At 67.2% G+C, this 57,671-nt stretch carries 48 protein-coding genes (1 of these 48 running past the window's edge); 19 read left to right on the top strand and 29 right to left on the bottom strand.

Features of this window, described 5'->3' with window-relative positions; genetic code table 11:
• Positions 1 to 1,011, bottom strand: partial view of a GTP-binding protein gene (locus tag ACX40Y_RS17690; protein ID WP_459120898.1) — the 5' portion only. The gene continues 237 nt to the left of window position 1, outside the view; 1,011 of the gene's 1,248 nt are visible here — the first part of the coding sequence; it begins with the start codon at positions 1,009 to 1,011; the stop codon falls past the left edge of the window.
• A 173-nt stretch (positions 1,012 to 1,184) separates the two neighbouring features.
• Between ACX40Y_RS17690 and acpA the strand changes: the two genes are divergently transcribed.
• Complete coding sequence (gene acpA / locus ACX40Y_RS17685; protein ID WP_459120897.1) at positions 1,185 to 2,831, top strand: acid phosphatase; 1,647 nt, start codon at positions 1,185 to 1,187, stop codon at positions 2,829 to 2,831.
• A 72-nt stretch (positions 2,832 to 2,903) separates the two neighbouring features.
• On the opposite strand, the gene ACX40Y_RS17680 is transcribed toward acpA, so the two are convergent.
• The 7 genes from ACX40Y_RS17680 to recR all read right to left on the bottom strand — a co-directional run bounded on the left by ACX40Y_RS17680 (position 2,904) and on the right by recR (position 10,979).
• The gene (locus ACX40Y_RS17680; protein ID WP_459120896.1) at positions 2,904 to 4,553 is read right to left on the bottom strand and encodes a glycoside hydrolase family 43 protein; all 1,650 of its coding nucleotides are present in this window, start codon (positions 4,551 to 4,553) and stop codon (positions 2,904 to 2,906) included.
• Positions 4,550 to 5,830, bottom strand: a complete 1,281-nt coding sequence (locus ACX40Y_RS17675; protein WP_459120895.1) for an MFS transporter — start codon at positions 5,828 to 5,830, stop codon at positions 4,550 to 4,552. The genes ACX40Y_RS17680 and ACX40Y_RS17675 overlap by 4 nt, the downstream gene beginning before the upstream one ends.
• A gap of 533 nt (positions 5,831 to 6,363) precedes the next feature.
• Positions 6,364 to 7,794 (bottom strand): IS1182 family transposase, encoded by a 1,431-nt coding sequence (locus tag ACX40Y_RS17670; protein WP_459120894.1) that lies wholly within the window; start codon positions 7,792 to 7,794, stop codon positions 6,364 to 6,366.
• A gap of 75 nt (positions 7,795 to 7,869) precedes the next feature.
• Positions 7,870 to 8,211 (bottom strand): hypothetical protein, encoded by a 342-nt coding sequence (locus ACX40Y_RS17665; RefSeq protein WP_459120893.1) that lies wholly within the window; start codon positions 8,209 to 8,211, stop codon positions 7,870 to 7,872.
• Between the two features lie 124 nt (positions 8,212 to 8,335).
• Positions 8,336 to 9,733, bottom strand: coding sequence for a DNA recombination protein RmuC (locus ACX40Y_RS17660; RefSeq protein ID WP_459120892.1), 1,398 nt, complete (start codon positions 9,731 to 9,733; stop codon positions 8,336 to 8,338).
• Between the two features lie 76 nt (positions 9,734 to 9,809).
• Positions 9,810 to 10,337, bottom strand: a complete 528-nt coding sequence (def, locus tag ACX40Y_RS17655) for a peptide deformylase (RefSeq protein ID WP_459120891.1) — start codon at positions 10,335 to 10,337, stop codon at positions 9,810 to 9,812.
• Between the two features lie 45 nt (positions 10,338 to 10,382).
• Entirely contained in the window at positions 10,383 to 10,979 is a 597-nt protein-coding gene (recR, locus tag ACX40Y_RS17650) for a recombination mediator RecR (RefSeq protein ID WP_459120890.1), read from the bottom strand.
• A 53-nt stretch (positions 10,980 to 11,032) separates the two neighbouring features.
• Here recR and fmt point away from each other — a divergent pair, with 53 nt between their 5' ends.
• Together fmt and truA are read left to right on the top strand one after the other, a co-directional pair.
• The gene (gene fmt / locus ACX40Y_RS17645; protein ID WP_459120889.1) at positions 11,033 to 11,935 is read left to right on the top strand and encodes a methionyl-tRNA formyltransferase; all 903 of its coding nucleotides are present in this window, start codon (positions 11,033 to 11,035) and stop codon (positions 11,933 to 11,935) included.
• Positions 11,932 to 12,678 carry a tRNA pseudouridine(38-40) synthase TruA gene (truA, locus tag ACX40Y_RS17640; RefSeq protein WP_459120888.1) on the top strand — a complete coding sequence of 249 codons (747 nt, stop codon included), beginning with the start codon at positions 11,932 to 11,934 and terminating at the stop codon, positions 12,676 to 12,678. Before fmt ends, truA begins: the two co-directional genes overlap by 4 nt.
• Here the strand turns inward: truA and ACX40Y_RS17635 are convergent.
• The 8 genes from ACX40Y_RS17635 to ACX40Y_RS17600 all read right to left on the bottom strand — a co-directional run bounded on the left by ACX40Y_RS17635 (position 12,668) and on the right by ACX40Y_RS17600 (position 22,705).
• Positions 12,668 to 13,864 (bottom strand): class I SAM-dependent RNA methyltransferase, encoded by a 1,197-nt coding sequence (locus ACX40Y_RS17635; protein ID WP_459120887.1) that lies wholly within the window; start codon positions 13,862 to 13,864, stop codon positions 12,668 to 12,670. The two genes, truA and ACX40Y_RS17635, sit on opposite strands and share 11 nt — an antisense overlap.
• Positions 13,855 to 15,258 carry an NAD(P)H-hydrate dehydratase gene (locus tag ACX40Y_RS17630; RefSeq protein ID WP_459120886.1) on the bottom strand — a complete coding sequence of 468 codons (1,404 nt, stop codon included), beginning with the start codon at positions 15,256 to 15,258 and terminating at the stop codon, positions 13,855 to 13,857. The genes ACX40Y_RS17635 and ACX40Y_RS17630 overlap by 10 nt, the downstream gene beginning before the upstream one ends.
• Positions 15,259 to 15,303: 45 nt before the next feature.
• Positions 15,304 to 17,025, bottom strand: coding sequence for a dihydroxy-acid dehydratase (gene ilvD, locus ACX40Y_RS17625; protein ID WP_459120885.1), 1,722 nt, complete (start codon positions 17,023 to 17,025; stop codon positions 15,304 to 15,306).
• Between the two features lie 32 nt (positions 17,026 to 17,057).
• The gene (locus ACX40Y_RS17620; RefSeq protein WP_459120884.1) at positions 17,058 to 17,795 is read right to left on the bottom strand and encodes an N-formylglutamate amidohydrolase; all 738 of its coding nucleotides are present in this window, start codon (positions 17,793 to 17,795) and stop codon (positions 17,058 to 17,060) included.
• Positions 17,770 to 18,516 (bottom strand): enoyl-CoA hydratase/isomerase family protein, encoded by a 747-nt coding sequence (locus tag ACX40Y_RS17615; protein WP_459120883.1) that lies wholly within the window; start codon positions 18,514 to 18,516, stop codon positions 17,770 to 17,772. Before ACX40Y_RS17615 ends, ACX40Y_RS17620 begins: the two co-directional genes overlap by 26 nt.
• 127 nt (positions 18,517 to 18,643) lie before the next feature.
• Complete coding sequence (locus tag ACX40Y_RS17610; protein WP_459120882.1) at positions 18,644 to 19,483, bottom strand: 4-(cytidine 5'-diphospho)-2-C-methyl-D-erythritol kinase; 840 nt, start codon at positions 19,481 to 19,483, stop codon at positions 18,644 to 18,646.
• Complete coding sequence (locus ACX40Y_RS17605; RefSeq protein WP_459120881.1) at positions 19,480 to 21,051, bottom strand: tetratricopeptide repeat protein; 1,572 nt, start codon at positions 21,049 to 21,051, stop codon at positions 19,480 to 19,482. Before ACX40Y_RS17605 ends, ACX40Y_RS17610 begins: the two co-directional genes overlap by 4 nt.
• Before the next feature lies 1 nt (position 21,052).
• Positions 21,053 to 22,705: an electron transfer flavoprotein-ubiquinone oxidoreductase gene (locus tag ACX40Y_RS17600; RefSeq protein ID WP_459120880.1), complete on the bottom strand. Its 1,653-nt coding sequence runs from the start codon at positions 22,703 to 22,705 to the stop codon at positions 21,053 to 21,055.
• Positions 22,706 to 22,832: 127 nt separating this feature from the next.
• Between ACX40Y_RS17600 and ACX40Y_RS17595 the strand changes: the two genes are divergently transcribed.
• The 3 genes from ACX40Y_RS17595 to moaB are packed head-to-tail and all read left to right on the top strand — an operon-like array spanning position 22,833 to position 25,886.
• The gene (locus tag ACX40Y_RS17595) at positions 22,833 to 23,555 is read left to right on the top strand and encodes a uracil-DNA glycosylase family protein (protein WP_459120879.1); all 723 of its coding nucleotides are present in this window, start codon (positions 22,833 to 22,835) and stop codon (positions 23,553 to 23,555) included.
• Entirely contained in the window at positions 23,552 to 25,369 is a 1,818-nt protein-coding gene (locus ACX40Y_RS17590) for a lytic transglycosylase domain-containing protein (protein WP_459120878.1), read from the top strand. The genes ACX40Y_RS17595 and ACX40Y_RS17590 overlap by 4 nt, the downstream gene beginning before the upstream one ends.
• The gene (gene moaB / locus ACX40Y_RS17585; RefSeq protein ID WP_459120877.1) at positions 25,359 to 25,886 is read left to right on the top strand and encodes a molybdenum cofactor biosynthesis protein B; all 528 of its coding nucleotides are present in this window, start codon (positions 25,359 to 25,361) and stop codon (positions 25,884 to 25,886) included. Before ACX40Y_RS17590 ends, moaB begins: the two co-directional genes overlap by 11 nt.
• 7 nt (positions 25,887 to 25,893) lie before the next feature.
• Here moaB and ACX40Y_RS17580 read toward each other — a convergent pair whose 3' ends face one another.
• Positions 25,894 to 26,232 carry a VOC family protein gene (locus ACX40Y_RS17580; RefSeq protein WP_459120876.1) on the bottom strand — a complete coding sequence of 113 codons (339 nt, stop codon included), beginning with the start codon at positions 26,230 to 26,232 and terminating at the stop codon, positions 25,894 to 25,896.
• Between the two features lie 56 nt (positions 26,233 to 26,288).
• On the opposite strand from ACX40Y_RS17580, the gene ACX40Y_RS17575 reads away from it, so the two are divergent.
• Positions 26,289 to 27,359 carry a PA0069 family radical SAM protein gene (locus ACX40Y_RS17575; RefSeq protein WP_459120875.1) on the top strand — a complete coding sequence of 357 codons (1,071 nt, stop codon included), beginning with the start codon at positions 26,289 to 26,291 and terminating at the stop codon, positions 27,357 to 27,359.
• Positions 27,360 to 27,363: 4 nt separating this feature from the next.
• Here ACX40Y_RS17575 and ACX40Y_RS17570 read toward each other — a convergent pair whose 3' ends face one another.
• Together ACX40Y_RS17570 and ACX40Y_RS17565 are read right to left on the bottom strand one after the other, a co-directional pair.
• Positions 27,364 to 28,785 (bottom strand): hypothetical protein, encoded by a 1,422-nt coding sequence (locus ACX40Y_RS17570; protein WP_459120874.1) that lies wholly within the window; start codon positions 28,783 to 28,785, stop codon positions 27,364 to 27,366.
• A 54-nt stretch (positions 28,786 to 28,839) separates the two neighbouring features.
• Positions 28,840 to 30,078: an SGNH/GDSL hydrolase family protein gene (locus ACX40Y_RS17565; protein ID WP_459120873.1), complete on the bottom strand. Its 1,239-nt coding sequence runs from the start codon at positions 30,076 to 30,078 to the stop codon at positions 28,840 to 28,842.
• A gap of 162 nt (positions 30,079 to 30,240) precedes the next feature.
• Between ACX40Y_RS17565 and ACX40Y_RS17560 the strand changes: the two genes are divergently transcribed.
• Positions 30,241 to 32,856: a M1 family metallopeptidase gene (locus ACX40Y_RS17560; RefSeq protein ID WP_459120872.1), complete on the top strand. Its 2,616-nt coding sequence runs from the start codon at positions 30,241 to 30,243 to the stop codon at positions 32,854 to 32,856.
• A 43-nt stretch (positions 32,857 to 32,899) separates the two neighbouring features.
• Here ACX40Y_RS17560 and ACX40Y_RS17555 read toward each other — a convergent pair whose 3' ends face one another.
• The 6 genes from ACX40Y_RS17555 to ACX40Y_RS17530 form a co-directional block, all read right to left on the bottom strand.
• Positions 32,900 to 34,492 carry a long-chain fatty acid--CoA ligase gene (locus tag ACX40Y_RS17555; RefSeq protein WP_459120871.1) on the bottom strand — a complete coding sequence of 531 codons (1,593 nt, stop codon included), beginning with the start codon at positions 34,490 to 34,492 and terminating at the stop codon, positions 32,900 to 32,902.
• Positions 34,493 to 34,792: 300 nt separating this feature from the next.
• Entirely contained in the window at positions 34,793 to 38,272 is a 3,480-nt protein-coding gene (dnaE, locus tag ACX40Y_RS17550; protein WP_459120870.1) for a DNA polymerase III subunit alpha, read from the bottom strand.
• 229 nt (positions 38,273 to 38,501) lie between these two features.
• Entirely contained in the window at positions 38,502 to 38,984 is a 483-nt protein-coding gene (locus ACX40Y_RS17545; RefSeq protein WP_459120869.1) for a glutathione peroxidase, read from the bottom strand.
• Positions 38,981 to 39,664 carry an ABC transporter ATP-binding protein gene (locus ACX40Y_RS17540; protein WP_459120868.1) on the bottom strand — a complete coding sequence of 228 codons (684 nt, stop codon included), beginning with the start codon at positions 39,662 to 39,664 and terminating at the stop codon, positions 38,981 to 38,983. Before ACX40Y_RS17540 ends, ACX40Y_RS17545 begins: the two co-directional genes overlap by 4 nt.
• Positions 39,657 to 40,907 carry a lipoprotein-releasing ABC transporter permease subunit gene (locus ACX40Y_RS17535; RefSeq protein ID WP_459120867.1) on the bottom strand — a complete coding sequence of 417 codons (1,251 nt, stop codon included), beginning with the start codon at positions 40,905 to 40,907 and terminating at the stop codon, positions 39,657 to 39,659. Before ACX40Y_RS17535 ends, ACX40Y_RS17540 begins: the two co-directional genes overlap by 8 nt.
• A 432-nt stretch (positions 40,908 to 41,339) precedes the next feature.
• Positions 41,340 to 43,664, bottom strand: coding sequence for a TonB-dependent receptor (locus tag ACX40Y_RS17530; RefSeq protein ID WP_459120866.1), 2,325 nt, complete (start codon positions 43,662 to 43,664; stop codon positions 41,340 to 41,342).
• Positions 43,665 to 43,911: 247 nt separating this feature from the next.
• On the opposite strand from ACX40Y_RS17530, the gene ACX40Y_RS17525 reads away from it, so the two are divergent.
• Positions 43,912 to 44,382, top strand: coding sequence for an Hsp20 family protein (locus ACX40Y_RS17525; RefSeq protein ID WP_459120865.1), 471 nt, complete (start codon positions 43,912 to 43,914; stop codon positions 44,380 to 44,382).
• Positions 44,383 to 44,464: 82 nt separating this feature from the next.
• Here ACX40Y_RS17525 and ACX40Y_RS17520 read toward each other — a convergent pair whose 3' ends face one another.
• From ACX40Y_RS17520 to secG, 4 genes are all read right to left on the bottom strand, one after another.
• Positions 44,465 to 45,292, bottom strand: coding sequence for a gasdermin (locus ACX40Y_RS17520; RefSeq protein WP_459120864.1), 828 nt, complete (start codon positions 45,290 to 45,292; stop codon positions 44,465 to 44,467).
• A 200-nt stretch (positions 45,293 to 45,492) separates the two neighbouring features.
• Positions 45,493 to 46,149 (bottom strand): peptidylprolyl isomerase, encoded by a 657-nt coding sequence (locus ACX40Y_RS17515; protein ID WP_459120863.1) that lies wholly within the window; start codon positions 46,147 to 46,149, stop codon positions 45,493 to 45,495.
• A gap of 4 nt (positions 46,150 to 46,153) precedes the next feature.
• Entirely contained in the window at positions 46,154 to 47,785 is a 1,632-nt protein-coding gene (locus ACX40Y_RS17510; protein WP_459120862.1) for a CTP synthase, read from the bottom strand.
• 109 nt (positions 47,786 to 47,894) lie between these two features.
• Positions 47,895 to 48,263 carry a preprotein translocase subunit SecG gene (gene secG, locus ACX40Y_RS17505; RefSeq protein WP_459120861.1) on the bottom strand — a complete coding sequence of 123 codons (369 nt, stop codon included), beginning with the start codon at positions 48,261 to 48,263 and terminating at the stop codon, positions 47,895 to 47,897.
• Between the two features lie 251 nt (positions 48,264 to 48,514).
• On the opposite strand from secG, the gene ACX40Y_RS17500 reads away from it, so the two are divergent.
• The 10 genes from ACX40Y_RS17500 (at position 48,515) to map (ending at position 57,537) form a co-directional block, all read left to right on the top strand.
• Entirely contained in the window at positions 48,515 to 48,868 is a 354-nt protein-coding gene (locus ACX40Y_RS17500; RefSeq protein ID WP_459120860.1) for a MarR family transcriptional regulator, read from the top strand.
• Between the two features lie 43 nt (positions 48,869 to 48,911).
• The gene (locus ACX40Y_RS17495) at positions 48,912 to 49,178 is read left to right on the top strand and encodes an SH3 domain-containing protein (protein ID WP_459120859.1); all 267 of its coding nucleotides are present in this window, start codon (positions 48,912 to 48,914) and stop codon (positions 49,176 to 49,178) included.
• On the top strand, positions 49,175 to 50,113 hold the full coding sequence (gene argC, locus ACX40Y_RS17490) for an N-acetyl-gamma-glutamyl-phosphate reductase (protein ID WP_459120858.1): 939 nt from the start codon (positions 49,175 to 49,177) through the stop codon (positions 50,111 to 50,113). The genes ACX40Y_RS17495 and argC overlap by 4 nt, the downstream gene beginning before the upstream one ends.
• 203 nt (positions 50,114 to 50,316) lie before the next feature.
• A complete protein-coding gene (gene zwf, locus ACX40Y_RS17485) occupies positions 50,317 to 51,777 on the top strand; it encodes a glucose-6-phosphate dehydrogenase (RefSeq protein WP_459120857.1) in 1,461 nt (486 codons plus the stop codon).
• A gap of 257 nt (positions 51,778 to 52,034) precedes the next feature.
• A complete protein-coding gene (pgl, locus tag ACX40Y_RS17480; RefSeq protein ID WP_459120856.1) occupies positions 52,035 to 52,742 on the top strand; it encodes a 6-phosphogluconolactonase in 708 nt (235 codons plus the stop codon).
• Complete coding sequence (edd, locus tag ACX40Y_RS17475) at positions 52,743 to 54,566, top strand: phosphogluconate dehydratase (protein ID WP_459120855.1); 1,824 nt, start codon at positions 52,743 to 52,745, stop codon at positions 54,564 to 54,566.
• Positions 54,567 to 54,684: 118 nt separating this feature from the next.
• Positions 54,685 to 55,653, top strand: coding sequence for a glucokinase (gene glk / locus ACX40Y_RS17470; protein ID WP_459120854.1), 969 nt, complete (start codon positions 54,685 to 54,687; stop codon positions 55,651 to 55,653).
• A complete protein-coding gene (gene eda, locus ACX40Y_RS17465; RefSeq protein ID WP_459120853.1) occupies positions 55,650 to 56,267 on the top strand; it encodes a bifunctional 4-hydroxy-2-oxoglutarate aldolase/2-dehydro-3-deoxy-phosphogluconate aldolase in 618 nt (205 codons plus the stop codon). The genes glk and eda overlap by 4 nt, the downstream gene beginning before the upstream one ends.
• 294 nt (positions 56,268 to 56,561) lie before the next feature.
• A complete protein-coding gene (locus tag ACX40Y_RS17460) occupies positions 56,562 to 56,768 on the top strand; it encodes a ParD-like family protein (RefSeq protein ID WP_459120852.1) in 207 nt (68 codons plus the stop codon).
• Position 56,769: 1 nt separating this feature from the next.
• Positions 56,770 to 57,537 carry a type I methionyl aminopeptidase gene (gene map, locus ACX40Y_RS17455; RefSeq protein ID WP_459120851.1) on the top strand — a complete coding sequence of 256 codons (768 nt, stop codon included), beginning with the start codon at positions 56,770 to 56,772 and terminating at the stop codon, positions 57,535 to 57,537.
• Positions 57,538 to 57,671: the final 134 nt, after the last annotated feature.

Genomic DNA, 57,671 nt, shown 5'->3' with positions numbered 1-57,671 from the left:
CTTCGGGATGCTCGCCCACCATCGGCCCATCCGTGCAGTCATCGTCTGCGCGCCGGCGATCGCGAGTTCGCCCACCCAGTCGGGCCGCGTCGCCAGCCAGAAATGACCCTTGGCGCGGACGACGCCTTCCAGCCCGCCCTCGGTCAGGAACGCGTAGAATTGCACCGGGTCGAACGGCGTCCGGGCACGATAGACGAAGCTGTCGATGCCATATTGCTCGGTCTCGGGCGTATGGCTGGCATAGCCATAGAGCTCCTTCGCCCATAGCGGATGCTGCGCGGCCTTTTCCTCGTCGAACAGCCCGGTATCGAGGATCGCATCGAGCGACACACGGCCATGGTCGCAGGTGAGGATGCGCGCATCGGCATTGAGGCTGGCCACCAACTTCTTCACCAGCGCAAGCTGATCCGGCGCGACCGCGCTCGCCTTGTTGACCACGACCACATCGGCGAACTCGATCTGCTCGACCAGCAGGCCCACCAGGCTGCGCGTGTCGTCCTCGCCCAGCGATTCCCCGCGATCGGCAAGGAAGTCCTGGCTCGAATAATCCTTGAGCAGGTTGAGCGCGTCGACCACGGTAACCATCGTGTCGAGCCGGGCGACGTCGCCCAGGCACTGGCCCGCCTCGTCGCGGAACGAGAAGGTGCTGGCCACCGGCAGCGGCTCGGAAATGCCGGTGCTCTCGATCACCAGATAGTCGAACCGACCCGCCTCGGCGAGCGCGCGCACCTCCTGCAACAGATCGTCGCGCAACGTGCAGCAAATGCAGCCATTGGTCATCTCGACCAGCGCCTCCTCGCTGCGCGACAACGCCGCCTCGCCGCCGCGCACCAGATCGGCGTCGATGTTCACCTCGGACATGTCGTTGACGATCACCGCCACGCGCCGCCCTTCGCGATTGGCCAGGATATGGTTGAGCAGCGTCGTCTTGCCGGCACCGAGAAAGCCGGACAGCACCGTAACGGGAAGCTTGATCGCAGAACTGGGGCCAGCAGAGTCGATCGTAACCACTCGAAGATCCTCAGAGATTGATATGGTATATCATCTCTACCCTTGAACGGATCGAAGCTCAAGCCGGCGTGGCAATCTTGCATGCCATCGGACCGAAGGCTGACCCATTCATGTCATAGAATATCGTCACATGACATTCGCGACGCCAGAGCGGGCGAACTGGAGACAGAATGATGCACGACGACACCCCTACCCCAGATCCCGCGCCCGAAGACGAAGCGATCGCGAATCCCGAACGCCGCGCACTGCTCGGCGCCGTTGGCATGGCGGGCGTGCTGGCAGCCGCCCCTGCCGCCGCCGACGCCGCGCGCCGGGGATCGGCAGGACTGTCGAACATCGAGACGGTCGTCGTGATCTATGCCGAAAATCGGAGCTTCAACAATCTGTTCGCCGGCTTTCCCGGTCTCGCCGATCCTCTTACGGCGGCGTCCCCCGCCCGCACCGCCCAGCGCGATCGCGACGGATCCATCCTGAGGACGCTGCCGAAAATCTGGGAAGGCATGGTGCCCGACGAGCAGGTGGTCGAGCATCGCCGCTACAAGATCGGCCCGGACGATCTGCCGCCGCTCGCCAACGCGCCCTTCGCGCTGGCGACGCCGGAAGGCGATCCGCTGCCCCACGGCGTGGTGACCCGCGACCTGGTCCATGCCTTTTACCAGAATCAGCTGCAGATCAACGGGGGCCGCAATGACGGCTTTGTTGCCTGGGGCGACAGCGGCGCACTGGTTATGGGCCATTATGGCGAGGCCTCGGCCAAGTTGCGCCTTTGGCAGATCGCGCGCGAGTTCACGCTGTGCGACCGCTTCTTCATGGGCGCGTTCGGCGGCTCCTATCTCAACCACCAATATCTCATCGCCGCCCGCCCGCCCTTCTATCCCGATGCGGACAAGAGCCCCGCGCGTGGCCGCATCGCGCAGGTGGAAGGCGATGACCCCAAGGGCATCCGCCTCAAGTTGAAGCCCGGTTCCCCCAGGAGCGCAATGGACGGCCCGCCCGATTTCGTGCCCAGCTCGCTGAGCCCCGATTTCTGGTCGGTCAACACGATGCTGCCGCCCTATGCGCCGACCTACCAGCTCGATCCCGAACGCCCCGATTATGCCGACTGGAGCGACGCTAAGACGATGGTGCCCCAGCGCCACACGACGATCGGCGACCTGCTCTCGGCCAAGGGCGTGTCCTGGGCATGGTATGCCGGCGGCTGGGGCGCCGCGCTGGTTGGCCACGCCGATGACAGCAGCTTTCCCAGCCGTCCCAATTTCCAGCCGCACCACCAGCCGCTCAACTATTTCGAGCAGTTCGCGCCTGGCACCGCGGCACGCGCCAAGCATCTGCGCGACGCTGGCGAAGGCGAGACGCCGCGCACCAACCACTTCCTGGCCGCCGGAGCGGCCGGCACCCTGCCCGCGGTGAGCTTCTACAAGCCGCAGGGGAATCTCAACATGCATGCAGGCTATTCGGACGTCGAGGCCGGCGACCAGCATATCGCAGTGGTGGTCGATGCGCTGCGCCGCAGCCCGCAATGGCACAAGATGCTCGTCGTCATCACCTTCGACGAGAATGGCGGCTGGTGGGATCATGTGCCCCCGCCCAAGGGCGACCGCTGGGGCCCGGGCACTCGCATCCCCGCGGTGATCGTCTCTCCCTTCGCCAAGCGCGGCCATGTCGACCACACCACCTACGATACCGGCTCGATCGCGCGTTTCCTCACGCGGCGGTTCAGCTTGCCGACGCTGCCCGGCCTGGCGGAGCGCGAGCGCGCCATGACTGCCGCGGGCGGACCGGCGCCGGGCGACCTTACCGCCGCGCTGACAATAGGATGAGGGCGGCAGACAAGATGCAATGCCGTCTTGGCGATTTCGCACATCCACATGGGCACGGTGCGAAGCCGCTAATCAAGCGACGGCGGCGCTGCGCCCACCAGCTTGCTTCGGATCGCCGGTGCTTTCGTACCGGAAGAACAGAAAATCGGCAGGTCGGCTGGTGCCGGCGAGATCCTGACACGCGAGGCCCACAAACGCGCCGGTGAAATTGGGAGCGCCCGGCAACGAGGCTTCGTCCGAAAGCATGCTGGCGTCGACGACCGCTTCGATGCGCCGCCACGCCTCGCTCTCCATCCGCCAGGCGAAGCGCAGCTCTTCCAGATCGGTGTCGGCGCGAAGCTCGATCGCGCCGTCGGGCAGCGACGGTTCGATCACGGTCAGCGAGCCTCCCTGGTCGGGCGACTGCACCATCAGCTGAAGCTGCCGCGCCCCCGCGTCCCGCGTGACCAGCAGATAGGCGAACTTGCCGCTGTTGTAATAACAGACCAGCCCGGCCGCCTGCTGGAAATGCTGCGGATCGAATTCCATCCGCGTCGTCGCGGTATAGCGGAAATGCTGCTGGCGGCGTGCCACGAGCGCCTGGGTGAAGTGGCTGCCGATGCTTTCGCGCCCATACAGCCGCAGATGGCCCGGCCGCTCGGTCAGGCTGAACAGCGTCTCGGGAACGGGCGTGCGCAGCCATTGCAGTTCCTGCGGCAGCACCGGATCGTCGAATCTGCCGTCCCAGGGGGCATCCGTCCAAGGCGCGGCGGGCAGATCGGGCACCGGCGGCTCGGGGTCGGGCATCGCATCGCCGGCGAGCGTCCGCAGCCAGCCATCCTCGCCCCAGCGCATCGGCTGGAGCGCCGTCTCGCGGCCGAGAATGCAGCGCTCGCGCCCCGGCAGCGGCCGCCCACACAGATAGACCATCCACGGCGTGCCGTCGGCAATCTCGACCAGATCGCCATGCCCGGCGCGCGTCAGCGGCAGATCGCGCCGCCCGAACGAGGTGAGCACCGCGCCGTCGGGATGCACCTCATACGGCCCCTCGAGCGACCGCGAGCGCGCCATCACAACCGCATGGTTCCAGCCCGTCCCGCCTTCCGCCACCAGCAGTTGATACCAGCCGTCGCGCTTGTAGAGATGAGGCCCCTCGGTAAAGCCGCGCTCGGTACCCTGAAAGATCAGCCGGCGCTCGCCGAGCAGCGCGCCGCTGCGGCGATCGAGCTGCTGGGCGACGATGCCGCCGAAGCGCGGGCGATCCGGCCGATGGTCCCACAGCATGTTGAGCAGCCAACTCCGCCCGTCATCGTCATGGAACAGCGCGGGATCGAAACCGCCGCTGTTGAGCGGAACCGGATCGGACCATTCGCCGTCGATCCGGTCGCACGTCACCAGATAATTGTGAAAGTCCCGCATCGTCATGCCCGTGGGACCGTGCAGCGTCGACTGCCCGAACCGCTTCACATCGGTATAGACGAGCCAGAAGCGGCCGTCGGCATAACTGAGATCGGGCGCCCAGACGCCGCACGAATCCGGGTTCCCCCGCATGTCGAGCTGGCTGGCACGGCGCAGCGGGCGTGTCGCCAGCCGCCAATGGACGAGATCGCGGCTGTGATGGATCTGAACGCCGGGAAACCATTCGAAGGTGGAAGTCGCGAGATAGAAATCGTCGCCGACGCGGACGATCGAGGGATCGGGGTTGAACCCCGGCAGGATCGGATTGCGGAAACGATCGCTCATTTCGGTCGCCTCACCATCGTCCAGAGCAAGATCGCGCCAAGCAGATCGAGCAGCCCGAGCACGACGAAGAAGGGCATATAGCCCACCGAATCGACCGCGCGGCCGAGGACAAGCGTGAAGGCCAGCACGCCGAAATTGCCCGCGAGCCCGGCGAGCCCCGCTGCCGTCGCCACCTCGTCGGCGGCAAACAGGTCCGACGCCATCGTGATGACCGTCACCGACAGCGTCTGGTGGGCAAAGCCGCCCAGGCATAGCAGCGCGATCGCGACATAGGGATTGGTCGCCAGCCCGACAAAGGCCATGCCCGTCATCAACACCGCGCCGAGCGTGAACGCCCAGCGGCGCGCATCGATCAGATCGACGCCGCGGCGTTGCAGATACGCCACCACCGCCGGCCCGAACAGGCAGCCGAGATCGGCGGCGAGAAAGGGCAGCCAGGCGAAGATCGCGATCTGCGCGAGATCGAAGCCGCGTTCGCGCGCCAGATAGAGCGGCATCCAGAAGGAGAGCATGCCCCATACCGGATCGGCGAGCATCCGGGGCAGCGCGATGCCCCACAGGTCGCGGCGGCGGAGCAGCGCAAGGATCGACGGCCGCCGCCGTGCCTGCGATCGCCACGCCTCCTGCCCGCCCTCGATATAGGCACGCTCTTCGGCGGCGAGCCGCGGATGGTCGGCGGGGCGACGATACCAGAGCAGCCATGCGACGCTCCACACCAGACCGCAAAGGCCGGTAACGACGAACGCCAGCCGCCAGCTCTGCGTCAGCACCGCCCATGCCACCAGCGGCGGCGCGATCACCGCGCCGAATGAGGCACCGATATTGTAGATGCCCCCGGCCAGGCCGCGCTCGCGCGCCGGAAACCATTCGGTGATGACCTTTTGCCCCGCCGGCTGCGCCGATCCTTCGGCCAGGCCAAGCGCAAGGCGGAGCCCGGCGAACGAAAGCCAGCCCTGCGCCAGCACATGCGCGATCGTGATGAGCGACCAGATCGCCGCGCACAGCGCAAAGCCCAGCCGCAGGCCTGCGCCGTCGAGGAAATAGCCGATCACCGGCTGAAACATCACGCCGATCTGGAACGCGCCGGTAACCCAGGAATATTGTTCGCTGGAAATGCCCTGTTCGGTGAGGATCACCGGCGCGGCGACGCCGAACACCGATCGCGCAAGATAATTGAGCACCATCGCGCCGACGAACAGCGCGATGATCGTCCATCGCAAATGCCGGAAGCGATAGCGCCTCGGTGGTGGTGCCTCGGCATGAATCGGCTCGGCCATGTCCTCTCCCTCACCGCGTCAAGCGGCTGATCCCGTGCGCCGTCCTTGCGACGTGCCGCATCATCGTTGCCGGCGTACAGCGCCAGGGCCCCAACTCACTCGCCAGCCCGGCTAAGGCCGGACGCTATCCACCGACCGGGTCCAGGAAGAACCGGTGCCGGGCAGCGAATGAAGCCAAGTTGGCGGGAATGGCGTTCCGAGTGAATGAAGCCCCTGTGCGACTACGCTGGCATAACGTGCCAACCATCGCCGGGTCATGCCGCGAAACTCAAGCACTTTCGTACGCACGCACGGAAAAACTTGTCGGAGCATTGGTGCAGGCATCTGCACGGCCGCGGGGCCTGGACGGCACTGGCAAATGATTGGACCCAACAACCTGAGCCTGATGGCGCAAATCCGGATTATCTCCGCGACGGTGGTGGTGAATGAATAAGGACTGCTGCCACAAGACCTGGTGAATGGCTGAAGATGATGGAGGCTGTGTGAGAACGCCGATCAAGCATCGCTGAGAGGAGCGCACGCGAACGCAGCGGTCAGGCGTGCATCGCTGCAATCAGCCGCGGCACTCCAACCAGAGAGATGGCGCGCTTGATGTTGTAGGCGAGGACGTGGAGGCTCATCTCGGTTGCGACGTTCTTCAGGGTGCGCGTCTTGAAGTGGCCTCGTCCCATCCAGTCCTTGATGGTGCCGAAGACGTGCTCGACCGTTCGTCTGCGCACTCGCATCGCATTCGGCATATGGTCGAGGCGGGCCTGCATGGCTTCCATAGCTGGCTCATGCTCCCAGCGGGTGACGCGTCGCTGCGCGGCGGGGGTGCATTGCGGCTTCATCGCACAACGACCGCAGTTGCTGCTCCAGTAGCGGTTGAGCGTCATGCCGTGCTCGACATTGCGGTAGCGCCAGAGGAGCGTGTCGCCTGCGGGGCAGCGGTAGGTATCGCTGTCGGGCTGATAGACGAAGTCTTGCTTGCCGAAGCGGCCGTCTGCCTTGGCACCCGAGGTGAGCGGCTTTGGAAGGATGGGGGTGACGCCCGCCGCCGCGCAGGCGAGCACCTCCGGGCCGGAGTAATAGCCACGGTCGGCCAGCACGATGAGCGTGGTGTTGCCGGTCGCCTCCAGCGCCTGGCCGCTCATATGGGCCAGCGACGTGCGGTCGTGGCTGAGGTTGATGACCTCATGTGCGACAACGATGTGGCTGCCAGCATCTACCACTGCCTGGAGATTGTAGCCGACGACGCCCGTACCCCTGCCGGCCGATGCCATCGCGCGTGCGTCCGGATCGGTAAGCGAGATCTGCCGATCGGGCGAGGCTGCGACCGCCGCTTCCATGGCGTCCAGCTCGCGCATCTGGCGCCGCAGCGCATCGAGCCTCGTCGTCCGCCGCGTCGTGCGCAGCTCGGCGGCTTCGCCGTCCTGCCGATCCGCCGTGTCGAGCATGCCCAGATAGCGCTGGATGCTGGCGTCCACCTGTTCCATTCGGCGCCGGATGGTGACCGGCGTGAAATTGCGGTCGCGCGCGTTCACCGCCCGGAAGCGGCTGCCATCCACCGCCACCGTGCCGCCCGCGATCAGCCCGAGTTGCCGGCACAACAGAATGAAGCGACGACATGCCGCCTGGATCGCGGCGCCATGATCGCGTCGAAAGTCGGCGATGGTTTTGAAATCCGGCGCAAGCTTGCCCGTCAGCCACATCAGCTCGACGTTGCAGCCCGCTTCGCGCTCCAGCCGCCGGCTCGACTGAACCTGGTTCAGATAGCCGTAGATGTAGAGCTTGAGCAGCGTCGCTGGATGGTAGCCCGACCGACCCGTCGCCGCAGCATCGGCAAAGCCCAGCGCCGCCAAATCCAGTGCATCGACGAATATATCGACGATCCGCACGGCGCTGTCTTCGGCAACGTAATCGTCCACGCAAGGCGGCAGAAAAAGCTGCTCCCGGCGATCACTTCCTTCGATGAAACGACCCATCCGACCCCTCCAGATGAAGCCGAAAAGCATAGCACATCAGAGCGTTTTCACACAGCCTCGGTGGTTAGCTGCCGTTCACTCTCCGACGTTGTCGTGGGTCAGAAGCTTACCCGTTTTCTTCGAGAAGCAAGAAATGCTCGTGCCTCCTCTAACTCCCGACCGTGGGCGCAACTCGACGCAAACGCGGTCAGGAAAGGATACCGTTATAGGAAACATAAGCCTTTGCGTTTCACCAACTGTACCACGGTCGGAGCGAGCTTTGACCTGATAAGCCAATTGCTCCAAGGGCGCGTCCAGCGGATGACGAACTTCTTGCTGCAACCGGCGCAGGCGACTTTCAGCGTTGAACCAAAGACCTGCAAACGTCAGACAAGCCAGCAAAAGAACGACACAAAAGGCGATTATCCAGCGGCTCACATGCTATCCAAGCACGCGCCGCCAACGACCGCAAGTGGGCGGAAACCGCCGGAACGAAGCACAGCTCCCTAAGATTCCTCCACAGAGCCCGCGCCGGCCACAAGAACCAGCCATCCCACCCCGCCTATTCCGCCGCGGCGGCGACGTCCTGTTCTTCCGGGCCGGTCAGCTCGGCGGTCGGTGCGCGGGCGATGACATCGACGCTTTCGATCGCGTCGAGCGCGGCATTGCCGGTATCGACGTTCAACGCCTGGAAGCGGCGCGCGGAGACCATCACGCGCCCTTCAAAGCTGGCGACGAACTTGTTGTAATTCTCGACCGCGCTGTTGAGGCCGCCGCCGACCCGCTTGAGGTGCGATGCCGCGGTCGACAGCCGCTCGTACAGCTCCTTGCCCAGCTTGCCCACCTCGCGCGCGTCCTCGGTCAGCTTTTGCTGGCGCCACATCGACGCGACGGTGCGTGCCAGCGGCAGGAAGGCGGACGGTCCGGCAATGATCACGCGGTTGCGCGCGGCGCGCTCCCACAGTTCCATGTCCACTTCGAGCGCGCTCGACAGGAAGTTGTCGCCGGGGATGTACATGATGACGAAGTCGGGCGCCTTTTCGAACTGCGCCCAATAGGCCTTGCGCGACAGCGCATCGGCATGGGTGCTCATCGCGCGGGCATGCGCCTTCAGCGCGGCGTTGCGTTCGTCCGCGCTGGTCGCCTCGGCCGCCTGCAAATAGCCGTCGAGCACGCATTTGACGTCGACGATCAGCTGCTGGTCGCCCGGCAGGCGGATGATGAAATCGGGGCGCAGCATGCCATCCTCGGTCGTCACCGACACTTCGGACGCGAAATCAACATGGCCGGAAAGCCCGGCGATCTCGATCAGGTTGCGGAACTGCTGCTCCCCCCAGCGCCCGCGCGTCTTGGGCGCGGCACGCAGCGCGTTGACCAGCTTCGACGTTTCGGCGCGCGTTTCGCCGAGCCCGGCCTGCACCGCCGAAATCGCCTCGCGCAGCTGGCCATAGCTATCGTTCCGGTCCTTCTCGACGCGCTGGAGCCCTTCCTCATAGCGCTTGAGCGTGGTGTCGATCGGCTGGAGCAGGCTGCGCAGCCGCTCCTCGTTCTTCTCGCCCGCCTGATGGAAGCGCGCCTCGGCCCGCTCGAGAAAGGCGCGCTGCGTCTCGCCTAGCATCTTGGCCGAAAGCTCGCGGAACTGGCCCGCCATCACCTCGCGCGCATTGACGAATTCGGCCAGCCGCTCCTCGAACGAGCCCGCCTTGGCCTTCAGCTCGGCAAGCTCGATCCGCGCGCGATCGCGCTCCTCGCGAAGCAGCTGGATTTCCTCGCGCAGCTCGGGCAGCTGATGGGCGCGCTCCTCCGCCATCGCCAGGTCGGTGATCGCGGCCTTGAAATCGGCTTCGCGACGCGCGCTTTCCGCACGCGCATCGGCGGTGCCGCGCGCACCGAGCAGCCAACCGACGGCGATGCCGACCAGCAGGGCGATGATAACGAAAATCGGCAGGATAGAATTCAAGACACGCCTCCAGAACAGAAGGCGAACTTATCCGGTGGCAGCGTTCAAGGCAACAGCTTGCTGTGCCCGGCCGCGCTCAGGCGGCCGCCTTGCGCGCCTTGTTGAGTTTCTTGAGGATCATCTCGCGCTTGAGCCGCGATAGATGATCGAGGAACACGATCCCCTCAAGATGATCCATCTCGTGCTGGATGCAGGTGGCGAGCAGCCCTTCGAACAGCTCGTCATGCGCCTGGCCCTGCTCGTCGAGCCATTTGACGCGGCACTGCGCCGGACGCTCGACATCGGCGAACTGGTCGGGAACCGACAGGCAGCCTTCGGTGTAGACCGACTGTTCCTCCGCTGGATCGAGAATTTCGGGATTGATGAACACCCGGGGCGCGCGGATCGGCTTGCCCTCCTCGTCTTCTTCCTCCTGAAGGTCCATCACGATCACCCGCTTGGGCACGCCGACCTGAATCGCCGCAAGGCCGATGCCGGGCGCGTCGTACATCGTGTCGAACATGTCGGCGATCAGCGTGCGCAACTCGTCATCGACGTTCCCGACGGGTTCGGAAACGAGACGCAGACGCGGATCGGGGACTTCGACAATCGGGAGAACGGCCATCTTCCAAATTTAGGCGCGGCGTGCCGGTGCGTCAAGCAAACCGCCTCATGCAACCGGGCGGCGCGCGCGCAGCGCCTGGGCCAGCGTACCTTCGTCAAGATAGTCGAGTTCGCCCCCCACCGGCAGGCCATGGGCCAGCTGCGTCACGCGCACCGGATAGGCCTCCAGCCGCTCAGCGAGATAATGCGCCGTGGTCTGTCCCTCCAACGTGGCGTTCATCGCCAGCACCACCTCGTCGACGCCGCCCTGCGCCAGCCGCGCGAGCAGCGCGTCGATCCGCAGATCCTCCGGCCGCACCCCGTCTAGCGCCGACAAGCGCCCGCCCAGCACATGGAAGCGGCCGGGAAATAGCCGGGCGCGATCGAGTGCCCAAAGGTCGGCGACATCCTCCACGACGCAGATCGAGCGATCGTCGCGGCGCGGATCGGCGCAGATCGAACAGGGATCGGTGGTATCGATATTGCCGCAGCGACCGCAGACGGTAAGCCGGGTGCTCACCGCGCTGAGCGCCGCGAGCAGCGGGTCGAGCGCGGTTTCGCGCTTCTTGAGCAGGTGAAGCACCGCGCGCCGGGCCGAGCGCGGGCCGAAGCCGGGCAGCCGCGACAGAGCCTGGGTGAGCGCCTCGATTTCAGGAGAGACCATGGGCGCAGACATAAGGGCTTGCGCCCGGCCCTGCCAAGCGGTTGAGGGGGAACATGCGCATCGTCTTCATGGGAACCCCCGATTTCGCCGTGCCGGTGCTCGACGCGCTGGTCGCGGCCGGGCACGACATCGCCGCCGTCTACAGCCAGCCGCCCAGGCCGGGCGGGCGGCGCGGCAAGGTCCTCACCCCCTCGCCGGTCCATGCCCGGGCCGATGCGCTGGGCATTGCGGTACGCACGCCGCTCAGCCTGCGCGATGCCGAGGCGCAGGCCGCCTTTGCCGCGCTCGACGCCGATGTCGCGGTGGTCGCGGCCTATGGACTGATCCTGCCGCGCCCGGTGCTGGCGGCGCCGCGGCTCGGCTGCCTCAACGTTCACGGATCGTTGCTGCCACGCTGGCGCGGCGCGGCGCCGATCGAGCGCGCAATCCTGGCGGGCGATGCCGAAACCGGCGTCGGCATCATGCAGATGGAGGCCGGTCTTGATACCGGCCCCGTCCGGCTCGAGGGGCGGACGCCGATCGATCGCAAGACTGCCGGTGCGCTTCGCGCCGAGCTGGCGATGATGGGCGCCGCACTGATGGTGCAGGTGCTCGCCGATTTCGATGCGCATCCGGCGGTGCCGCAGCCGGACGAGGGCGTCACCTATGCGGCCAAGATCGACAAGGCCGAGGCACGGCTGGACTTCACCCGCAGCGCGGTGGAGGTCGAGCGGGCGGTGCGCGCGTTCAACCCGGCGCCGGGCGCCTTCTTCGAACTGGGCGGCGAGCGCTTCCGCGTCCACGCCGCCGATCTGGTTGATGCGAGCGGCCCGGCCGGCACGGTTGGCGACGACCTCCTGATCCATTGCGGGGAAGGCGCGATCCGCCCGACGCTGATCCAGCGCGCCGGGCGCGGGGCGATGACGGTGGGCGAACTGCTGCGCGGCCTCCCCATCCCGGCGGGGACGCAGCTTTGACGCGCTTTGCCCTGACGGTGGAATTTGACGGTCGCCCGTTCATGGGCTGGCAGCGGCAGGATCACGGTCCCAGCGTCCAGCAGGCGATCGAGGATGCCGCCTATGCCGTGACCGGCGAGGATGTGGTCGTCCACGCCGCGGGCCGCACCGATGCCGGCGTGCACGGATTGGGCATGCGCGCGCACCTCGACATCGCCAAGCCGTTCACACCCTTCCGGCTGATGGAGGCGCTCAACGCACGGCTGCGGCCCGATCCGGTGGCGATCCTCGCGTGCAAGGTGGTTTCGGAGGATTGGCACGCGCGTTTCTCGTGCCTTGGCCGCCATTATGAATATCGGATCATAACAAGGCGAGCGCCGCTGACCTGGGAAAAGGGGCTGGCGTGGCGCGTGGTGGGGCCGCTCGACCCAGCAGCGATGCAGGCTGCGGCACGGCATCTTGTCGGGCGGCATGACTTCACCACCTTCCGCTCGGCGCATTGCCAGGCGGAAAGCCCGCTTCGCACGCTCGACCGGCTCGATGTCGTCGCCGATGGCGAGCGGATCAGCGTGTTCGCATCGGCGCGATCGTTCCTCCACCATCAGGTCCGCTCGATGGTCGGCTGCCTCGCGCTGGTCGGTCAGGGCCGATGGGCGCCCGAGGATGTGGCCGACGCGTTGGCCGCGCGCGACCGTGCCGCGCTCGGCCTCAACGCGCCACCGGACGGACTGTTCTTCCTGCGCGCGGATTATCCTAGCGACTGAAGAGCGCCGCCAGCTCGACATGGGTGGACCAGCGGAACTGGCCGACCGGCTGAACCCAGTCGAGCCGATAGCCAGCTTCACATAGAACCTGCGCATCGCGCGCGAAGGTGCTGGGATTGCACGAAACATAGGCGATCAGCGGGACCTTGGATGCGGCGATTTCGGCCACCTGCTCGCGGGCGCCGGCGCGGGGCGGATCGAGCACCACTGCATCGAAATTACCAAGCTCCTTGGCGGTCAGCGGGCGCCGAAACAGGTCGCGATGATCGGCGAACACGGTGCGCCCGGCTGCCGATGCCGCTGCCTTGAGCGAGAGGATCGCGTCGCGCGCCGCCTCCCCGGCATAGACGCGCGAGCCGGCAAGCGCGAAGGTGAAGGTGCCGAGCCCGGCAAACAGGTCGGCCACATTGCGCGCGCCGCCCACCACGTCGCGAACACAGGCGACCAGCGCGGCCTCCCCCTCCGGCGTGGCCTGGAGGAAGCTGCCGCTCGGCATCGGCACGGCGACATCGCCGAGCGTCACCGTCACCGGCTCGGGTTCCCAGCGCGCGGTGGCGCCGAAGCCTTCATCGACGGCGAAGCGGGCGAGCGCGTGCTCGGCGGCAAAACCGGTGATCGCCTCCGCCGCCGCCAGCCCGTCAGGGTCGATCCCGTCGACCAGCACGTCGCGCCCCTGGTCGCTCTGCGCCAGATGGACGTTCACCCGCCGTGCGTCGGGCAGCAGCGTGGCGAACAGCCGCCGGAGCGGCGCGAGCAGCGCGAACAGATCGGGCGCGAGGATATGGCATTCGGCGAGGTCGATCAGCTTGTGCGTGCCCGATTCGGTGAAGCCGATCCGCACCTGCCGCCCGCGCCGTTCGGCATGGAGCGTCGCGCGGCGGCGCGTGCGCGGCGGCGAGAGGTGCGGCGCGCGAATCTCGGTCTCGATCCGCTGCGCCGCGAGCGCCGCCGCCACCCGGTCAGACAGGAATCGCCGCCAGGCATCGTCGTCGAGATGCTGGAGCTGACAGCCGCCGCAGCGCGGAAAATGCCGGCACGGCGGCTCCTGATGATGCGGGCCGCGCCGCAGTTCGCCATTCTCGGTCAGATAGTCGCCCGGCGCGGCGAAGGGCACATGCCGGCCATCGGCAGTGACGCCGTCGCCACGCGCGGCGACGCGCACCACTTCGGTTTCGCTCAAAGACATTCGGCAATCGCTTCCGGCAGTTGAGCGATCAGCTGATCGGCGAAAAAGGCCGGCCCGGCAAGCTGCGCGGCGCGCCCGTGAAGCCATGCCGCCGCTTCTGCGGGCGCCACCCCCGTGCCGCCCTGCGCAACCTGCGCGCCCAGCAGCCCGGCCAGCACGTCGCCGGTGCCGGCGGTGGACAGCCAGGGCGAGGCACCCGCCAGCACTCGCACGTCGCCGCCTGCCCCTGCGATCACCGTATCGGCGCCCTTGTGCACAACGGTGGCGCCCGCCGATGCCGCCGCCTCGATCGTCCGGTCGATCTTGCCGCCCTCGCCGCCGAACATCCGGTCGAACTCGCCCGAATGCGGCGTGATCCAGCTCGGCGCCTCGCGTCGCGCGAGCCAGTCGGCGGCACCGCGCCCGAGCATCGTCAGCGCATCGCCATCGAGTACCAGCGGCTTGTCCGCCTCGAACGCCGCCCGCAGATATTGCTCGGCCCGCGCATCGCGGCCAAGGCCGGGGCCGAGCACCACCGCATCGATGCGGTCCCAGGCGAGCAGTTCGGCAAGATCGTCGGGCGTGTCCAGCGTGCGCCGCACCAGCGCGTCGGGGCCGCCGGTGCCCGCCCCCTGCCCCGCGAGCACGACATAGCCGGCGCCCCCCGCCATCGCCGCGCGCGCCGCAAGCCGCGCCGCACCAGGCATTGCCCCTTCGATCACGGCGACAAGGCCCCGGCTGTATTTGTGGCTCATCGGCCCCGGCCGACCGAGCGTGGGCCGCGCCACACTGCGCCACTGCGTCTCGATCGGGATGCCAAGGTCCGCGATCAGCACTCGCCCGCACCGCGCCAGGCCTTCGTCGAGCAGATGCGCCGGCTTCAACGCGCCGAGCGCGAGCGTCGCATCGATCCCGCGCGGCGCCCCGAGGCTAGCGCCGGTATCGGTATCGAGCCCCGACGGGAGATCGATCGCGAGCGCGAAGTCGGCCGCGCGGCACAATTCGGCGAAAATCGCGGCAAGGCTTCGATCGAGGCTGCGCGTCAATCCGGTTCCGAACAGCCCGTCGACCAGCACCGGCCGCGCCTGCGCCGCATAAAGCGATGTGGTGGGGCCGTCCCACCGGGCGTGCATCGCCGCCGCCGCGCCGGGCTTCGGCGCACCGGAGGCTGCAACCACGACGTCGAGCCCAGCCCGTTTCGCATGACGCGCGGCGACATAGGCATCGCCGCCATTGTTGCCCGGCCCGGCCAGCACCAGCACCGGCCGGCCGGCGGCGAAGCGCACGATTTCGCGCGCGACCGCCATCCCGGCGCGCTCCATCAGCTCTTCCTGGGTGACGCCGCTTGCAAAGGCATCGGCCTCGGCCGCGCGCATCGCCGCGGCGCGGACGATCGGCATTCCGGCGGGGATCATCACGCGGGCAGCCCCGATCGGGCCGCCCGCCGCGCGGTTCCGCTGCTAGATATCCGCGTAGACATGGGTTTCGGCGCTGGCTCCAGGGTGCGTCACCGCCCCCTTATAAGCCGGGCCCACATTCTGGGAATAGCGCCACAGCGCCCCCGCCTGATAGTCGTTGGTCCGCGGCTGCCAGCGCGTGCGGCGCTCGGCGAGCACCTCCGCCGGCACGCCGAGATCGATCGTTCCCGCTTCGGCATCGATGCGGATCATGTCGCCATCCTCAACCAGCGCGATCGGCCCGCCTTCGGCCGCCTCCGGCCCGACATGGCCGATGCAGAAGCCGCGCGTCGCGCCGGAGAAGCGGCCGTCGGTGATCAGCGCCACCTTCTCGCCCATGCCCAGCCCGTAGAGCGCGGCGGTGGTGGACAGCATCTCGCGCATGCCGGGGCCGCCCTTCGGCCCTTCATAGCGGATGATGATCACCTCGCCCTCGTTGATCCGGCGGTGCTCGACCGCCTCGAACGCATCCTCCTCACAATCGAACACGCGGGCCGGCCCTTCGAACTGGAGCCGCTTCATCCCCGCAACCTTCACGATCGCCCCCTCGGGCGCCAGCGTCCCGCGCAGGCCGACCACGCCGCCGGTCGGCGACAATGGCGCCTTGACGTCGTAGATCACCTTTTGGTCGGGATTCCATGTGACCTGATCGATATTCTCGCCGAGCGTCTTGCCGGTCACAGTCAGGCAGCTGCCGTCCAGCAGGCCGTTCGCCAGCATCGTCTTCATCAGCATATAGACGCCGCCGGCCTCGTGCATGTCCTTGGCGACATACCTTCCACCCGGTTTCAGGTCCGCAATATAAGGTGTTGTTTTGAAAGCCTCTGCAACATCGTGCAGATCGAACTCGATGCCCGCTTCATTGGCCATCGCCGGCAGGTGCAGCGCAGCGTTGGTCGAGCCACCGGTCGCCGCGACGACACGCGCGGCGTTGATGAAGGCGGCGCGCGTTGCGATGTCGCGCGGGCGGATATTCCGTTCGAGCAGGTCCATCACCTGCGTGCCCGCGGCGATCGCAATCTCTTCGCGGCTCTTGTAAGGTGCTGGCACCATATTGCTGTTTGGCAGGGATAATCCCATCGCCTCGCCCACACAAGCCATCGTGTTGGCGGTGAACTGGCCGCCGCAGGCACCGTGGCCGGGACACGCGACCTTTTCGAGTGCGGTGAGATCCTTGAGCGGACAGTTGCCCGCGGCGAACTTGCCCACGGCCTCGAATACGTCGACGACGGTGACGTCGCGATCCTCATAGCGCCCCGGCAGGATCGAACCGCCATAGACGAAGATCGACGGGATGTTCAGGCGCAGCATCGCCATCATCATCCCCGGCAGCGACTTGTCGCACCCCGCAAAGGCGACCAGCGCGTCATAGCAATGCCCACGCACGCTCAGTTCGACCGAGTCCGCGATCACCTCACGGCTGACGAGCGAGGATTTCATCCCCTGATGGCCCATCGCGATGCCGTCGGTAACGGTGATGGTGTTGAACCGGCGCGGCATGCCGCCACCCGCAATCACCCCCTGGCGCGCGGCATCGGCCTGGAAATCGAGCGTGGTGTTGCACGGCGCGCTGTCATTGCCGGCGCTGGCGAGCGCGACGAACGGCTTGGCGATATCCTCCTCGGGAATCCCCATGGCGTAGTAATAGCTGCGGTGCGGCGCGCGCTCCGGCCCCATCGAGACGTGGCGGCTGGGAAGCTTGGACTTGTCGAATCGGTTGGTCATGGCGCGCAAGCCTATGTCGTGGAACCACCCTTTTACGCAAGACTATTACGCAGAAAATTTGCGAGCGCCGCCAGCCGCTCGACCCAGCTAATGATGCCGGCATCGTCGCGGATCAGATCGTTGCGGATTTCGATCGCGATCGACGGGATTCCCTGCCCCTCGGCATGGCGATTGAGCGTCGCGTTGAGCAGCCGCCCCGAATAGGGTTGATTGTCGCCGGTCACGATCCTCTGCCCGCGCAGAAAGTCGATCGCCGGCGCGGCTGCGCGAACGTCGCGATTGTAGAGAATGCCCGCGTGCCACGGCCGTGCCTCGCCGCCTTGCTCCAGCTGCGGCGTGAAGCTGTGGATCGACAGGATCAGGCGGGGGCGCCGCGCGCGGATCTGCACCGCGATGGCGTGATGATAGGGCCAGTGGAACCGCGCGATGCGCGCCGCCCGGTCCGCCCCGACATTGCCGGGGATCGCATGGCCATCGCTGGCTTCGGGGATCAGCGCGGGATGATCGACTTCGCGGTGGAGATCGATCACCAATCGCGAAACGGTGGCCAGTATCGCAGGCACATCGAGCCGTGCCGCCAATGCCCGCGTCACCGCCGCAGCGCCGATGTCGACGCCGATATGCCGATCGAGCAGGTCGCGATCGATCCTCAGATCGACATCGTCGGGCACCGCGTTCGACGCATGATCGCACAACAGCAGCACGTCATCCGCCGCGCCGTCGATTCGTTCGACCGCCGGCACCTCAGAACACCGCACGGCGACGCTCACGCATCGCGGCGAGCCCCTCCGACAGTTCGGGGCCGCCAAAGCCATTCTCGAACGCCGTATCGAGATCGTCGTCGGCGCCGCGCATCGCTCGCTTCAGCTCGCGGATCGCGTTCGGCGCATTGGCGGCGATGCTGGCGGCAAGGTCGTGCACGGCGCGGCCCGCCTCGGGCGCGCGCAGTTCGACCAGGCCCGCAGCCTCGGCCTCGTCTGCCTCGATCCGGCCGGCGGTGAACAGCATCGTCGCAGCGACGCCGCGGCCGACCTGCGCCACGAGCCGCGCGACATCGACATGCGGATAGCTGATGCCCAGCCGCGCCGGCGTCACGGCGAAATAGGCGTCGTCGCCCGCGACCCGGATGTCGGCGGCGAGCGTCAGCGCCACCGCTGCGCCAAGGCAGCCGCCATCGATCGCCGCGAGCACCGGCATCGGCAGCGCCGCAATCGCATCGATCCCGGCGCGCATCGCGACGCGAAAGCGGGTGCGCATCGCCGGATCGTCGCGCAGCGCTTCGAACTCGCCGATATCGGCCCCGGCCGAAAAAATGCACTCGGCATCGGAGGCGATGATCACGACACGCGCCTCGGCCACCTGCGCCGCCGCGACCGCCAGCGCCTGCCAGCCGGCGATCGGAATCGCGTTTCGCGCGTCCGGTCGGACGAGGGCGATCGTCGCGATCGCGCCGTCCCAGCGCACCTCGATCATCGCGCGGGCTCCAGGCATGGCGCGCAGGCGCGCGCAATCGGCGCGCCCGCGAGCCACCGGTAGACGTCCCGCATCAGCGTCTGATCCGCCGCCGGTCGCCATGCGACGGCAAGCGCTTCCGCCGGGTTAGCGAAGGGGGTTAATTTCATCGCATCCTCGTCGGTGCCCGCCACCAATTCTGCCCCGCCAGCGCATCGGCAGCCGCGTCGCGCGCCGGCGCGTCCTCGAACAGCGCAAAGCAGGTCGCGCCCGATCCCGACATCCGAACCAGCAGCGTCCCCGGCTGTGCCCCAAGTGCGTCGAGCACCCGGTCGATCGCCGGAGCGATTGCGCGGGCGGGCGGCTCGAGATCGTTGCGTCCGGTGCGCGCCACGTCGAGCAGCGCCCCTTCGGCGATCGGGCCTCGATCCTGCCCGTCCCAGGCGGCGAACACCGCCGCCGTCGAGACGGCGACGCCCGGATTAACCAGCAGCACCGGCATGCCCGCCGGCCCCTCGACGGATTCGAGCCGCTCGCCGCGCCCCCGCCCAATCGCGGTCCGACAGATCAGGCAGGCGGGCACATCGGCGCCCAGCGACTCCGCAATCGCAAACAGGCCCTGGTCGTCGAGCGGCACCTGGTGCAGCCTTGCCAGCGCGCGCAGCGTCGCCGCCGCGTCGGCCGATCCGCCGCCGATGCCGGAGGCGACGGGCAGGTGCTTTTCAAGCTCGATCGCGTGCACGCCGCCGCCATAACGGGCGCGGAACGCGCGAGCGGCGCGCAGCACCAGATTGTCGCCTTCGCTCGAAAGCGCCGAGCCGAACGGGCCGGTGAGGCGAAGCCGGTCCGCCCCGCCAGCCTCGTCCGCCGTGAGCCGCACGACATCGCCATGTTCGACAAAGGCGAACAGCGTTTCGAGCTCGTGATAGCCATCGGGGCGGCGATGGCGCACATGCAGTGCCAGGTTGAGCTTCGCCGGGGCGGGCTCGACGATCGTCTCGATCATGGGTTCACCGTCGCCAGGCCCGAATCGAGCTTGCGCGCGATCCGCTCGGCCGCATCATTATCGGCCATCGTCGCCGCCGCACGCCAGGCATAGCGTGCCTCGAAGCGGCGGCCGAGCTGCCAATAGGTATCGCCAAGCCGTTCATTGGCCTCGATCCCGGCCGGCTCACCGCGCGCCGCGCTTTCCAGCAGCGGCACGGCGCGGGCATAATGGCCCTGGCGGTAATAGGTCCAGCCGAGCGCGCTGGCGATTGCCGGGTCCTTGGGCGCCAGCCGGCGCGCGCGTTCGAGCAGCGCTTCGGCAACGGTCGGATCGCCGCCATGCGCGATCTGCGCGTCGCCAAGATAGCGCAGCAGCTCGGGCTGGTCGGGCGCCAGCCGGGCAGCCTCGCGCAGTTCGGGAAGCGCCTCGTCCCAGCGGCCGGCGCGGTCTAGCGCGGTGCCACGGCGGAAATGCAGCGTCCAGTTGCCGTGATCGCCGCCGCGCGCCATCGCATCGGCATAGGCGCGGGCGGCGCCCATGTCGTCACCGGTGCGCGAAAGCAGGTCGGCATAGGTCTGAAGGTCGTCGGCGGTGGCGCGCTTGTCCTCCGCCAAGCTGCGCGCGCCGGCCAGCGCGGTCGCAAGGTCGCCCGCATCGGCAAAGAGCGACACCTCCCCGGCAAGCGCGCGGCGCGCAAAGGGTCCGTCGGGATCGACCGCCGCCAGCGTCGCGAGCGCGAGCCCCTGCGCACCGATATGGCCGAGCGCCCGCGCGAGATCGAGTCGCGCCCGGTCCGCGTTCGGATCGAGCAACAGCGCCGAACGGGTCAGCGTGATCGACAGCGTCGGCACATCCTCCCCTGAAAGGTCGTCGGCCAGCGCCATGAACGCCCGCGACACGCCGAACGCAGCATCGGCGTCGCGGCGCTTGCCGATCTGCTTGAGCAGCGCGCGCGCCTCGCGATCACGCCCGAGCAGCCGGCGCGCATCGCGCCGATCGAGCAGCGATGCCGCGTCGATCCGGTCATCGGGCTCATAGGCGGAGGCGTCGAGCGCGCGCAGCGCGGCAAGGCCGGCATCGGTGCGCCCGTCGGCGATCAGCAGCAAGGCGCGGTGGCGCGCGGTATATCGCCTCGCCAGCGCACGCGGCTCGGCCTGGTCGAGCGCCGCCGCTCCGTCGCCGCCGCGATCCTGCACCAGCCAGGCATCGACCACGGGGGCGAGAAAATCGAGCGGACCGCGACGCAGCCGCTCGACGGCATCGTCGGCGCCCGCCGCGTCCTTTCGCTTCACCGCATCGGCGAGCACCAGCAGCGCGGCATCGGGCGGCGCCACCCCCGCGCGCCGCAGCACGCGCTCAGCCCGCAGCGCGAGCGCGGTGTCGCCGGCTTCCAGCCCCTCACGATAGGCCCGCATCGCGACCACCTGATCGTTGGGCGCAGCCGCCAGCGCGCGGGCATAGCCCTGGGCCGCGAGCAGCGGGGATCCGGCGCTGTCCGCCGCGCGGGCGAGGACATAGTCGGTCAGATCGGCCTGCGCAGCCGCCGGCGCCGCCGCTGCGGCAATGGCGACAAGCGCGGCAGCCATGCTACATGTTCGGATAATTGGGGCCACCGCCGCCTTCGGGTACCACCCAGTTGATGTTTTGCGTCGGGTCCTTGATGTCGCAGGTCTTGCAATGCACGCAATTCTGCGCGTTGATCTGGAACCGCAGATCATCGCCTTCCCCTACAACCTCATACACGCCTGCCGGACAGTAACGCTGTGCAGGCTCGCCGTACACCGGTAGATTATAGGCGATCGGAATGTCCGGGTCCTTGAGCGTCAGGTGAACCGGCTGATCTTCCTCGTGATTGGTGTTCGAGATGAACACCGACGACAGCCGGTCGAACGTCAGCACGCCATCGGGCTTGGGATAGTCGATCCGCGGCGCCTCATCCGCGCGCATCAGGCTTTCGTGGTCGGGGTGATGCTTCATCGTGAACGGCCAGCGCAGCCCGAGATGCTCGCTCCACATCGCCGCACCGGCGAGCAGCGTGCCCCAGCTCAGCCCGAACTTCTTGACCAGCGGCACGACGTTGCGGACGCCGCGCAGCTCGCGATAGACCCAGCTCGCCTCATAGGCGTCGGTATAGCCGGTCAGCTCGTCGCCGGCGCGCCCGGCCTGCACCGCCGCGAACGCCGCTTCGGCCGCCATCATTCCGCTTTTCATCGCGGTGTGCGTGCCCTTGATGCGCGGGACGTTGAGGAAGCCGGCGGAATCGCCGATCAGCGCGCCGCCGGGCGCGGTCAGCTTCGGCACCGATTGCCAGCCGCCGTCCGAAATCGCGCGCGCACCATAGGAAACGCGCTTGCCGCCCTTGAGCAGCTCGGCGATCTCGGGATGCGTCTTCCAGCGCTGCATTTCCTGGAACGGCGACAGCCACGGATTCTTGTAGTCGAGCCAGACGACGAAGCCGAGCGCCACCTGGCCGTCCGCCTGGTGATAGAGGAAACCGCCGCCATTGGCGTCCTCGCCCAGCGGCCAGCCCTGGGTGTGGATCACCCGCCCCGGCACATGCTTGGCGGGATCGATATCCCACAATTCCTTGATGCCGATGCCATAGACCTGCGGTTCGCTGTCGGCGTCGAGCCCGAACTGGCGGATCAGCTGCTTCGACAGGTGCCCGCGCACGCCTTCGCCGAAAAAGGTGTATTTGGCGTGGAGTTCGAGCCCGGGCTGATAGTCCGGCTTGTGCGTGCCGTCGCGCGCGACGCCCATGTCGCCGGTCGCGACGCCCTTCACGCTGCCATCGTCGTTGAACAGGATCTCGGCGGCGGCGAAACCGGGGAAGATCTCGACGCCGAGTTCGCCGGCCTTGTCCGCCAGCCAGCGGCACAGATTGCCCAGGCTGCCGGTATAGGTGCCCTTGTTGTGAAGATAAGGCGGCGTCAGCAACTCGGGCAGCGACGACTTGCCGCTGGCGCTCAGCACCCAGTGATGGTTCTCCGTCACCGGCGTGCGTGCCATCGGGCAGCCATCGTCGCGCCAACCGGGCAGCAGTTCGTCGAGCGAGCGCGGATCGACCACCGCGCCGGACAGGATATGCGCGCCGACTTCGGACCCTTTTTCGAGCACGCAGACCGACAGCTCGCTGCCGGCCTCGGCCGCCAGCTGCTTGAGCCGGATCGCGGCGGAAAGCCCCGCGGGGCCCGCGCCGACGATCACGACGTCATAGGGCATCGACTCCCGTTCGCTCATCCCAATTCCCCTAAGTCCTTCATTGTGCCATGGGCCGCACGCCCGTCGTCGCGCTGCGGCAACGCCTTGTCTAGTCGGCGATGAAGCCAGATTGACCCCGGCGTCAACCGGGATTCAAAGGAAGGCCATGGGGGTGGAACCGGACAATCAGTGGCATCGCACGCTCGCCAGCGCACTCGAATGGTGGGATGATGCCGGCGTCGACACGATCGTCGACGATGCGGTGCGCGACTGGCTCGCCCGCCCTGCCCCGCTTGCGCCCGCGCCGCCGACCGCGCCTGCCGTAGCGGCAGCGCCCGAGCAACTGCCCGGCACCGTCGCCGATTTCATCGCCTGGCGGATCAGCGACGCCGCCCCCGAGGCGGGTTGGACCACGCCGCGCATCGCGCCGGCGATCGTGCCAGATGCGCGGCTGGCCGTAATGATCGACATGCCGGAAGCCGAGGATGAAGATGCGCTGTGGCAGGGCCCAGCCGGCGGCTTGTTCGACAAGATGCTCGCGGCGATCGGGCTGGCACGCGAATCGGTGCAGCTGGTGCCGCTCGCCTTTGCCCGGCCGGTGTCGGGGCAGTTGCCCGGCGATCAGGCCGCGCAGTTGATCGCGCTGGCCGATCATTTCCTGTCGCTGGCCAGGCCGCCCCGGCTGCTCCTGCTCGGTCAGGCGGCGAGCCGTGCGGTTCTCGGGACTGACGCCTGGCCGCCGGACAATTCGATACGCGATCTTAACCATCATGAGACGACGATTCAGGCAGTGGCGACGTTCCATCCGCGCTTGCTGATCGAGCGCCCCGCCCTGAAGCGTGAAAGCTGGAAACATCTGCTGCTGATGAGCCGGGGAACCAAGCTGTGACGATCCGCAACCTGCTGACCATTTGCCTGGTGGCGCTGCCGGTCGTGGCGCATGCCGACGACCGCGTGGGCACGCCCGCCGTCGAGGCGATCGACGAGGGCGCCGGCGCCGCCGCCCCGCGCGAAGGCGATGGCATCCCCGACCAGCTCGACGAGGCGCAGGCCGCCGATTACCGCTTCGTCTTCGCAGCGATCCGCGGCGGCCGCTGGGCCGATGCGCAGATGAAGCTCGATTCGATGAAGCCGGGCCTGCTCCACGCCATCGCGCGCGCCGAACTCTATACCGCCAAGGGCTCGCCTCGCGTCGAGGCCGGGCCGCTGCTCGCGCTGCTCGCCGAAGCGCCCGAACTGCCGCAGGCGGAACAGCTCGCCCGCATGGCCAAGCTGCGCGGCGCGACCGATCTGCCGCAGTTGCCGGTGGCGCAGCGGCTGATCTGGTTCGACGGCGCCCCCGTCCGCCGCCGCGCGCGCTCGATCCGCAGCGACAATGCCGCCACCGAAGTCGCGCTTGCGATCCAGCCGTTCATCAAGGCCGATGACGGCGCCTCCGCCGAAGCCGTGGTCGATCGCTTCGCCGCCGATCTGACGCCCGAGGCGCTGACCGAATGGCAGCAGAAGGTGGCGTGGATCTATTTCACCGCCGGTGACGATGCCAATGCCCGCCGCGTCGCCGCCAAAGCCGAGCAGGGCATGGGCGACTGGGTGGCGCAGGCCGACTGGACCGACGGGCTCGCCGCCTGGCGTCAGCAGGATTGCAACGCCGCCGCCGCATCGTTCGACCGCGTCGCCACCCGCGCCGCCGATACCGAGCTGCGATCGGCCGGCCTTTATTGGGGCTCGCGCGCCGAAATGGCCTGCGGCCGCCCCGATCGCGTCGCCCCGAAGCTTCAGGCCGCGAGCCAATATGGCGAGACCTTTTACGGCCTGCTCGCCCGCGGCGCGCTGGGCATCGAGGAAAAGCCGGGCAAGGGCGAACGCTTCGTCACGCGCGACTGGAAGATGCTCGATCGTCGCCCCAATGTCCGCGTCGCCGCCGCACTGGTCGAGATCGGCGAGAACCGCCTCGCCGACGAGGTGCTTCGTCACCAGGCGAAATTCTGCAATCCGGACGAGCACACCGCGCTCACTCGCCTCGCCGCGCAGCTCAGCCTGCCGCAGACCGAGCTTTGGCTCTCGCACAACGGGCCGGCCGGTGCCCATCCGCTGGTCCAGGCGCGCTACCCGGCGCCGAACTGGACCCCCGCCGGCGGCTGGCGTGTCGACAAGGCGCTGGTCTTTGCCCACACGCTTCAGGAATCGCGCTTCAATTCGGAAATCCGCAGCGCGGCGGGGGCGATGGGGCTGATGCAGGTCAAGACCGGCGCGGCCACCGATGTCGGTCGTCGCCACGGCGTCACCTATGCCGCCGCCGATCTGACCAAGCCCTCGGTCAACATGGAGATCGGCCAGTCCTATCTGGAGCAGCTGCGCGACACCGCCGCGACGCAGGGGCTGCTGCCCAAGGTGATCGCCGCATATAATGCCGGGCCGAGCCCGGTCGAGGCATGGAACCAGGCGTCGCGCGACGGCGGCGATCCGCTGCTCTACATCGAAAGCATCCCCTATTGGGAGACGCGCGGCTATGTGATGACGGTGCTGCGCAACTATTGGATGTACGAACTTCAGGAAGGTCGCCCCTCATCGAGCCGCGTCGCGCTGGCGGAGGGCATGTGGCCGCGCTTCCCCGGGCTTCCCGGCGCGCCGGCGGTGCGCATCCAGCGCCCGGTGGCGATGAGTTCCAGCGGCACGCCGGTGCGGGTCGCGCGTGGCGATTGATCCGACGATCGCGTTCCGCCCGGTGCGGATCGCGGTGCTCACCATTTCGGACACGCGCAGCCTGGCCGAGGATCGCTCGGGCGACCGACTGGTCGATCTGCTCACCGCGGCGGGCCATGTTCTCGCCGCGCGCGACATCGTCCGCGACGATATCGATGCGATCGCCGCACAGCTCGACGCCTGGATCGCCGACCCCGCGGTCGAGGTGGTGCTGACCACCGGCGGCACCGGCGTCACCGGGCGCGACATCACCCCGGAGGCGATGGCACGCGTCGGCGACAAGGAAATTCCCGGTTTCGGCGAGCTGTTCCGCTGGCTCAGCTATGCCAAGATCGGCACGTCGACGATCCAGTCGCGCGCCACCGCCTGGGTGGCGCGCGGTACCTATCTGTTCGCGCTGCCCGGATCGACCGGGGCAGTGACCGATGCCTGGGAGGGCATCCTCGCCACCCAGCTCGACATCCGCCATCGGCCCTGCAACTTCGTCGGACTGATCGCGCGGCTGGAGGAACGCTGAGCCCCTCTCAGTCCGCCATCACCCACGCCGCCAGTTCGTGCCCCTGCGGATCGCGGAAGTGGAACCGCCGGCCGCCGGGAAAGGCGAAGATCGGCACCGTCACCGTGCCGCCTGCCGCCTCGACCGCCGCCAGCGTCGCCTCCAGATCGTCCACCGCGATCACCGGCAGCATCTGCCCGCTGCCGCGCTCGACATCACCGTCGAGTCCCAGATCGGTGTCGCCGCTCATCGTCGCGGCATAGGACGGCCCGAAATCGGTGAACTGCCAGTCGAACGCCCGCTCGTAAAACGCCTTCAGCGCCGGCAGATCGCCCGCCGGAAGCTCGAGATAGTTCAATCGCGCCATGCTGTTCCCCTTACCGTGTTCTTGCTATGTTCTATCGCATGGCATAGCGTCGGGCAATGCCGAAGACTCGTCCGATGCGCGGTGCCACGCTCAATACGGAAAGCAGCCGCTTTCACCTGCCGACCCGCGAAGCCGATGGCGACTGGCTCGACGCGCAGGATAGCATCGACGGCGCGCCGCCGCCGCTGCGCACCACTGTCACCGTGGAGACGCCGCGCACCATCATCAGCCGCAATCAGTCGCCGGACATCGGCTTCGACCAGTCGGTAAACCCCTATCGCGGCTGCGAACATGGCTGCATCTATTGCTTCGCCCGGCCCAGCCACGCGTTCCACGATCTGTCGCCAGGGCTCGATTTCGAAACCCGGCTGTTCGCCAAGCCGGACGCGCCCGCGCTGCTCCGCGCCGAACTGGGCAGGCGCGACTATGTGTGCAAGCCGCTGGCGTTCGGCACCAATACCGATCCCTATCAGCCGATCGAGGCGCGATGGCGGATCACCCGCGGCTGCCTCGAACTGCTCGCCGAATGCCGCCACCCGGTGATGATCACCACCAAATCGAACCGCGTCCTGCGCGACATCGATCTGCTCGCGCCGATGGCGGCGCAGGGGCTGGCGGCGGTGATGGTGTCGGTCACGTCGCTCGATCCGCGCATCGCGATGACGGTCGAGCCGCGCGCGCCGCACCCCGAACGTCGGCTTGCGGCGATCCGCGCGCTCGCGGCGGCCGGGGTGCCGGTGTTCGCCTCGATGTCGCCGGTAATCCCGCACGTCACCGATCACGAGATCGAGCATCTCGTCGAGCGCGCGGCCGAGGCGGGCGCGCGCGGCGCCTTTTTCATGCCGGTGCGGCTTCCCTGGGAAGTGGCGCCGCTGTTCCGCGCCTGGCTCGACACGCATTTTCCCGATCGCGCGGGCAAGGTGATGGCGACGATCCAGTCACTGCGTGGCGGGCGCGACAACGACCCCGCCTTTCACAGCCGGATGCGCGGCCAGGGCCCCTGGGCCGATCTGCTACGCACCCGCTTCCGGCTGGCGGTGCGGCGCCACGGACTGACGGGCGAGCGCGTCGCGCTGCGCACCAATCTGTTTCGGCCCCCCGCCGGGCCGCAGGGCGAATTGTTCTGAGCCGTCAGCGCAGCACGAGCCGCGCGCCGTCGCGCGTGAACGCCACGCCGGTCGCTTCGTAGAGCGCGCCGAGAAACGCCGCCGGATCGCCCACCCCGCGATCGATGAACGCGCGGACCGCCTCACGCTGCGCGGCATCGGCGACCACCGCATCGAACGCCGCCAGCCAGTCAGCCTCGCTCACCTTGCCGTCGGCGCGGTTGGCGTCGATCAGCCCGCGCATCCAGTCGAACAGATCGGCCTTTGTGTCGCGCCGCACCGCGCCTTCGACCGCGATCAGCAGCGCGGCGCCGCAGGCATAGTTGGTCCGCCCCTCGCCGCGTTCGCTGGCCCCGGCAAGCGACTTGCCCGCGCTGCCGGCGATGCAGTCGTCCACCTCGCGCTGCAACTGGCGCTGCGTATCGAAATCGGGGACCAGCCGCTCGCTCGCGCGGATTGCCAGCATGTCGGCGGCACCCTCGGTGATCCACGCCTCAGACCGGCGGGTATAGCTCACCGTCTGCCCCATCCAGAAATGCGCCGATTCGTGGCCGAAGAACCAGCGCAGCCGGTTCATCACCGCCGGGTTGGGCGCCAACGTCTGCTGGCCTGCGATCCGCATCACCACCAGTCCGGGAAGCACGCTGCCGCCCATCGAGGTGCCGGGGTTGCCACCGCCCGCCCAGGCGACCATCGCCATCGGCCGGCCACCGGCGGGCGGCCCAAGGCGTTCACGATAGAGCGCGAAGAGCTGCGGGGTGAAGCGATCGAGCTGCTCGCGGATCCATGCCGGCAGGCCGGGATCGACGATGCCGACAAAGGCCGCGCTCTCGATCGGCGCGGCGGGGCCGTCATAGACATAGCTCGGCTCGCGATCGAGATCGACGCGCACGCTGGATCTGGTGCGAACCCCGCCGCGCAGCAGCACATGGCCGGGATCGCGCATCGTCAGCCGCCCGGGCGCGCTGTCGAACGCGACGCCGTTCAGATCGGCCGGCAGCGCCGCCGCCGCCTCGCGCGAAGCCAGCGGCGCAACCGCATAATGGCCGTCGAACACCGCGACGCCGCCGTCGGAGAACATCAGGAAGGGCGAATAATCGGCCTGGAGCGACTCGTCATACGGCCGGACGCGGATGCGGACATGCCGGATCGGTCCCTTCGTACTGCGCAGCACGTCATAGCCGCCGATCCGCTCCAGCACGACGCCCGGCGTCTCGACCGTCCAGCTCGCGCCGCGCCAGGACTTCCCGTCGAGCCCGGGTTGCGATCGGAGAAAGAACCACAGCGGCGCGGCCCGATCGAACCGGTAATCGAGCACCCAGCCGCCATGCCGATCATGCATCAGCGTGGCGTGATAGCCCTTCGGCGTGGCAGCGGCTGCCGTGACCGGCACCGCGCCTGCCAGCATCGCTGCGGCGAACCCCAGCCATCCCATCCAACGCTTCATCGCCGCCCCGTGTGCTATTTGCCTAACACACGAGGCATAGCGACGATCAGGGGCTCAGCGCAACAGGGCGAGCGGTACCGCCTCCCCCATCGCGCGATAGCCGGCCGTCGACGGGTGCAGGCCGTCGCCGCTGTCGAGATCCTTGCGCAGCCGCGTCGGATCGGCCGGATCGCGCATCGCCGCGTCGAAATCGATCACCGCGTCGAAATGCCCGGGCGCGCGGATCCACGCATTGATCGCCTGACGATCGGCCTCGTTCGCGGCGTCGGGATGATAATAGCCCGATGCGCCATAGGGCGTGATCGTCGCGCCGATCGCCTTGATGCCGTGCGCGTGCGCGCGATCGATCATCTGACGATAGGCGCCGATGATCCGCATGACGAGCGCGGCATGGGCCTCGGCGCTCACCGGCGCGTCGCGGGTCAGCGTGCCGAGATCGTTCACGCCTTCGAAGATGATGACATGGCTGACCCCCGGCGGCGTCAGCACGTCGCGATCGAACCGCGCGAGTCCGTTCGGGCCGAGCCCGTCGTTGAGCAGCCGGTTGCCGCCGATCCCGGCATTGAGCACCGCCACATCGCGCAGCGCGGGCACGGCGCGCAGCCGCTGTTGCAAAGCATCGGTCCAGCGCAGATTGGTGTTGGGCTTCACGCCATAGCCGTCGGTGATCGAATCGCCGAACGCCACCACCGCACGGCCCTTGGCCGATGCCACTTCGATGCCGGAAAGCTGGTACCAGTGATCGAACGTCTTGGCGCCGGGCAGATCGGCGTCGCGAAGATGGTCGCCCCGCGCGACATAGGAGGTCGCGCGCGAGCCCGGATGCCCGGTCTGCCGCGACGGCGTTTCGCCGAAATGCACCGAAACCGCCAGGTCGGCGCCGCCCGCCACCGGCAACTCGACGGGATCGCTCCAATAATCCGCCCCCGCCGGGACGATCGCCGCCGCCGCGCCGCCGAAGCGCAGCGGCCGCAGCGTCGCCGGATCGATCTTCGCGCCATCGGGCGCAATTGCGCGCGCGATCGTCGCGCCGTCGATCTTCAGCGGCTCGGTGCCGAACGCATTGGAAAATCGCACGCGCATCCGCGTCGCCGGCACCTGGAGCCGGACGATCTGGCGCAGCGTCGCATCGTCCAGTTCCTCGTCGGGCAGGCTGCTGTCTTCCCGCGGCACCATCTGCGACGATGCCCATGCGCCGACCCAGCGCGGCTCGCGCTCGTCGCTCGGGCTCGCCTGCGCCGTGGCGGCCGCGAGCAGCGCGATCAGCGTCCATCGCGGAAATCTGGCCACCATTCCTCTCCTTCATCGCTTGTTCTGATATCGCTACCATAGCCGCTCGACCTCGGCCGGCAAGGCACGTGTCCCATCCGCGCCGCCGACGCCATGCCGCCAGTGTGATATTGCAACATGGCACTTCGCCGCATAAGCAGCACGGGTCCTCGAAAAGGAAACCCGATGCGCACGACCCTGTTTGCCTTTGGCGCCCTGTTGCTTCCCGCAGCGGCGCTCGCCCAGTCGCCCGAGCCGCAGGGCAAGCTGCCCGACGACGCGACGCCGCTCGCCTATCGCCTCGACTTCACGATCCTGCCGGAGAGCGACCGGTTCAGCGGCCATACCGAGATCGACGTGCGGCTGAACCACGCCGCCAGCAGCATCTATATGCACGGCCGCGATCTGCACGTGAGCAAGGCGGTGGCGCGCATCGGCAAGAAGGACGTGCCCGTCACCTTCACGCAGAAGAGCCCCACCGGCCTCGCCCAGGTGACGTTCGGCAAGACGGTGCCCGCCGGCAACATCACACTCAAGTTCGATTACGACGCGCCGTTCGGCACCGGCCCGTCCGGACTCTATCACGTCAAGGTCGACGACGCCTGGTACAGCTGGTCGCAGTTCGAATCGATCGACGCCCGCGCCGCCTTCCCCTCGTTCGATCAGCCCGGCTACAAGACGCCGTTCACCGTTTCGATCACCACCCGGCCCGGCTTCGTCGCGGTGAGCAACGCGCCGCAGATCGGCACGCGCAAGGCAGGCAAGCTGGTCACCCATCGCTTCGCACCGACGCTGCCGTTGCCGACCTATCTCGTCGCGCTCGTCACCGGCCCGTTCGCGACCGCGTCGACAATGGTCCCTCCAACGCCCGAGCGCAGCACGCCGCTCCCGCTGGGCATCGTCGGCACCAAGCCCAATGCCGGCGAGTTCGCTTATGTGCGCGACGAATCGGGCAAGATCGTCTCGCTGCTCGAGAAGTATTTCGGTCAGGCATTCCCCTATCCGAAGCTCGATCAGATCGGTTCGCCGGTGATGCCCGGCGCGATGGAGAATGCCGGCGCCGACATCTATGGCGACAGCATCATCTTCCTCGACGAAAAGGATTCGACCGAGCGCAAACAGTCGTTCGGGATGATCGTCGCGCATGAACTGGCGCACCAGTGGTTCGGCGATCTCGTCACCCCCGCCTGGTGGGACGATATCTGGCTGAACGAAAGCTTCGCCAACTGGATGGGCTATCGCATCGGCAACGAATGGCGCCCCGATCTGCACATCGGCGTCAACGCGATCGAGGAGGGGTTCGAGGCGATGGACCTCGATTCGCTCGCTGCTGGCCGGCCGATCCACCAGAAGATCGAAAGCGACGGCGAGATCGACGCCGCGTTCGACCAGATCACCTATGGCAAGGGTGGCCAGGTGGTCGCGATGATCGCCGATTATATGGGCGACGATGCCTTCCGGGAGGGCGTGCGGCTGCACATGAAGCGCCACCGCTATGGCAATGCCACGACCGAGGAGTTTTTCGGGTCGCTGGCCGATGCCGCGCATGATCCGCGCGTGCTCGCCTCGCTCAAGAGCTTCGTCGATCAGCAGGGCGTCCCGCTCGTGACACTGCACCGCGAAGGCGACACGCTGGTCGCCAGCCAGTCGCGCTACGCCTATTTCGGCACCAACCTGCCGGCGCAGCAATGGCTGATCCCGCTGTGCCTGCGCCGCGGCGAAACCAAGAGCTGCACCCTGATCGATCAGCCGCGCGAAACCGTGCAGGCAAAGGGCACCGGCGCGATCGTGCCCAATGCCGGTGGCTGGGGCTATTATCGCTTCGAACTCGATCCCGCCGACTGGGATGCGCTGATCGCCGCCGGCACCACCCTGCCCCAGGGTGAGGCGCTGGCGCTAGACGACAGCGTCTGGGCCAGCTTCTATGCCGGGCGCAGCGACGTGACGCGCCCGATCGCACTTGCGCGCACGATGGCCGCCTATCCGGCGACCAAGATCGTGTTCGACAATGCCGGCCGGATGCGCGACCTCGAAAAGCGCGGCCTGATCCTCCCCTCGGCCCTGCCCGCCTATCGCAAGCTGATCACGAACATCTATTTCCCGATGCTCGGCAAGCTCGGCTTCGATCCCGCCGCCGGCACCTATGCGGATGAAGATGTCGACCAGCGCGACCTGCGCGAGGAAGTGGTGACGCTGCTTGCGGTCACCGGGCATGAGCCCATGCTTCGCGCCAAGCTGGTGACGGCGCTCGACGCCTATCTGGCCGGCGACAAAAAGGCGCTCGACCCAGCCTTCGCCGCCACCGCCGCCACGGTCGCGATCAACGAACGCGGCGTCGAATTCGCGAAACTGCTCACCGAGAAGGCGCTTGCGGGCGACGACCCGATGCTGCGCGCCGCCACCGGGCCGGGCATTGCCGCATCGGGCAATGCCGATGTCGCCCGCTGGTTCCTCAACGACTTCAAGGATCCGCGCCTCGGCTTCCGTCAACGGCTGTTCACCGTCGCGGGCTTCATGCGCTCGCCCTATACGCGCGACGTCGCCAGCGATTTCATGCTGACGCACTTCGAGGAGTTCGTGAAGAATGGCGGCGGCGGCGGTATCTTCTCGGGCCGCGCGGCGCAGATGTTCGGCGTGCTGTGCTCGAACGCACAGGCCGATGCGGTCGACGCCAAGCTGCGCCCGACGATCCAGGGCAGCACGCTCAACCTCGATCGTGCGCTCGACTCGATCCGCACCTGCGCCCGCTTCCGTGACGCCAAGGCGACCGAAGTCAGCGCGGCGATCGCCGCGACGAAGTGATCGCAGACCGTCACCCCGGCCCGGGCCGGGGTGACGGCGCGCCTCACGCCGCCTTCAGCGAATAATCCTTGTAGCGCTGGCGGATTTCCATCTTGAGCAGCTTGCCGGTCGCCGTGTGCGGCAGGCTTTCGACGAAGTGGATCTCGTCCGGCAGCCACCATCTGGCGACGTGCCGGCCGAGATGCGCAAGGATTTCCGCCTCGCTCACGCTGCTGCCCGGCTGGCGCACGACGAGCAGGATCGGCCGCTCCTCCCAGCGCGGATGGTGCACGCCGATCGCCGCCGCCTCGGCGACGCCCGCGCAGCCGACCGCGCAATTCTCCAGCTCGACCGAGCTGATCCATTCGCCGCCGGACTTGATCACGTCCTTCGCCCGGTCGGTGATCTGCATCACGCCGTCCGGATGCATCACCGCGACGTCGCCCGTATCGAACCAGTTGTCGCCGTCGACCGCCGGCGCCTCGTCGCGGAAATAGCGACCGACCACCCACGGCCCGCGCACCTGCAACCGGCCTGAGCTCTTGCCGTCGCGCGGCAGCACCACGCCATTGTCGTCGACGACGCGCAGCTCGACGCCGTACGGCACCTTGCCCTGCTTGCACACCTGATCGACCTGCGCCTCGAAGCTCAGCGTATCCCAGTCGGGCGACGGTGCGCCCATCGTGCCGATCGGGCTCGTCTCGGTCATGCCCCAGGCGTGGTTGACCCGCACGCCCATCTTCATCAGCCGTTCGATCATCGCGCGCGGCGCCGCCGATCCGCCGATCGTGACGATGCGCAGATGCTCGGGCGCGGCGCCGGTCGCGTCCATATACTGGAACATCGCGAACCATACCGTCGGCACCCCGGCCGAATGCGTCACCTTCTCGCGGTTCATCAGCTCGCACAGCGTCTTGGGATCGTTGACCGTGGAAAAGACGAACTTCGCGCCCACCGCCGCCCCGGCCCAGGGCAGGCCCCAGCCGACCGCATGGAACATCGGCACGATCGGCATCGCCACCGACTGGGTCGAAAGGTCGAACTCGGCGGGCTGAAGCTCGGTCAGCGCGTGCAGCACCGTCGAACGGTGGGTATAGACGACGCCCTTGGGATTGCCCGTGGTGCCGCTGGTATAGCACAGCATCATCGGTTCGCGCTCGTCGCCCGTCACCCAGGCATAATCACCGTCCTCGGCCGCGATCCACGCCTCGAATCCGTCCGGACCCAGATCGTCGAAACAGATATAATGCTCGATCGACGTCCATTGCGGGCGCAGCCGCTCCACGATCGGCGCGAACATCCGGTCATAAAGCAGCACCCGGTCCTCGGCATGGTTGGCGATGAACACCAGCTGGTCGTCGAACAGGCGCGGGTTGATCGTGTGGATCAGCGCACCCATCCCCGTCACGCCATACCAGGCGACGAGGTGGCGACTGTGGTTCATCGCCAGCGTCGCGACACGATCGCCCTTGCGGATGCCCAGCCGCTCCAGCGCCTGCGCCATCCGTCGAGCGTCGTGCGCGATGCCAGCCCAGTTGGTCCGCGTCTCGCTGCCGTCCGCCCAGCGCGTGACGATTTCGCGCGGGCCGTGTTCGCGCGCCGCGTGATCGAGCAAGGTGGATACCCGAAGCTCGAAATCCTGCATACCGCCCAGCATATGCCTCTCCATTGCGTGGCTGTTTGAACGGAGGATACGCCTTCACCTGCAGGAGTCGAGAGGGTTGGGCGTTACATCGTGTTGCTGGGCGGGGGCGACATACTCAGTCGTCGACATGCCCCCTCCACCACGCCGCTGGCGCGGCGCGGTCCCCCTCCCCCGGCTTCGCCGAGGGAGGAGACGCTCGCTACTTGCTGACGAGTGCTTCCTCCCTCGGAGCTATGCTCCGGGGGAGGGGGACCATTCGCGCCAGCGAATGTGGAGGGGGCTAGCGGGCGAAAGGCTAGATGGCGCCCAACCTCAAGCCGCCGCAGCCAGCTTCATGCTCGCGGGCATCAGCGACGCCGCCTTCACGCCCGGCATCCCCTCGATCCGCGCCGCCAGTTCGGTGTCCAGCCGGAAGCCCCGCCCCAGCATCACTGTCGCCTCGCCGCCCTCGATCGGCGCATGGACCAGGATCTCGCCCCTGCCCCCACCGCGCAGTTCGCCGACAAGCTCGGCCAGCCGCGCCGGCACCGCCGGATCCTCGATGCGGATTTCCATCACCAGCTGCGTCGTGCCCGCCAGCGAATCGAACGGCTGTACCCGCTTCACCGCGGCGCGCGGTGTGTCCTCGCCCGCTCGCTTGTCCAATTCCAGCGTCAGGATCGCGCAGCCGCTGCCCTTGGCGCATTCCTCCATGTCCTTGGCGATCAGCTCGTCGAAGCACGAGGTCTGGATCTGCGCGCTCCGGTCCGAAATCGTCGCCATCAGATAGCGGTTGCCCCGCGCCGAGGTGCGGTAACGGCAATCCTCGATCAGCGCGGCGATCTGCGCATTGACCCGTGCCCCCTCCGGTATCTGAATCTCGGGCAGCGAGGCGATGTCGCGCACACCCTGCCCCCGGAACAGATGCTCGTAGCGGTCGAGCGGATGGGCGGAGAAATAATAGCCGAAAGCGTCCTTCTCGGCATTGATTCGGTCGGACATGGTCCACACCGCATCCTTGGGCACGGTGATCCCGCCCCCGGCAGGCTCGGCATCGCCGAACAGGCCGCCCTGCCCGCTGGCGCGGCTGGCATGGTCGCGCTGGGCGACCGCGAGAATCGTCTCGGCCGCGGCATGCACGCCGGCCCGGTTCGGCTCGATGCTGTCGAACGCACCCGCCGAGGCCAGCGTCTCCAGCTGGCGCTTGTTGAGCACGCGCGGATCGACGCGCTTGGCGAAATCGTCGAGGCTGGCGAAGCGGCCGTTCTTCTCGCGCTCCTCGACCAGCAGCTCCATCGCCCGCTCGCCCACGCCCTTCAGCGCGCCGAGGGCATAGCGCACCGCCAACCCTTGCCCATGCGCCTGCACGGTGAAGTCAGCTTCGCTGGCGTTGATGTCCGGCGACAGCGCCTCGATCCCCAGCCGCCGCATGTCGTCGGCGAACACCGCCAGCTTGTCGGTCTGGTGGATGTCGTAGGCCATCGAGGCGGCGAAGAATTCGTGCGGATGGTGCGCCTTCAGCCACGCCGTCTGGTAGGCGAGCAGCGCGTAGGCGGCGGCGTGCGACTTGTTGAAGCCGTAGCCGGCGAACTTGTCGATCAAGTCGAACAGCTCGTTGGCCTTGGCCGCCGGGATGTCGTTCACCTCCTTGCAGCCCTTGACGAAGATGCTGCGCTGCGCGTCCATCTCCGCCTTGACCTTCTTGCCCATCGCGCGCCGCAGCATGTCTGCGCCGCCCAGCGTATAGCCGGCGAGGATCTGCGCGGCCTGCATCACCTGTTCCTGATAGACGAAGATCCCGTAGGTCTCCTTCAGGATCGGCTCGAGCAGGTCATGCGGATAGACGATCGGCTCGCGCCCGGCCTTGCGCGCGCCGAACATCGGAATGTTGTCCATCGGGCCCGGGCGGTAGAGCGAGACGAGCGCGACGATGTCGCCGAAATTGGTCGGCCGCACCGCGGTGAGCGTGCGCCGCATGCCTTCGGATTCGAGCTGGAACACGCCCACCGTGTCGCCGCGCTGGAGCAGTGCATAGACGCCCTCGTCGTCCCAATCGAGCCGGTCGAGGTTCACGTCGACGCCGCGCTTGGCGAGCAGCACCACCGCCTTCTTGAGCACCGACAGCGTCTTGAGGCCGAGAAAGTCGAACTTCACCAATCCCGCGCCTTCGACATTCTTCATGTCGAACTGGGTGACGGGCATGTCCGAGCGCGGATCGCGATAGAGCGGCACCAGCTGCGCGAGCGGCCGGTCGCCGATCACCACGCCGGCTGCGTGGGTCGAGCTGTGGCGCGGCAGGCCTTCCATCCGCATCGACAGGTCGACGAGGCGCTTCACATCCTCATTGCCGTTATATTCGGCGAGGAATTCGCTGACACCGTTGAGCGTGCGCTCCAGCGTCCAGGGATCGGTCGGATGGTTGGGGATCTGCTTGGCGAGGCGATCGACCTGGCCATAGCTCATCTGCAGCACGCGGCCGACGTCCTTGATCACCGCGCGCGCCTTCATCGTCCCGAAGGTGATGATCTGCGCGACGTGGTCGCGGCCGTATTTCTCCTGCACATAGCGGATCACTTCGCCGCGCCGGGTTTCGCAGAAGTCGATGTCGAAGTCGGGCATCGAGACGCGTTCCGGATTGAGGAAGCGTTCGAACAGCAGGCCGAGCTTGAGCGGATCGAGATCGGTGATGGTCAGCGCCCATGCGACCGCCGAGCCTGCACCCGAACCACGCCCCGGCCCCACCGGAATATCGTTCGACTTCGCCCATTGGATGAAGTCGGCAACGATCAGGAAGTAGCCCGGGAAACCCATCTGGATGATGATGTCGAGCTCGAACTGGAGGCGCTTGTTATATACCTCCACTTCCGAAGGATCGGTGATGCCGGCGAAGTCGAGCCGGTCCTTCAGGCCGGCCCAGCTCCGCTCGCGCAGCATCGCCGCCTCGCCCTCGCGGTCGCCGGCGAGGCTGGGCAGGATCGGCTTGCGCTTGGGCGCGGCATAGGCGCAGCGCTGCGCCACGACGAGCGTGTTCTCGATCGCCTCGGGCAGGTCGGCGAAATTGGTCTTCATCGTCTCGGCCGGCTTGAGCCAGGCCTCGGGCGAGGAGCGCGGGCGGTCGTCGGTTTCGAGATAGGTGGAGTTGGCGATGCACAGCATCGCGTCGTGCGCGTCGTAGAAATCGGCCTCGGCGAAGCAGGCGGGATTGGTGCCCACCAGCGGGAGGCCCCGCGCATAGGCGAGGTCGATCAGCTTGTGCTCGGCCCGGGTCTCCACGTCATTCTGGCGCCGGGCGATCTCGATATAGAGCCGCTCGGGGAACAGCGCCTCCAGCTGCGTCGCATAGGCCTCGGCCGTCTTGTCCTGCCCATCGACATAGAGCCGGGCGAGCGCGCCCTCGGCACCGGCGGTCAGGCAGATCAGCCCGTCGGTGTGGCCGGCGAGCGCCGCGAAGGGGACATGCGCGTCCTCCTCGATCGGGCGATCGAGATGCGCCTGCGAGACGAGGTGGCAGAGATTCTCATAGCCGGTCTGGTCCTGCGCGTAGAGCGCCAGCCAGTCGATGGGCACGTTCAGACCCTCGGCGAGGTTCGAGCGCTTCACCGCCAGCAGCGTGCCGACGATCGGCTGGACGCCCGCCTTCTTGGCGGCGTCCGAAAAGCTCATCGCGGCATAAAGGCCGTTGCGATCGGCAACGGCGATGGCGGGGAAGCCGCGGCTCTTGGCGTGCTTGGCGATCGCCTTGGGGTCGATCGCCCCTTCGAGCATGGTGTAGCAGGAGAAAACCCGAAGCGGGACGAAACCGGAATGCGCCATGCCCGAACCTAGGGGCGCGGGTGACGATTTGCCAACCCGCTCGCCGGCTTCTCCACAGCTTTGATCGCACTGGCCGGCGGCCTCGCCTCAGGAACGCCCCTTAACGCGCGGCCCCGGACCGTCACAGCACGGAATGGCGACTCGGCCTGTGTTGCGACAAGGTTGGTCATCGGCCGGGGAGAGCCCCCCCTTTCCTCCCCGGCCGTACCCCCATCAGCATCGGTGCCGGTTACAGCAGCGCCTCGATCGCGCCAGCGATGTCGCGCGGGGCAGTGGTCGGCGCAAAGCGATCGACCACCCGGCCGTCGCGATCGACGAGGAACTTGGTGAAGTTCCACTTGATCGCCTCGGTCCCCAGCACGCCCGGCGCCTGCGCCTTCAGCGTCTGGAACAGCGGCGCGGCGTTGGTGCCGTTCACGTCGATCTTGGCATAGACCGGAAAGCTGACGTCATAGGTCAGCGAACAGAAACGCGCGATCTCGTCGGCGTCGCCCGGTTCCTGCGCGCCGAACTGGTTGCACGGAAAGGCCAGCACCGCGAAGCCGCGATCGCGATATTGCCGCCACAGCGCTTCCAGCTCGGCATATTGCGGGGTGAAACCGCATTTCGATGCCGTGTTGACGATCAGCAACACCTGACCGGCATAGTCGGAAAGATCGCTCGTCTTGCCGTCCGGCGTGGTCACCGGGATCGATGTGATCGCTTGCGTCATGCGACGTTCTCCAGCCGGCCCTCGACCAGACGGACTACGCGGTCCATCCGCGATGCGAGCCGTTCGTTATGCGTCGCCACCAGCGCTGCCGATCCTTCGCCCCGGACGAGGTTGAGGAATTCGACGAACACGCGGTCCGACGTCGCCTCGTCTAGGTTGCCGGTCGGCTCGTCAGCCAGCACGAGCGGCGGCCGGTTGGCGAGCGCGCGCGCCACCGCCACGCGCTGCTGCTCGCCGCCGGACAGCTGGTTGGGCCGGTGCGTCAGCCGGTGGCCCAGCCCCAACAGCGTCAGCAGCTCGCTCGCGCGCGTCTCCGCCGCCGGCCGTTCGGCGCCGCGGATCAGCTGCGGCAGCACCACATTCTCGATCGCGTTGAAATCGGGCAGCAGGTGGTGGAACTGATAGACGAAGCCCAGCCTGTCGCGGCGCAGGTCGGTGCGCCCGCCCGCACCCAGCTTCGCCGCCTCGACGCCCACGACCCGGATTGATCCCTCGAACCCGCCTTCGAGCAGGCCCACCGCCTGGAGCAGCGTCGACTTGCCCGATCCCGACGGCCCGAGCAGCGCGACGATCTCGCCCGGCTGGACGTCGAGGTCGACGCCGCGCAAGACGTCGATCCGCACCCCGCCCTGCTCGAAGCTGCGGCGCAGGTCGCGCGTCTGGAGAACCGGCTCACTCATAGCGCAGCACCTGGACGGGATCGGTGCTCGCCGCCTTCCACGCCGGATAGAGCGTCGCGAGGAATGCGAACAGCAGCGCCATCGCGCAGATCGCGAAGGTCTGCAGCGGATCGGTCTTGGCCGGCAGCTCGGTCAGGAAGCGCACCTGCGGGTCCCACACCTTCTCGCCGGTAAACACCCCGATCAGCCACACCACCTGCGCGCGGAAGGTGATGAAGAAGAACGCCAGCACGCCCCCCGCCGCCACGCCGAGCGTGCCGATCGTGGTGCCGACCGTCACGAAGATGCGGATCAGGCTGCCCCGCGTCGCACCCATCGTGCGCAGCACCGCGATGTCGCGCGTCTTGGCGCGCACCAGCATGATCAGCGACGAGATGATGTTGAACGATGCGACGAGCAGGATGATCGACAGGATCGTGAACGACACCACCCGGTCGACCGACAGCGCCTCGAACAGTTCGCGGTTCATCTGCCGCCAGTCGGTGATCTGGCCGACATCGCCCACCTTCTCCGAAAGCGGGCCGACGACATCCTCGATCTTGTCCGGGTTGCTCGTGTCGATCCGCACCATGCCCACCGTGTCGCCCATCAGCAGCAGCGTCTGGGCGTCCTGCATCGGCATGATGATATACGCCTTGTCATAGTCATAGACGCCCACCTCGAAGATCGCGGCGACGCGATACTGCACGATCCGCGGCATCGTACCGAACGGTGTCGCCGATCCCTGCGGGTTGATGATCGAGATGCGGCTGCCGATCGTCGCCCCCAGCGCCTCGGCCAGCCGCGATCCGATCGCCACCTGCTCGCTGCCGGGCTTCAGATCCTTGAACGAACCCAGGATCTCCTTGCCCTTCAGCGTCGGGTTGTTGACGATGTCCTGCACGCGAAGGCCGCGGACCAGCGCGAATTCGACGCGGCCGTTGAAGCTGGCGAACAGCGGCTGTTCGATCAGCGGCGTGGCGGCGGTGACACCGGGGATCGCCTTCGCCTCGTCGGCGATGCGGCGCCAGTCGCGCAACTGGTTGCCATAGCCCTGGACCACGGCATGCCCGTTGAGGCCGGCGATCTTGTCGAACAGTTCGGCGCGGAACCCGTTCATCACGCTCATCACCACGATCAACGCTGCGACGCCCAGCATCACGGCGACGAGGCTGAACCCCGCAACCACCGCGATAAAGGCTTCGCTGCGGCCGGGCAGCAGGTAGCGACGGGCGATCATCCGCTCATAGCGTGATATCAGCATGGCGCGGCTCTAGAGCCAGTTTCGGCGGAACGGAAGCGCCGTGATGCATCGCGCGGCCGCGTGCGCGGCCAGACGTCCCAAATCGCTGTTGCCGAATCGACACAGGGTGACGCCAATCTTCACCACAAGCCACGTCCTACGGTGACAAGACCGGCCGGGCACCGTACCAACAAATCGTCGAAACGCAGGCAACCAAAAAGGCCGTGGTTCGGGGAGGATCCCAGTTCCACCTGCAGGCAAGTGCGGGTGTTTGAGCGGGGTCCAGTCAAGGGGGCTGACGAGCATTCGTCACGCAGGCGCTCGGATCGGAAACGGTCCGGGCGTTTGCGATTCTGGCATGGTCGCATCATCGACGAGCGATCGGGCGGAGCGGTTGCCCGCCCCGCCCGCCAACCTCCCCTGGCCATGGCGAGAGGTCAGCCAGTGTCGCGATCAGAACGAACTGCTGATCGTGAACCCCCATGTGCGCGGATCGCCCGGCTGGCCAACGATCAGCCCGGTGTTGCCCGATTGCACCGACAGCAGCTCGAAATAATGCTGGTCGAACGCGTTGCGGACCCAGGCAAAGGCATTCAGCCGGTTCTTGCGATAGCCCAGCCGGAAGTTCGACAGCGAATAGCCGTCGATCCAGGTATAGGCCGATGGCGACGGGTTGGACGAGAAGCGCGAGCGCCAGTTGCCGTCATAGCCGAGATAGACCTGGCCCTCACCGGCGGGCACGTTGACCTCACCACCATAGCCGAACGCCCATTTGGAGATGCCCGGCAGCACCCGGCCTGAAATGTCGCAATTGGCCGGGCTGCTCGCGCCGCCCGAAAGCTCCGGCGGGCATGGCGCGTCACGGAAGCGGACATAGCGGGCGTCGGTGAAGGCGCCGTTGGCATAGAGTTTGAGCCGGTCGTTCGGCTGGACGTTCGAATCGAACTCAACGCCGCGCGACCGCACCCGGTCCGCATTGGCGAGATAGCCGCGAATCACCCCCAGCTGGCCGTTGGTCACGGTCGCCTGGTAATCCTTCACGTCGGTCCAGAAGCCGGCGATGTTCAGCGTCGCGCGTCGATCGAGGAACTGTGTCTTCAGCCCCACCTCGAAATGGTTGACCTTTTCGGGCTTCACCGAGGCGGCCGCCTGGATCGGATTGTTGCTGGCGTCGAGCGGCAGGCCGGACAGGTTGATTCCGCCCGATTTGAAGCTGCGCGCATAGGTCGCATAAGCGTGCACGTCGCGCGCGACATCATAGGAAAGCGTGGCATCGCCGGAGACGTTCCAGTCGCTGAACCGGGCCGAATAATCCTGCGGCGCCAGCACGCCGCGCTGCTCGCTCGTCAGGCTGGTGCTGCCGCTGCCGGTCGTCACCACCGCCAGGTAGGAACCGGTCTTCTTGTCATAGTTCAGCCGCAGACCCGGCTGGAAGCGCAGCTTGGGTGCGACCTCCCAGTTGAGCTTGCCGAACACCGCGAAGCTCGTGTTGTCGAACGCGATCGTGTTCGTCGAGGTAAGCCCGTCGAGCGTCGCGGGGTCGTTCGCCGCTGCGGTTGACGGATTGAGCAGCCAGCGGCTAGCCGCCGATCCCTGCACCTGTGCTCCCTGCGTGTCGATCGTCTGGTGGAACGCGAACACGCCGGCGGTATAGTCGAGCTTGTTGGTGCCATTCGATGCGATCCGCAGCTCCTGCGTCACCTGCTTCTGCTGCGACGGGTTCTGCGAAACAATGGTGATCGGCAGGCCGGTGAAGTCGCGGTCGTTCGCCGGCTTCCAGTCCCAGTAGCGCCAGGCGGTGACCGAAGTGACCGTCGCCGGGCCGATATCCCAATTCGCCACCAGCGACGCGCCGCCGATCTCCTGCCGCGAATTGATGTCGGCATCCAGGTCGGTCTTGCGGTCGAACGGATCGGTGCTCGGCGGTGCATAGCCGAATGCCGCCGCCAGCGCTGCATATTGCCGGTTGAGCGGTCGCTGCGTCGCGCCGGTGCGGACATAATATTGCACGCAGCACAGCGGGTTCTGAAGGTTGAAATCACCCGATAGCGTCACATCCAAATTCGGCGCCGCGCGCCACAGTAGCTGCCCGCGCAGCCCGTAATTGTCGAGCCGGTGCAGATAGCTGTCGGTGGTGGTGTTGTAGATCGTGCCACGCCGCTTCGATACCGATGTCGAGAGGCGCACCGCCAGCTTGTCGTCGGCGATCGGCGCCGAGGCCGATGCCTTGAGCTGGAAGAAGTTGTAATCGCCGACGCTCACCTCGCCGCGCACCTCCGGCGTGAAGCTCGGCGCGCGCGTGGTGATGTTGATCGCCCCGGCGGTGGTGTTCTTGCCGTAGAGCGTGCCCTGCGGCCCGCGCAGCACCTCCACCCGATCGACATCGACGAAATCGAAGGTCGATGCACCCACCCGGCCGATATAGACGCCGTCGACATAGAAGCCGACGCCCTGCTCGATCCCGTCATTGGTCAGGCCGAACGGCGCGCCCAGGCCGCGGATGTTGATCGCGGTGTTGCGCGGGTTGCTCGAATAGAACTGCAACGCCGGCTGCGATTGCTGGATGCGCGAAACGTTGAACGCGCCCGCCTGGTCGAGATCCGTGCCGCTCAGCACCGATATGGCGATCGGTACCTCCTGGACGCGCTCCTCGCGGCGGCGCGCGGTGACGACGATGTCGGTGCCTTTGCCCGGCTCCGCCTGCGCAGGCGGCTCGATGGCCGGTGCCGGCACCGTCTGGAGCGGCGCGGCGAACAACAACGGAAAGAATGGGCTCATCTGCTTTCCCCTTGGAGACGCTTTAATATCCACGCATTAGATAGGATTTAGCGAACAAGCCTTTGTTGGGACATCCCTAGCCGCGGTTTCCTGTCGCATTTCGCGCGCGCATTGGCGCACTTGAAACTCGGATGGCGCATTCCAAAATAGCGCTCACACGGCGCCGGACGGGCCGTGCGCCATGTGTCGCGGAATAACCCGGGCACGCCGGCAAGGACGTTCACATTGCTCATTGGAGGATTTGAAGATGCGTCAGTTTGATTTCACCCCGTTCCGTCGTTCGGCCATTGGCTTCGATCGCCTGTTCGACTTGCTCGAATCCAGCGCGCGTCAGGCCGGATCGGAAAATTATCCGCCGTTCAACTTGGAACGACTGGCGGAAGACCGCTATCGGATCACGATCGCCGTCGCCGGTTTCAAGGCTGACGAGATCGACATCACCGCCCAGCAGAACCTGTTGCTGGTCGCCGGCCGCAAGGCGGGCGAGAACGAGAACAACCAGGGCAATTTCCTGCATCTCGGCATCGCCAACCGCAGCTTCGAGCGCCGTTTCGAACTCGCCGATTTCGTGCGGGTGGAAAGCGCCGATCTGGCCGATGGGCTGCTGACGATCGAGCTGGTGCGCGAAGTGCCCGAGGCGATGAAGCCGAAGAAGATCACCGTCGGCACCGGCAGCGAGCCGTCCGCGATCGACCATCGCACGGCCAACGCCGCCTGAGCAGACGGCAAGCGCGGCGCACCCTCCCTTTAGGCGCCGCGTCGGGGGCGTCCGGGTTTCGGCCCGGGCGCCCTTTGCTTGGTCAGCGCGCCTCGGCGCCTTCCATCGTGTCGACGTCGAACAACAGCCCCTCGCCGTCATCGATCGGCTGCGGCGGCAGCAGCTTCGCTTCCGCGATGTCCTCGTCCGCAAAGAAGAACTCGCGCGTCCGGACCTCGCCCGCGCGCGACGGGTAAAGCGTCATGCCCGCGCCCTTCCGTTCGACGAGATAGGCTTGGAAGGCAAAGCTGACATCCTGCGTTCCGGTGAAGCTGATCGCGCCTTCGATCGCCACCGAATGCTCGACCTTCACCGCCGCCCCGATCATGTTCTGGATGACGGGAATATCGAGACCGAGGCTCGTGCCACGCGAATCCTGCAACGCAATGGTGAAGCGGCGCGAACGAAGCACGCGCGTCGCCACCCAGAGATTGTCGTCAAGGTAGCGGCCGAGCAGCTCATCGGCGGCGGGCGCCGGCGCCGTTCGCAGGAACTTGTCGAGCCTGACCGGGCTCACGTCCACCATCGTGACGTCGCCATATTGGAAGGTGACGGTGCTGGCGCGTTGCAGGCCGCCGCTCAACCCCAGCGTGCCACCGCCGAGCGCCGAGATCAGCCCCCCCAGCACGTTCAGCGTGCCGCTAGCATCGAGCGAACGGACCACCTTGCCCGAAAAGTCGGGCTCCATGCTGGGTGGTGAGACCGGCGGCGCCTGGCCCGTGGCGCCCTCGCTCAGCGCGTCAAAATCGTTGAGCCAGCCGCGCTTGCCGCGAAGTTCATACACCAGCGACAGCGCGGAAAAGCGCGCCGTGGGCAACGCGATCGCGTTATAGCCGAATTGCTGGAGATGCTTGGTGAATGCGTCAGCCATCCTTTCCTCCTGTACGGATACGGGGATACGCGACGAGCCGGCGGCCCGCCCTGCCGAAACGACCCGAACCCCGATGCGCGGATTGGCGCCGCCGCACCGGATTCGGCCAACGGACCGACTGGTTCGACCGGGTCTTCATGGCACAGGCGGGCGTGTCCCGAAGTGCGATATCGCACAACGGCCGGGACGATCGCTGGCGCTCAGTCGCGCTTGGGCAGCCCCAGCAGCCAGGGTTTGACGCGGCCGGACGGCTTGGCGACGCCGTCGAGCCGTTCGGCGCGGAGGATCGTCACCGGCTTCAGGATCATCTGCCCGCGCATCACGTCGCGCCCGCCGCCGGAGGGCATCGCCAGGATCCGCTTGACGACATCCATGCCGGCGATGACGTGGCCGAACGCCGCAAAGCCGCGATAGCCGCCGCGCGCGTCGAGACCGGGATTGTCGCCGACCATGATCGAGAAATTGCCGTTCGCCGAATCGGGGTTCGGCCCGTGCGCCATCGAAATCGTGCCGCTGGTGTGGCGGATGCCGGTCTGGCTGGTCGGCTCGAGCGCCAACGGATCGAGCATCCGGCGCGCATCGGTGCCGATGCCGCCTTGGATGAACCCCATCGCCGGATTGCCCTTGCGCCGCGCGGTCCGGTAGAAATTGGTGCCGTCGAACCGGCCGTCATCGACATAGGCGAGGAAATTGGCGACGGTTTTCGGCGCATGCCGGGCGTCGAGCGCCACGGTGATCGCGCCGGCGCTCGTCACCAGCCGGACGCGCACCGTGCCAGGCTCGGGCGCAGCCGCCGGCACCGGCGCGTTGGACAGTGCCAGCAGTGCCAGCGCGGCAACGAGCGTCCGGCGCCGCATCCGGTCAGACGAGCCGCGAATGCTTGACCGCCGCCTCGATGAAGCTGGCGAACAGCGGGTGCGGATCGAACGGCTTGGACTTGAGCTCGGGATGGAACTGCACGCCGACGAACCAGGGATGGTCCGGCCGCTCGACGATCTCCGGCAGCGTGCCGTCGGGCGACATGCCGGAGAAGACGAGTCCGCCCTGTTCGAGCACCGGCTTGTACGCGGTATTCACCTCATAGCGGTGGCGGTGGCGTTCCTCGATCTCGTCACCGCCATAGATCGACGCGACCACGCTGTTGCCGCCGAGTTTCGCCGGATAGGCGCCCAGCCGCATCGTGCCGCCCATATCGCCGCCGGCCTCGCGCTTCTGCAGGCCGTCGACGCTCATCCATTCGGTGATCATGCCCACCACCGGCTCGTCGGTCGGGCCGAATTCGGTGGTCGATGCATCCTGCACGCCCTGCGCCCGCACGCCTTCGATGCACGCCATCTGCATGCCCAGGCAGATGCCGAAGAACGGCACGTTGCGCTCGCGGGCAAAGCGGACGCCGGCGATCTTGCCCTCGCTGCCGCGCTCGCCGAACCCGCCGGGGACGAGGATGCCGTGCATCGGCTCCAGCATCGCGGCGACTTCCGCCTCTTCCTGCTCGAACAGCTCGGCGTCGAGCCAGCGGATATTGACCTTCACCCGATTGGCGATGCCGCCATGCACCAGCGCCTCGGTCAGCGACTTATACGCATCGGGGACGCCCATATATTTGCCGACCACGCCGATCGTCACTTCGCCTTCGGGATTCTCCAGCCGTTCGACGATTTCGGTCCAGCGGCCGAGGTCGGGCGAGGCGCCGGGCTCGATGCCGAACGCCTTGAGCACTTCGATGTCGAGCCCCTCGCCATGATATTGCAGCGGCACCGCATAGATGCTCTTCGCATCGAGCGCGGGGATCACCGCCGATGCGGGCACGTTGCAGAACTGCGCGATCTTGGCGCGCTCGCCCGGCGGCAGGTCGCGTTCGGAACGGCACACCAGCACGTCGGGCTGCACGCCAAGCGCTGCGAGTTCGCGCACGCTGTGCTGGGTCGGCTTGGTCTTGAGCTCGCCCGCCGCCGCGATGAACGGCACCAGCGTCACGTGGATGCTCACCGTCTGGCCGCGGCCCAGATCGTTGCGCAGCTGGCGAATCGCCTCGATGAACGGCAGAGATTCGATGTCGCCCACCGTGCCGCCGATCTCGCACAGCACGAAATCCAGGTCGTCGGTCTCCGCCTGGGCGAACGCCTTGATCGCGTCGGTGACGTGCGGGATCACCTGCACCGTGGCGCCCAGATAATCGCCGCGCCGCTCGCGCTCGATGATCGTCTTGTAGATCCGGCCCGAAGTGACGTTGTCCGCCTGCCGCGAGGCGACGCCGGTGAAGCGCTCGTAATGGCCGAGGTCGAGATCGGTCTCGGCGCCGTCGTCGGTCACATACACCTCACCATGCTGGTGCGGCGACATCGTGCCGGGATCGACGTTGAGATAGGGATCGAACTTGCGGATGCGGACCCGATAGCCACGAGCCTGGAGCAAAGCCGCGAGGCTCGCCGCCATCAGACCCTTGCCAAGCGAGGAGACCACGCCGCCGGTGATGAAAATATACCGCGCCATGGGGGAAAACGCCTAACGTGAATGGACGCGCACCGGCAAGCGGTCGAATCCCGCCGGCACGCTTTTTTTTATGATCGTCCGCCGCAAAAAACCGGCGGACAGCGAAGGATTACTGGCTGAACGGAACCTGGCTGTTGCCCGCCGGCGCCGTTGCGTTCGCCGCATCGGCCGGCGCGGCGCTCGGCGCCGCCTGCGGCACGGCAACCGCGGCTGCGGGCGCGGTGCGCTGCAGCGTCGGATCGATCGCCGACGACTGGCGGGTGGAAGCGAGGAACGCCAGCACGATGCTCATCAGGATGAACGCGGTCGCCAGGATCGCGGTCGAGCGCGTCAGGAAATCCGCCGCGCCGCGCGCCGACATCAGCCCGCCGGGGCTTCCCCCCGTGGTCAGGCCGCCTCCCTCCGACTTCTGCAGAAGAATCACCCCCACCAGGAGCGCGGCGATGATGAACTGGACGATGAGGAGGAAGGTGAACATGGATTCCGCAGCCTGTTGGATAAGCGCGCGACATAGGCCAGCAACCCCGCGCAATCAACCGCCCCATCGCGCCCCCGCGGGTCGCCGGCGTGCCGCCTCGTCGCAACAACCCGGCCACGGCTTCATTTATATGCAAAGGTTCAGGAAAAACATTCCGCCGTCGCACTGAAACCTACGGCGACAATGGGCGTTTCTTGGACGAATCGATGCCGCGCCGGGCTCGAAACGAACGAGTAGAAGCTGTGAACGCAATGTCCGACCAGACGCTATCTTCTTGGAAGAACACCCTGATCGATTATGTTCGCTCCGGCGAACCCGATCTCACCAACCGCCAGATGGCGCTGTTGATGCTTGTGTATCTTGATCCGGGGCCGCATACGGTCCGCGGTCTGGCGCGGGCGTTGAACGTCTCGAAGCCCGTCGTTACACGCGCCTTGAACAGGCTGGGCACGCTCGGCTATCTGCGCCGCCAGCGCGACGACAGCGACAAGCGCAACATCTTCGTCGCGCGCACCGCGGAAGGGGCAGAGTTTCTTGCAGAGTTCGGGCATTTCCTCGCCGGCAACCACATCGGCGAGTCCAGCGTCACCAGCGCCCACGTATAAGCGGTTTGCGCTCGGCGGCCGTTCGTGCGCCGTCGATCCCCGGGTGGACGCCGTCCGCCCGGATCTCGCCGACATCCGCCTCGCGGATCGTGTCTTCGCGCCGCATTATGCCGCGCCGCTTCCCCGAATCGTTCGTGTCGCCGCCGCGCTGATCGCCGCGCCGCGCCCCGATGCGGAGTTGCTCGCAACATTGATTCCCGGCGATCCGTTCGAAATGCTCGAACTCGCCGGCGGCCGCGCCTGGGGTGTCGCGCCGCGCCAGGGTCTGGTAGGATATGTCGACGCCTCGGCCTTGGGAGAGACCGAATGATCGCGCGCGTGTTCATCGACGGTGCGGTCGGCACCACCGGGCTCGAGATTCGCGAACGGCTTTCCGGCCGGCCCGAAATCGACCTCATCCTGCTCGACGATGCCGATCGGAAGGATCCGGCGCGGCGCGAACAGGCGCTCAACGACGCCGATTTCGTCATCCTGTGCCTTCCCGACGACGCCGCGCGCGAAGCCGTGGCGATGATCAGCAACGATCGCGTCCGCGTGATCGACGCTTCGACTGCGCACCGCGTCGCGCCCGACTGGAGCTATGGCTTTGCCGAGCTCGAACCCGGCCAGGCCGCCGCGATCGCGGAGGCCGCGCGGGTTAGCAATCCCGGCTGCTATCCCACCGGCTTTCTCGCGCTCGTCCGCCCGCTGATTCGCGCAGGGCTGGTGCCGCATGATTATCCGCTCAGCGTCAACGCCACCTCGGGCTATTCGGGCGGCGGCCGCGCGATGATCACCGAATTCGAAGGCGACGGTCCGGATCGCACCGAAACCGCGTTCCGCCCCTATGGCCTGTCGCTCGCGCACAAGCATGTGCCTGAGATGCAGAAGCATGCCCGGCTCGAACATCCGCCGATCTTCATGCCCGCCGTCGCGCGCACCTATCGCGGCATGGTGGTGGAAGTGCCGCTGCCGCTCCACGCCTTCACCCGCCGCCCATCGGTCGAGTCGATCGAGAATGTGATGCGCGAGGCGTATCGCGATTCGCCGGTCGTGCGCGTTCTCCCCGCCGATGTCGCCACCGTCTCGATCGAGGCCGATGCCGGCACCGACCGGCTGAGCCTGCGCGTGTTCGGCAATGACGAGACGCGCCAGGTGCGGCTGATCGCGACGCTCGACAATCTCGGCAAGGGCGCCGCCGGCGCCGCGGTGCAGAACCTCAACATCATGGCGGGCCTCGATCCGGTCGCCGGGCTGGTCCTCTAAAAATTCCTCCCCGGCACGGGGAGGGGGACCATTCGCACAGCGAATGGTGGAGGGGGCCATCCAGGCACGAGTCGCGCATGTTGCCCCCTTCCCCACACCGCGCCGCCGGCAGCATTTTGCCGCCAGCCGCACCGCTATTCGCCCCTCCGGCTTGATCTTTCGCGCGCATTGGTGTCTCGCGGGGCGAACCATTTGAGAGGGAAATGATGCAACAGCCCGTGGGCAAATTGCTGCTGTTCGGAGCCACCGGCGATCTCGCCCAGCGTATGCTGCTGCCCTCGCTTTACGCGCTCCACGCCGATGGCCTGCTGCCGCCGGACCTCACGATCACCGGCACCGCCCGGTCCGAACTCGACGACGCCGGCTACCGCGAATTCGCGAGCAAAGCGCTTGATCAGTTCCTGCCTGCCGACCGCAAGGACGACAGCGCTGTCCCGGGCTTTCTCGATCGCCTGTTCTATCAGCCGCTCGATGCCTCGACGATCGAGGGCTATGCCGAGCTCAAGGAAAAGATCGGCGACATCTCGGGCGGGCTCGCCATCTTCCTGTCGACCGCGCCCTGGCTGTTCGGCCCGACGATCAAGGGTCTCGAATCGGCGGGCCTCGCCGGTGAGAATGTCCGCATCAGCCTGGAAAAGCCGCTCGGCCGCGATCTCGCCTCCAGCCGCGAGATCAACGACATCGTCGCCTCGGCCTTCCCCGAGGAACGCACCTTCCGCATCGATCACTATCTCGGCAAGGAAACCGTCCAGAACATCCTGGCGCTGCGCTTTGGCAACTCGCTGTTCGAGCCGGTGTGGAACGCGCGCGGGATCGATAGCGTGCAGATCACCGTGTCCGAAACCGTGGGCCTCGAAGGCCGCGCGGGCTTCTATGACGATACCGGCGCGCTGCGCGATATGGTGCAGAACCATATTCTCCAGCTCGTCGCGCTGATCGCGATGGAGCCCCCTGCCCGCTTCGACGGCACCTCGATCCGCGACGAAAAGGTCAAGGTGCTTCGGTCGCTGCGCAAAATCCCGGTCGCCGAGGCGCCGAACATGACCGTGGTCGGCCAATATGGCGGCGGCGCGGTGAAGGGCCAGATCGTCCGCGATTACACCACCGATCTCGGCAAGGATTCGCGCACCGAGACCTTCGTCGCGATCAAGGCGCATGTCGACAATTGGCGCTGGCAGGGCGTGCCCTTCTACCTTCGCACCGGCAAGCGGCTGACCGAGCGGCGCTCCGAAATCGTCATCCAGTTCAAGCCGGTGCCGCATTCGATCTTCGCCGAACGCGGCGGCATGCTTCAGCCCAACGCGCTGGTGATCCGTCTCCAGCCGGAGGAATATGTCCAGCTGCTGGTAATGGCCAAGCAGCCCGGCCTCGATCGCGAGGGCTATCGCCTGCGCGAAGTGCCGCTGAACCTCAGCCTCGATACCGAATTCGCCGGCACCCGCCGCCGCATCGCCTATGAACGCCTGCTGCTCGACCTGATCGAGGGCGACCCGACGCTGTTCGTCCGTCGCGACGAGGTGGAGGCGCAGTGGGAATGGGTGGACGCGATCCGCGCCGGCTGGGAAGCCAATGATCTCAAGCCCAAGCCCTATGCTTCGGGCAGCTGGGGCCCGTCGCTTTCGATCGCGCTGACCGAGCGCGACGGCGTCCACTGGCACGAATGAGATGAATGAGGCGGCGTGATGAAAAAGTCCGAGCCGCCTTCCAGGCGATCGTCATCCCCGCGAAGGCGGGGATCCATTGCCCTGGAGGCGTCGGCTCTTTTCCCGAAGCGCACAGGCGAATCAATCCCCGCCTCCGCGGGGATGACGACTGGAAGGAACGCCGCAGCGTTCGTGCCAAACCGCCCCACCCACCCTATATCGGACCCGCATGGCCGCATGGCCGTTGATCCGGTCCCACCGAAATCCAAGGAGCTGACATGACGACCGAAATCGAATGGTGGGACTATGATGACGCGGACGAGATGGCCGAGGCCGTCGCCGGCGACATCCAGTTCATCATCGAAAGCGCGATCGACGCGCGCGGCGCGGCCGTCGTCGCGCTGGCCGGCGGCAAGACGCCGCTGCCGATCTATGAAAAGCTGGTCACAGCCAAGCTCGACTGGAAGCGGGTGACGATCATTCCCGGCGACGATCGCATCGTGCCGCTCGGCGATCCGCTGTCCAACGTCACCGCGATCGGCAAGGTCTTCATTCCGCGCGGTGCCCGGGTGATCCCGCTGGTCAGCGAAAAGGCCGAGGATTACAAGGCGATCGGCCGCGCCGCCGATGCCCGGCTTCAGGATCTGCACTGGCCGCTCGATCTCTGCCTGCTCGGCGTCGGCGGCGACGGGCATTGCGCGTCGATCTTCCCCGGCAACGATTATGACGAAGCGCTCAATGGCCCGCGTGAGCGGCGCGCGCTGGGCGTGATGCCCGATCCGCTGCCGCCCGAGGCGCCCGTCGCCCGCGTCACCCTGTCGCGCGCGGCGATCGTCTCCGCCCGCGCGCTGACGATCGCGATCACCGGCCAGGCAAAGCGCGACGTGCTCGAAGCCGCGATCGAACAGGGGGCGTCTTCCACCTATCCGGTGGGCCGCGTCCTCGCCGACGCCGAACTGCCGGTCGACATTCACTGGAGCGCGTAAATGCCCAACCTCCATCCCGAAATCGCCGCGGTCACCGATCGCATCATCGAACGGTCGAAGCCCGGCCGCGCCGCCTATCTCGATCTGATCCGCCGCGAGCGCGAATCGGGCAATGACCGGCCGAAGCTCGGCTGCGCCAATCTCGCCCATGCCTATGCCGGCACCGACGAGCAGCGCGACATGATGAAGTCGGGCGCGCGGATGAACATCGGCATCGTCACCGCGTACAACGACATGCTGTCCGCGCACGCGACCTATTATCGCTACCCCGAACAGATGAAGGTCTGGGCGCTCGAGGCGGGCGCCACCGCGCAGGTCGCGGGCGGCGTGCCGGCGATGTGCGACGGCGTGACCCAGGGCTATCAGGGCATGGAGCTGTCGCTGTTCAGCCGCGACACGATCGCCCTGTCGACGGCGGTGTCGCTCAGCCACCGCGTGTTCGAAGGCGCGGCGCTGCTCGGCATCTGCGACAAGATCGTCCCCGGCCTGCTGATGGGCGCGCTGCGCTTCGGCCATCTGCCGATGGTGATGGTGCCCGGCGGCCCGATGCGCTCCGGCCTCGCCAACAAGGACAAGGCCGCAGTCCGCGAGCGCTTCGCCGAGGGCAAGGCCACGCGCGAGGAGCTGCTCGAGGCGGAGATCGCCGCCTATCACGGCAAGGGCACCTGTACCTTCTATGGCACCGCCAACTCGAACCAGATGATGATGGAGGCGATGGGCCTCCACGTCCCCGGCGCCGCCTTCGCCAATCCGCAGACCAAGCTGCGCCAGGAACTCACCCGCGCCGCCGTCCACCGCCTCGCGGAGATCGGCTGGAACGGGGATGATTATCGCCCGATCGGCCATGTCGTCGACGAGCGCGCGATCGTGAACGCCGCGATCGTGCTGCTCGCGACCGGCGGCTCGACCAACCACCTGATCCACGTCCCCGCCTTTGCGCGCGCAGCCGGCATCGTGATCGACTGGGACGATTTCGATCGCCTGTCGCGCGCGGTGCCGCTGCTCACCCGCGTCTATCCGAACGGGTCGGCGGACGTGAATCAGTTCGAGGATGCCGGCGGTCCGTCCTTCGTCATCAAGGAATTGCTGCGCGGCGGCCTGATGCACGGCGATACGCTCACCATCGCGAAGGACGGCATGGCCGCCTATGGCCGAAAGCCCGATATCAAGGACGACAAGCTCGTCTGGAACGAGCATGGCGAACAGAGCGGTGACGACGCCATCGTCCGCACCGTCGATGCGCCCTTCTCGCCCGAGGGCGGGTTCCGCATCCTCAAGGGCCGGCTGGGCCGCGCCTGCATCAAGGTGTCGGCGGTCGAGCGCGAGCGCTGGGTGATCGAGGCACCGGCCCGCGTGTTCGCCGACCAGGCGGAGGTGCAGACGGCGTTCAAGGCCGGCGAGCTCGATCGCGACGTCGTCGTCGTCGTCCGCTTCCAGGGACCGCGCGCCAACGGCATGCCCGAGCTGCACAAGCTGACGCCGCCGCTCGGCGTCATCCAGAATCGCGGGTTCAAGGTCGCGCTCGTCACCGATGGCCGGATGTCGGGCGCCAGCGGCAAGGTGCCCTGCGCGATCCATCTGTCGCCCGAGGCGCTGGGCGGCGGCCCGATCGGCAAGGTTCGCGATGGCGACATCATCCGCCTCGATGCCGAAGCGGGCACGCTCGAGGTGCTGGTCGACGATGCCGAATGGGATGCGCGCGAGCATGTCGCCGCGCCGCCCCCCGCCACCGGCACCGGCCGCGAACTGTTCGCGATGCTGCGCCATCACTGCGACGAGGCCGAAAAGGGCGCGTCGGCGATGCTGGCCGAAGCGGGACTGTAACGCATGTAAATCGCCCGATCCGTCGCCGCGGTCTTTACATCGCGGCGACGGGAGGGAAGAAGGGCGCGATCCGTCTGGCAACGTTGACATGGGCGGTCTGGAGAGGAACAGGAAGCGAATGGAAGTCGTCGCGGTCGATATCGGGGGCACGCACGCCCGCTTTGCTGTTGCGGAAGTGGCCGAAGGTCGCGTCGTCTCGATGAGCGAGCCGGTGACGCAGAAGGTCGCCGAGCACCCCAGCCTTCAGCTTGCCTGGCGCGCATTCGGCGATCAGCTCGGCCGGCCGGTGCCCAAGGCGGCGGCGATCGCCGTCGCCTCGCCGATCAACAACGATCTGATCAAGCTCACCAACAATCCCTGGATCATCCGCCCGCCGCTGATCCCCGATCGGCTCGGCGCCGAAACCTGGACGATCGTCAACGATTTCGCCGCGATCGGCCATGCCGTCGCCCAGCTTGGCGACGAGGATTTCCTTCATCTTTGCGGCCCCGAAACGTCGCTGCCCGACAAGGGCTCGATCACCGTCTGTGGCCCCGGCACCGGCCTCGGCGTCGCGCAGGTGTTCCGTCACCGCGGCGGCTATGACATCATCGCGACCGAGGGCGGCCATAGCGATTTCGCGCCGCTCGATCCGATCGAGGACGCCTTCGTCAAGCGTCTGCGCAAGACCTATCAGCGCGTGTCGAAGGAACGCATCGTCGCCGGCCCGGCGATCGTGTCGATCTACGAGACGCTGGCCGAGCTTGAGGGCGCATCGGTGCCCCGGCTCGACGACAAGGCGATCTGGACGCTGGCCCTCGAAGGCAAGGACAGCCTGGCCGTCGCCGCGCTCGATCGCTTCTGCCTCAGCCTCGGCGCGGTGGCGGGCGATCTCGCCCTCGCCCACGGCCCCAGCGCGGTGGTGATCGCCGGCGGTCTGGGCTTGCGCCTCAAGGACCATCTGCTGCAATCGGGCTTTGGCGAGCGATTCGTCGCAAAGGGGCGCTTCCGCTCCCTGATGGCGACGATCCCCGTCAAGCTGATCACCCATCCCCAACCGGGCCTGTACGGCGCAGCCGCCGCCTTCGCCCAGGAGCATGCACAGTGAGCGACACCCGCCCTTCGATCGAAGCCATCATGCGCACCGCACCCGTCATCCCGGTGCTGGTGATCGACGACGCCGCCAAGGCGCGTCCGCTTGCCGAGGCGCTGGTCAAGGGCGGACTGCGGGTGCTCGAAGTAACGATGCGCACCCCGGCGGCGCTCGACGCGATCCGCGAGATGAAGCAGGTGCCGGGCGCGATCGTCGGCGCCGGCACGGTGGTGAACACCGCCCAATTCGAGCAGGTGATGAAGGCGGATGCCGAATTCATCGTCTCCCCCGGCCTGACCGATCGGCTCTGCGACGCGATCGTGAAGAGCGGCGTGCCGTACCTGCCGGGCATCGCCAATGCCGGTGACATCATGCGCGGGCTCGACCTCGGCCTCACCCATTTCAAATTCTTCCCGGCCGAAACCTCGGGCGGGCTCAAGGCGCTCAAGGCGCTCGCCGCCCCCTTCTACCAGGCGAAGTTCTGCCCCACCGGCGGCATCAGCCTGGCGAGCGCCCCCGAATGGCTCGCCTTCGATCCGGTGCTCTGCGTCGGCGGCAGCTGGATCGCCAGCGGCTCGCCGGAAGAGGTCGAAGCCAAGGCCCGCGAAGCCGCCGCGCTGGTGCGCTGAGCGACCTCAAGCCCATTTCGCTGACGGCGGTGCCCCAGCCGCCTCAAAATACATCGCCGCCTCAAGATGCAGCGCCGGCTCAAAATACATCGTCATCCCCGCGAAGGCGGGGATCCATTCGCGCTGATGCTCCGGTTCTTTCCCCCAGCGCCCAGCACAATGGATCCCCGCCTTCGCGGGAATGACGGTGGTTGCGATGCGCGGCCATCCATCGCGGTAGCGGCCAATCTGGCTTGCCCTCCAGCAATATACGAACCATATACGCTCCATAGTCTCACCCAAGCCGGAGCACCCATGGGCATCGTAAAAATCGCCGACGACCTCCACGAAGAGGCCCGCCGCGCCAGCGCGGTCATGTGCCGCTCGATCAACGCCCAGGCCGAATATTGGATGAAGATCGGCATGCTCGCCGAGGCGAACCCCACCCTACCCTTCAACGAGATCGTCCGCCGCCAGCTCGCCGAGGCGCAGGTCGGCACCCCCACGCGCGAAGCCGCCTGACATGGTCAAGACGCCGCAGGAACTCGATCTGATGCGCGAGGCCGGGCGCCTCCTCGCCCAGGTGTTCGAGATGCTCGACCGCACGCCGCTCGCCGGCATGTCGACGCTGGAGATCGACACGCTGGTCGAACGCTACATCACCGACGAGCTCCACGCCCGCCCCGCGAGCAAGGGGCAATATGGCTATGGCTTCGTGCTCAACTGCTCGATCAACCATGTCGTCTGCCACGGCGTGCCCGACGCCGATACGATCGTGCAGGACGGCGACATCATCAACCTCGACATCACGCTGGAAAAGAACGGCTTCATCGCCGATTCGAGCAAGACCTATATGGTCGGCACCGTCTCTCCCCAGGCGAAGCGGCTGGTGAAGGTGACGCAGGAAGCGCTGTGGAAGGGCATCGCCCAGGTCCGCCCAGGTGCCACGCTCGGCGACATCGGCGCCGCGATCGAGCGCCATGCCAAGCAGCACGGCTATGCGGTGGTCCGCGACTATTGCGGCCACGGCATCGGCCGCGAGATGCACGAGGAACCCTCGGTCCTCCATTTCGGCCGCCCCGGCACCGGCATGAAACTGCGCGAGGGCATGACCTTCACGATCGAGCCGATGCTCAACCAGGGCACGCGCAAGGTGACGACGCTCGACGACGGCTGGACGGTCGTGACCAACGACCGCAAGCTCTCCGCCCAGTTCGAGCATACGGTGGCGGTGACGGCAACCGGCGTCGAGGTGCTGACACTACGCGAGGGCGAGCGGGTGCTGGCCTGACGCGGAACACGAGAACGGATGATGGCTGGAATTGGGTGGGTAGCTGTCCGGCAGCTGTCAAACGACGGCGGGCGCAAAGCGGACCTGCGTCGTTAGCGGCTAGCCGAGCGCATAATCCAAAAACCGATCGCCAC

Source organism: Sphingomonas sp. RS6, assembly GCF_054489705.1.
The sequence above is the reverse complement of the archived record's forward strand: the minus strand, read 5'-3'. Positions and strand labels throughout refer to the sequence as shown.

Coding starts and splice junctions, on each gene's coding strand:
- secG (WP_459120861.1), bottom strand. CDS start 48,263: ATGTTCACCTTCCTCCTCATCGTCCAGTTCATCATCGCCGCGCTCCTG.
- pgl (WP_459120856.1), top strand. CDS start 52,035: ATGACGACCGAAATCGAATGGTGGGACTATGATGACGCGGACGAGATG.
- ACX40Y_RS17610 (WP_459120882.1), bottom strand. CDS start 19,483: ATGATCGAGACGATCGTCGAGCCCGCCCCGGCGAAGCTCAACCTGGCA.
- fmt (WP_459120889.1), top strand. CDS start 11,033: ATGCGCATCGTCTTCATGGGAACCCCCGATTTCGCCGTGCCGGTGCTC.
- dnaE (WP_459120870.1), bottom strand. CDS start 38,272: ATGGCGCATTCCGGTTTCGTCCCGCTTCGGGTTTTCTCCTGCTACACC.
- ACX40Y_RS17615 (WP_459120883.1), bottom strand. CDS start 18,516: ATGCCTGGAGCCCGCGCGATGATCGAGGTGCGCTGGGACGGCGCGATC.
- ACX40Y_RS17675 (WP_459120895.1), bottom strand. CDS start 5,830: ATGGCCGAGCCGATTCATGCCGAGGCACCACCACCGAGGCGCTATCGC.
- ACX40Y_RS17630 (WP_459120886.1), bottom strand. CDS start 15,258: ATGATCCCCGCCGGAATGCCGATCGTCCGCGCCGCGGCGATGCGCGCG.
- map (WP_459120851.1), top strand. CDS start 56,770: ATGGTCAAGACGCCGCAGGAACTCGATCTGATGCGCGAGGCCGGGCGC.
- ACX40Y_RS17670 (WP_459120894.1), bottom strand. CDS start 7,794: ATGGGTCGTTTCATCGAAGGAAGTGATCGCCGGGAGCAGCTTTTTCTG.
- ACX40Y_RS17680 (WP_459120896.1), bottom strand. CDS start 4,553: ATGAGCGATCGTTTCCGCAATCCGATCCTGCCGGGGTTCAACCCCGAT.
- ACX40Y_RS17520 (WP_459120864.1), bottom strand. CDS start 45,292: ATGGCTGACGCATTCACCAAGCATCTCCAGCAATTCGGCTATAACGCG.
- ACX40Y_RS17595 (WP_459120879.1), top strand. CDS start 22,833: ATGGGGGTGGAACCGGACAATCAGTGGCATCGCACGCTCGCCAGCGCA.
- ACX40Y_RS17600 (WP_459120880.1), bottom strand. CDS start 22,705: ATGAGCGAACGGGAGTCGATGCCCTATGACGTCGTGATCGTCGGCGCG.
- glk (WP_459120854.1), top strand. CDS start 54,685: ATGGAAGTCGTCGCGGTCGATATCGGGGGCACGCACGCCCGCTTTGCT.
- ACX40Y_RS17500 (WP_459120860.1), top strand. CDS start 48,515: ATGTCCGACCAGACGCTATCTTCTTGGAAGAACACCCTGATCGATTAT.
- edd (WP_459120855.1), top strand. CDS start 52,743: ATGCCCAACCTCCATCCCGAAATCGCCGCGGTCACCGATCGCATCATC.
- ACX40Y_RS17560 (WP_459120872.1), top strand. CDS start 30,241: ATGCGCACGACCCTGTTTGCCTTTGGCGCCCTGTTGCTTCCCGCAGCG.
- def (WP_459120891.1), bottom strand. CDS start 10,337: ATGGCCGTTCTCCCGATTGTCGAAGTCCCCGATCCGCGTCTGCGTCTC.
- ilvD (WP_459120885.1), bottom strand. CDS start 17,025: ATGACCAACCGATTCGACAAGTCCAAGCTTCCCAGCCGCCACGTCTCG.
- recR (WP_459120890.1), bottom strand. CDS start 10,979: ATGGTCTCTCCTGAAATCGAGGCGCTCACCCAGGCTCTGTCGCGGCTG.
- ACX40Y_RS17635 (WP_459120887.1), bottom strand. CDS start 13,864: ATGTCTTTGAGCGAAACCGAAGTGGTGCGCGTCGCCGCGCGTGGCGAC.
- ACX40Y_RS17580 (WP_459120876.1), bottom strand. CDS start 26,232: ATGGCGCGATTGAACTATCTCGAGCTTCCGGCGGGCGATCTGCCGGCG.
- ACX40Y_RS17460 (WP_459120852.1), top strand. CDS start 56,562: ATGGGCATCGTAAAAATCGCCGACGACCTCCACGAAGAGGCCCGCCGC.
- ACX40Y_RS17570 (WP_459120874.1), bottom strand. CDS start 28,785: ATGAAGCGTTGGATGGGATGGCTGGGGTTCGCCGCAGCGATGCTGGCA.
- ACX40Y_RS17535 (WP_459120867.1), bottom strand. CDS start 40,907: ATGCTGATATCACGCTATGAGCGGATGATCGCCCGTCGCTACCTGCTG.
- ACX40Y_RS17525 (WP_459120865.1), top strand. CDS start 43,912: ATGCGTCAGTTTGATTTCACCCCGTTCCGTCGTTCGGCCATTGGCTTC.
- ACX40Y_RS17605 (WP_459120881.1), bottom strand. CDS start 21,051: ATGGCTGCCGCGCTTGTCGCCATTGCCGCAGCGGCGGCGCCGGCGGCT.
- ACX40Y_RS17565 (WP_459120873.1), bottom strand. CDS start 30,078: ATGGTGGCCAGATTTCCGCGATGGACGCTGATCGCGCTGCTCGCGGCC.
- ACX40Y_RS17575 (WP_459120875.1), top strand. CDS start 26,289: ATGCCGAAGACTCGTCCGATGCGCGGTGCCACGCTCAATACGGAAAGC.
- ACX40Y_RS17515 (WP_459120863.1), bottom strand. CDS start 46,149: ATGCGGCGCCGGACGCTCGTTGCCGCGCTGGCACTGCTGGCACTGTCC.
- ACX40Y_RS17540 (WP_459120868.1), bottom strand. CDS start 39,664: ATGAGTGAGCCGGTTCTCCAGACGCGCGACCTGCGCCGCAGCTTCGAG.
- zwf (WP_459120857.1), top strand. CDS start 50,317: ATGATGCAACAGCCCGTGGGCAAATTGCTGCTGTTCGGAGCCACCGGC.
- ACX40Y_RS17555 (WP_459120871.1), bottom strand. CDS start 34,492: ATGCTGGGCGGTATGCAGGATTTCGAGCTTCGGGTATCCACCTTGCTC.
- ACX40Y_RS17530 (WP_459120866.1), bottom strand. CDS start 43,664: ATGAGCCCATTCTTTCCGTTGTTGTTCGCCGCGCCGCTCCAGACGGTG.
- acpA (WP_459120897.1), top strand. CDS start 1,185: ATGCACGACGACACCCCTACCCCAGATCCCGCGCCCGAAGACGAAGCG.
- ACX40Y_RS17510 (WP_459120862.1), bottom strand. CDS start 47,785: ATGGCGCGGTATATTTTCATCACCGGCGGCGTGGTCTCCTCGCTTGGC.
- argC (WP_459120858.1), top strand. CDS start 49,175: ATGATCGCGCGCGTGTTCATCGACGGTGCGGTCGGCACCACCGGGCTC.
- ACX40Y_RS17545 (WP_459120869.1), bottom strand. CDS start 38,984: ATGACGCAAGCGATCACATCGATCCCGGTGACCACGCCGGACGGCAAG.